The organism is Thermomonas sp., assembly GCF_019104945.1.
GTDB lineage: Bacteria > Pseudomonadota > Gammaproteobacteria > Xanthomonadales > Xanthomonadaceae > Thermomonas.
This window is the reverse complement of record NZ_JAHRWW010000019.1, coordinates 1-57,671: the sequence shown is the minus strand read 5'-3', so window position 1 is coordinate 57,671 and position 57,671 is coordinate 1. Positions and strand designations below refer to the sequence as shown.

54 protein-coding genes and 3 pseudogenes (1 of these 57 running past the window's edge) are annotated in these 57,671 nt (G+C 60.2%); 23 read left to right on the top strand and 34 right to left on the bottom strand.

Going from position 1 to position 57,671, the window contains the following annotated elements; translation table 11 throughout:
• Position 1: a 1-nt sliver of a gamma carbonic anhydrase family protein gene (locus KUL77_RS05610; protein ID WP_297144317.1), read on the bottom strand. Its footprint begins 536 nt before the window's first position; only 1 of the gene's 537 nt is visible here; the start codon is cut by the window's left edge — 1 of its three bases falls inside, at position 1; the stop codon falls past the left edge of the window.
• Positions 2–46: 45 nt separating this feature from the next.
• Here KUL77_RS05610 and KUL77_RS05605 point away from each other — a divergent pair, with 45 nt between their 5' ends.
• Entirely contained in the window at positions 47–1,453 is a 1,407-nt protein-coding gene (locus tag KUL77_RS05605; RefSeq protein ID WP_297144316.1) for a coniferyl aldehyde dehydrogenase, read from the top strand.
• Between the two features lie 32 nt (positions 1,454–1,485).
• A complete protein-coding gene (gene queG / locus KUL77_RS05600) occupies positions 1,486–2,571 on the top strand; it encodes a tRNA epoxyqueuosine(34) reductase QueG (RefSeq protein ID WP_343231536.1) in 1,086 nt (361 codons plus the stop codon).
• Between the two features lie 9 nt (positions 2,572–2,580).
• Here the strand turns inward: queG and KUL77_RS05595 are convergent, their stop codons facing one another.
• The 4 genes from KUL77_RS05595 to KUL77_RS05580 form a co-directional block, all read right to left on the bottom strand.
• On the bottom strand, positions 2,581–3,597 hold the full coding sequence (locus KUL77_RS05595) for a 3-oxoacyl-ACP synthase III (protein ID WP_297144315.1): 1,017 nt from the start codon (positions 3,595–3,597) through the stop codon (positions 2,581–2,583).
• Positions 3,598–3,731: 134 nt separating this feature from the next.
• Positions 3,732–4,046, bottom strand: a complete 315-nt coding sequence (locus KUL77_RS05590) for a DUF4156 domain-containing protein (RefSeq protein WP_297144314.1) — start codon at positions 4,044–4,046, stop codon at positions 3,732–3,734.
• 92 nt (positions 4,047–4,138) lie between these two features.
• Complete coding sequence (locus KUL77_RS05585) at positions 4,139–6,967, bottom strand: pitrilysin family protein (RefSeq protein ID WP_297144313.1); 2,829 nt, start codon at positions 6,965–6,967, stop codon at positions 4,139–4,141.
• A gap of 152 nt (positions 6,968–7,119) precedes the next feature.
• Positions 7,120–7,965, bottom strand: coding sequence for a Bro-N domain-containing protein (locus KUL77_RS05580; protein WP_297144312.1), 846 nt, complete (start codon positions 7,963–7,965; stop codon positions 7,120–7,122).
• Between the two features lie 182 nt (positions 7,966–8,147).
• Between KUL77_RS05580 and KUL77_RS05575 the strand changes: the two genes are divergently transcribed.
• Positions 8,148–8,690, top strand: a complete 543-nt coding sequence (locus tag KUL77_RS05575) for a tRNA (cytidine(34)-2'-O)-methyltransferase (RefSeq protein ID WP_297144311.1) — start codon at positions 8,148–8,150, stop codon at positions 8,688–8,690.
• Between the two features lie 19 nt (positions 8,691–8,709).
• On the opposite strand, the gene KUL77_RS05570 is transcribed toward KUL77_RS05575, so the two are convergent.
• The 11 genes and pseudogenes from KUL77_RS05570 to KUL77_RS05520 all read right to left on the bottom strand — a co-directional run bounded on the left by KUL77_RS05570 (position 8,710) and on the right by KUL77_RS05520 (position 19,753).
• Entirely contained in the window at positions 8,710–9,744 is a 1,035-nt protein-coding gene (locus KUL77_RS05570; protein ID WP_297144310.1) for a hypothetical protein, read from the bottom strand.
• Positions 9,745–9,787: 43 nt separating this feature from the next.
• Positions 9,788–10,405: a lipoyl(octanoyl) transferase LipB gene (gene lipB / locus KUL77_RS05565; protein ID WP_297144356.1), complete on the bottom strand. Its 618-nt coding sequence runs from the start codon at positions 10,403–10,405 to the stop codon at positions 9,788–9,790.
• 47 nt (positions 10,406–10,452) lie between these two features.
• Complete coding sequence (locus KUL77_RS05560) at positions 10,453–10,725, bottom strand: DUF493 family protein (RefSeq protein ID WP_297144354.1); 273 nt, start codon at positions 10,723–10,725, stop codon at positions 10,453–10,455.
• Positions 10,726–10,730: 5 nt separating this feature from the next.
• Positions 10,731–11,933, bottom strand: coding sequence for a D-alanyl-D-alanine carboxypeptidase family protein (locus KUL77_RS05555; RefSeq protein WP_297144309.1), 1,203 nt, complete (start codon positions 11,931–11,933; stop codon positions 10,731–10,733).
• 58 nt (positions 11,934–11,991) lie between these two features.
• Positions 11,992–13,104, bottom strand: coding sequence for a septal ring lytic transglycosylase RlpA family protein (locus tag KUL77_RS05550; protein WP_297144308.1), 1,113 nt, complete (start codon positions 13,102–13,104; stop codon positions 11,992–11,994).
• Entirely contained in the window at positions 13,101–14,204 is a 1,104-nt protein-coding gene (gene mltB, locus KUL77_RS05545) for a lytic murein transglycosylase B (protein ID WP_297144307.1), read from the bottom strand. Before mltB ends, KUL77_RS05550 begins: the two co-directional genes overlap by 4 nt.
• 63 nt (positions 14,205–14,267) lie before the next feature.
• Positions 14,268–15,395 (bottom strand): rod shape-determining protein RodA, encoded by a 1,128-nt coding sequence (gene rodA / locus KUL77_RS05540; protein WP_297144306.1) that lies wholly within the window; start codon positions 15,393–15,395, stop codon positions 14,268–14,270.
• A 116-nt stretch (positions 15,396–15,511) separates the two neighbouring features.
• A pseudogene (mrdA, locus tag KUL77_RS05535) lies at positions 15,512–17,350 on the bottom strand (penicillin-binding protein 2); the annotation flags it as partial.
• 3 nt (positions 17,351–17,353) lie between these two features.
• Positions 17,354–17,833 (bottom strand): rod shape-determining protein MreD, encoded by a 480-nt coding sequence (mreD, locus tag KUL77_RS05530; RefSeq protein WP_297144305.1) that lies wholly within the window; start codon positions 17,831–17,833, stop codon positions 17,354–17,356.
• Positions 17,830–18,687 (bottom strand): rod shape-determining protein MreC, encoded by an 858-nt coding sequence (gene mreC, locus KUL77_RS05525; RefSeq protein WP_297144304.1) that lies wholly within the window; start codon positions 18,685–18,687, stop codon positions 17,830–17,832. Before mreC ends, mreD begins: the two co-directional genes overlap by 4 nt.
• 22 nt (positions 18,688–18,709) lie before the next feature.
• Positions 18,710–19,753, bottom strand: a complete 1,044-nt coding sequence (locus tag KUL77_RS05520; RefSeq protein ID WP_297144303.1) for a rod shape-determining protein — start codon at positions 19,751–19,753, stop codon at positions 18,710–18,712.
• 173 nt (positions 19,754–19,926) lie between these two features.
• Between KUL77_RS05520 and KUL77_RS05515 the strand changes: the two genes are divergently transcribed.
• Positions 19,927–20,862: a carbohydrate kinase family protein gene (locus KUL77_RS05515; RefSeq protein ID WP_297144302.1), complete on the top strand. Its 936-nt coding sequence runs from the start codon at positions 19,927–19,929 to the stop codon at positions 20,860–20,862.
• Between the two features lie 174 nt (positions 20,863–21,036).
• Here KUL77_RS05515 and KUL77_RS05510 read toward each other — a convergent pair whose 3' ends face one another.
• From KUL77_RS05510 to rhlB, 6 genes are all read right to left on the bottom strand, one after another.
• A complete protein-coding gene (locus tag KUL77_RS05510) occupies positions 21,037–21,759 on the bottom strand; it encodes a hypothetical protein (RefSeq protein ID WP_297144301.1) in 723 nt (240 codons plus the stop codon).
• A gap of 9 nt (positions 21,760–21,768) precedes the next feature.
• Positions 21,769–23,727 (bottom strand): M1 family metallopeptidase, encoded by a 1,959-nt coding sequence (locus KUL77_RS05505; protein WP_297144300.1) that lies wholly within the window; start codon positions 23,725–23,727, stop codon positions 21,769–21,771.
• Between the two features lie 52 nt (positions 23,728–23,779).
• Positions 23,780–24,610: a response regulator gene (locus KUL77_RS05500; RefSeq protein WP_297144299.1), complete on the bottom strand. Its 831-nt coding sequence runs from the start codon at positions 24,608–24,610 to the stop codon at positions 23,780–23,782.
• Between the two features lie 10 nt (positions 24,611–24,620).
• A complete protein-coding gene (ftsX, locus tag KUL77_RS05495; protein ID WP_297144298.1) occupies positions 24,621–25,562 on the bottom strand; it encodes a permease-like cell division protein FtsX in 942 nt (313 codons plus the stop codon).
• Positions 25,555–26,244 (bottom strand): cell division ATP-binding protein FtsE, encoded by a 690-nt coding sequence (ftsE, locus tag KUL77_RS05490; RefSeq protein WP_297144297.1) that lies wholly within the window; start codon positions 26,242–26,244, stop codon positions 25,555–25,557. The genes ftsX and ftsE overlap by 8 nt, the downstream gene beginning before the upstream one ends.
• Before the next feature lie 77 nt (positions 26,245–26,321).
• A complete protein-coding gene (gene rhlB, locus KUL77_RS05485) occupies positions 26,322–27,968 on the bottom strand; it encodes an ATP-dependent RNA helicase RhlB (protein WP_297144296.1) in 1,647 nt (548 codons plus the stop codon).
• Between the two features lie 210 nt (positions 27,969–28,178).
• On the opposite strand from rhlB, the gene trxA reads away from it, so the two are divergent.
• A complete protein-coding gene (gene trxA / locus KUL77_RS05480) occupies positions 28,179–28,505 on the top strand; it encodes a thioredoxin (RefSeq protein ID WP_297144295.1) in 327 nt (108 codons plus the stop codon).
• A 235-nt stretch (positions 28,506–28,740) separates the two neighbouring features.
• The gene (gene rho / locus KUL77_RS05475) at positions 28,741–30,468 is read left to right on the top strand and encodes a transcription termination factor Rho (RefSeq protein WP_297144294.1); all 1,728 of its coding nucleotides are present in this window, start codon (positions 28,741–28,743) and stop codon (positions 30,466–30,468) included.
• A gap of 70 nt (positions 30,469–30,538) precedes the next feature.
• Here the strand turns inward: rho and KUL77_RS05470 are convergent, their stop codons facing one another.
• Entirely contained in the window at positions 30,539–31,372 is an 834-nt protein-coding gene (locus KUL77_RS05470; protein WP_297144293.1) for an energy transducer TonB, read from the bottom strand.
• 246 nt (positions 31,373–31,618) lie between these two features.
• Here KUL77_RS05470 and KUL77_RS05465 point away from each other — a divergent pair, with 246 nt between their 5' ends.
• Positions 31,619–31,897, top strand: a complete 279-nt coding sequence (locus KUL77_RS05465) for a YlcI/YnfO family protein (protein ID WP_297144292.1) — start codon at positions 31,619–31,621, stop codon at positions 31,895–31,897.
• Positions 31,898–32,194 carry a type II toxin-antitoxin system RelE/ParE family toxin gene (locus KUL77_RS05460; RefSeq protein ID WP_297144291.1) on the top strand — a complete coding sequence of 99 codons (297 nt, stop codon included), beginning with the start codon at positions 31,898–31,900 and terminating at the stop codon, positions 32,192–32,194.
• Here the strand turns inward: KUL77_RS05460 and KUL77_RS05455 are convergent.
• On the bottom strand, positions 32,191–33,018 hold the full coding sequence (locus tag KUL77_RS05455) for a D-hexose-6-phosphate mutarotase (protein ID WP_297144290.1): 828 nt from the start codon (positions 33,016–33,018) through the stop codon (positions 32,191–32,193). The genes KUL77_RS05460 and KUL77_RS05455 overlap by 4 nt on opposite strands.
• Positions 33,019–33,085: 67 nt before the next feature.
• Between KUL77_RS05455 and ubiE the strand changes: the two genes are divergently transcribed.
• The 5 genes from ubiE (at position 33,086) to KUL77_RS05430 (ending at position 36,623) form a co-directional block, all read left to right on the top strand.
• Entirely contained in the window at positions 33,086–33,847 is a 762-nt protein-coding gene (gene ubiE, locus KUL77_RS05450) for a bifunctional demethylmenaquinone methyltransferase/2-methoxy-6-polyprenyl-1,4-benzoquinol methylase UbiE (RefSeq protein ID WP_297144289.1), read from the top strand.
• Between the two features lie 4 nt (positions 33,848–33,851).
• On the top strand, positions 33,852–34,034 hold the full coding sequence (locus tag KUL77_RS05445; protein WP_297144288.1) for a hypothetical protein: 183 nt from the start codon (positions 33,852–33,854) through the stop codon (positions 34,032–34,034).
• Positions 34,034–34,729 carry a uracil-DNA glycosylase gene (gene ung, locus KUL77_RS05440; protein WP_297144287.1) on the top strand — a complete coding sequence of 232 codons (696 nt, stop codon included), beginning with the start codon at positions 34,034–34,036 and terminating at the stop codon, positions 34,727–34,729. Before KUL77_RS05445 ends, ung begins: the two co-directional genes overlap by 1 nt.
• 147 nt (positions 34,730–34,876) lie before the next feature.
• Complete coding sequence (gene rpoH / locus KUL77_RS05435) at positions 34,877–35,743, top strand: RNA polymerase sigma factor RpoH (RefSeq protein WP_297144286.1); 867 nt, start codon at positions 34,877–34,879, stop codon at positions 35,741–35,743.
• A 100-nt stretch (positions 35,744–35,843) separates the two neighbouring features.
• The gene (locus tag KUL77_RS05430; RefSeq protein ID WP_297144285.1) at positions 35,844–36,623 is read left to right on the top strand and encodes an NYN domain-containing protein; all 780 of its coding nucleotides are present in this window, start codon (positions 35,844–35,846) and stop codon (positions 36,621–36,623) included.
• Positions 36,624–36,661: 38 nt separating this feature from the next.
• Here the strand turns inward: KUL77_RS05430 and KUL77_RS05425 are convergent, their stop codons facing one another.
• From KUL77_RS05425 to KUL77_RS05405, 5 genes are all read right to left on the bottom strand, one after another.
• A complete protein-coding gene (locus tag KUL77_RS05425) occupies positions 36,662–36,955 on the bottom strand; it encodes a HigA family addiction module antitoxin (protein ID WP_297144284.1) in 294 nt (97 codons plus the stop codon).
• Positions 36,955–37,233 carry a type II toxin-antitoxin system RelE/ParE family toxin gene (locus tag KUL77_RS05420; protein WP_297144283.1) on the bottom strand — a complete coding sequence of 93 codons (279 nt, stop codon included), beginning with the start codon at positions 37,231–37,233 and terminating at the stop codon, positions 36,955–36,957. Before KUL77_RS05420 ends, KUL77_RS05425 begins: the two co-directional genes overlap by 1 nt.
• Positions 37,234–37,298: 65 nt before the next feature.
• Positions 37,299–37,928, bottom strand: coding sequence for a trimeric intracellular cation channel family protein (locus KUL77_RS05415; protein ID WP_297144282.1), 630 nt, complete (start codon positions 37,926–37,928; stop codon positions 37,299–37,301).
• Between the two features lie 4 nt (positions 37,929–37,932).
• Positions 37,933–38,874, bottom strand: a complete 942-nt coding sequence (gene tal / locus KUL77_RS05410; RefSeq protein WP_297144281.1) for a transaldolase — start codon at positions 38,872–38,874, stop codon at positions 37,933–37,935.
• 36 nt (positions 38,875–38,910) lie between these two features.
• Positions 38,911–41,103 (bottom strand): primosomal protein N', encoded by a 2,193-nt coding sequence (locus KUL77_RS05405; RefSeq protein ID WP_297144280.1) that lies wholly within the window; start codon positions 41,101–41,103, stop codon positions 38,911–38,913.
• 845 nt (positions 41,104–41,948) lie between these two features.
• Here KUL77_RS05405 and KUL77_RS05400 point away from each other — a divergent pair.
• From KUL77_RS05400 to KUL77_RS05355, 10 genes are all read left to right on the top strand, one after another.
• Positions 41,949–43,283, top strand: a complete 1,335-nt coding sequence (locus KUL77_RS05400) for a hypothetical protein (RefSeq protein WP_297144279.1) — start codon at positions 41,949–41,951, stop codon at positions 43,281–43,283.
• Between the two features lie 75 nt (positions 43,284–43,358).
• On the top strand, positions 43,359–44,756 hold the full coding sequence (locus KUL77_RS05395) for an MATE family efflux transporter (protein WP_297144278.1): 1,398 nt from the start codon (positions 43,359–43,361) through the stop codon (positions 44,754–44,756).
• Between the two features lie 75 nt (positions 44,757–44,831).
• Complete coding sequence (gene sppA / locus KUL77_RS05390; RefSeq protein ID WP_297144277.1) at positions 44,832–46,724, top strand: signal peptide peptidase SppA; 1,893 nt, start codon at positions 44,832–44,834, stop codon at positions 46,722–46,724.
• Positions 46,725–46,749: 25 nt separating this feature from the next.
• Positions 46,750–47,529, top strand: coding sequence for an SDR family oxidoreductase (locus KUL77_RS05385; protein WP_297144276.1), 780 nt, complete (start codon positions 46,750–46,752; stop codon positions 47,527–47,529).
• Between the two features lie 95 nt (positions 47,530–47,624).
• Complete coding sequence (locus KUL77_RS05380; protein WP_297144275.1) at positions 47,625–48,791, top strand: efflux RND transporter periplasmic adaptor subunit; 1,167 nt, start codon at positions 47,625–47,627, stop codon at positions 48,789–48,791.
• Between the two features lie 15 nt (positions 48,792–48,806).
• Complete coding sequence (locus tag KUL77_RS05375; RefSeq protein WP_297144274.1) at positions 48,807–51,974, top strand: efflux RND transporter permease subunit; 3,168 nt, start codon at positions 48,807–48,809, stop codon at positions 51,972–51,974.
• Positions 51,967–52,566: a TetR/AcrR family transcriptional regulator gene (locus tag KUL77_RS05370; RefSeq protein ID WP_297144273.1), complete on the top strand. Its 600-nt coding sequence runs from the start codon at positions 51,967–51,969 to the stop codon at positions 52,564–52,566. The genes KUL77_RS05375 and KUL77_RS05370 overlap by 8 nt, the downstream gene beginning before the upstream one ends.
• 135 nt (positions 52,567–52,701) lie before the next feature.
• Positions 52,702–53,220: a hypothetical protein gene (locus tag KUL77_RS05365; RefSeq protein WP_297144272.1), complete on the top strand. Its 519-nt coding sequence runs from the start codon at positions 52,702–52,704 to the stop codon at positions 53,218–53,220.
• 101 nt (positions 53,221–53,321) lie between these two features.
• A complete protein-coding gene (locus KUL77_RS05360) occupies positions 53,322–53,579 on the top strand; it encodes a type II toxin-antitoxin system Phd/YefM family antitoxin (RefSeq protein WP_297144271.1) in 258 nt (85 codons plus the stop codon).
• Positions 53,567–53,884 (top strand): type II toxin-antitoxin system RelE/ParE family toxin, encoded by a 318-nt coding sequence (locus KUL77_RS05355; RefSeq protein ID WP_297144270.1) that lies wholly within the window; start codon positions 53,567–53,569, stop codon positions 53,882–53,884. The genes KUL77_RS05360 and KUL77_RS05355 overlap by 13 nt, the downstream gene beginning before the upstream one ends.
• Positions 53,885–54,089: 205 nt before the next feature.
• On the opposite strand, the gene cas1 is transcribed toward KUL77_RS05355, so the two are convergent.
• From cas1 to KUL77_RS05330, 5 genes and pseudogenes are all read right to left on the bottom strand, one after another.
• Positions 54,090–55,076, bottom strand: coding sequence for a type II CRISPR-associated endonuclease Cas1 (cas1, locus tag KUL77_RS05350; protein WP_297144269.1), 987 nt, complete (start codon positions 55,074–55,076; stop codon positions 54,090–54,092).
• A 7-nt stretch (positions 55,077–55,083) separates the two neighbouring features.
• A pseudogene (locus tag KUL77_RS05345) lies at positions 55,084–55,449 on the bottom strand (DUF86 domain-containing protein).
• A complete protein-coding gene (locus KUL77_RS05340) occupies positions 55,446–55,736 on the bottom strand; it encodes a nucleotidyltransferase family protein (protein ID WP_297144268.1) in 291 nt (96 codons plus the stop codon). The pseudogene KUL77_RS05345 and the gene KUL77_RS05340 overlap by 4 nt, the downstream one beginning before the upstream one ends.
• A 44-nt stretch (positions 55,737–55,780) precedes the next feature.
• Complete coding sequence (gene cas9, locus KUL77_RS05335) at positions 55,781–57,031, bottom strand: type II CRISPR RNA-guided endonuclease Cas9 (protein WP_343231538.1); 1,251 nt, start codon at positions 57,029–57,031, stop codon at positions 55,781–55,783.
• Between the two features lie 299 nt (positions 57,032–57,330).
• A pseudogene (locus tag KUL77_RS05330) lies at positions 57,331–57,671 on the bottom strand (acetyl-coenzyme A synthetase); the annotation flags it as partial.

The window sequence follows — 57,671 nt, the reverse complement described above, 5'->3', positions numbered from 1 at the left end:
TGCACTAGATTCTACCGCCAGACGTACTACACTGCGGCGTATGGACATGACCGCCGATACCTTACCCGCCGACCTTCGTCCCACCCTCGACCGCCTGCGCAGCGCATGGCAGGCGAATAAGCCGAGTTACGCGCAGCGCCGCAGCGACTTACAACGCTTACGCGACGTGCTCAAACGGCGTTTGGACGAAATGGCGCGCACCATTGCCGCCGACTTCGACCACCGTTCGCTGGACGAAAGCCGCATCGCCGACGGCATGGCCACCCTCAACGAAATCGACCACCTCATCAAACACCTGCGGCGCTGGATGAAACCCCGCAACGTGGGCGTGGGCTGGCGCTTCATGCCCGGCCGCGCACAGATCCGCCCAGTGCCGCTGGGCGTGGTGGGGATTATTGCGCCGTGGAACTACCCGGTGAATCTCGCATTGATTCCACTCGCTACCGCCATTGCTGCGGGTAACCACGTGTATCTGAAACCATCGGAACACACCCCGCGCACCAGTGTGTTCCTGCGCGACCTACTCGCCGAAGTCTTCCCCACAAACCGTGTGGCGGTGGCTACTGGCGGCCCTGAAGTCGGCGCGGCGTTCTCCGCGCTGCCGTTCGACCATCTCATTTTTACCGGCTCCACCGCCGTAGGCCGCAAGGTCATGGCCGCCGCTGCTCCCAACCTCACCCCAGTCACGCTGGAGTTGGGCGGAAAATCGCCGGTGCTCATTTGCGACGATTACCCCGTTGAAAAAGCCGCCGCGCGTATTGCAACTGGCAAATGGTTCAACTGCGGGCAGACCTGCATCGCCCCCGATTACGTGCTGGTACCGGCGAGCAAACGCGATGCGTTTATTGAGGCACTACGCAGCGAAGTACACGCCCGTTACGGCAACGATTTCTCCAACCTTGACGATTACACCCGCGTGGTCAACCAGGGGCAATTCGATCGCCTGCAAAGTTATTTAGACGATGCCCAGCAGCGCGGCCTGCAGGTGGTCACGCTCGCGGGTAGCACCAATGCCCAGCAGCGCCTGCTACCGCCCACGGTGGTGCTTGAACCCGGCGACGATGCCAAGATCATGCAGGATGAAATTTTTGGCCCATTGCTGCCGGTGAAGTCGTATCAATCATTGGACGAAGCCATCGCCTATATCAACAGCCATGATCGACCTTTGGCGCTGTATCCGTTTAGCTATCACAGCGCGACGATTGAAAAAATTCTGCACGAGACCATCGCCGGTGGCGTGTCCGTCAACGACACACTGTTTCACAACGCAATCAACAACCTGCCATTCGGCGGCGTCGGTGCCAGCGGCATGGGCGCCTATCACAGCCAAATTGGCTTCGACACGCTCAGCAAACTGCTGCCGGTGTTCTGGCAGGCCAAGCGCACTGGCGGTGACTTTTTGAAACCGCCGTACAGCAAGGCCAAATGGTTGCTTGACATCATTATTCGCTAATAAATTCACTGCCTGCACGCGGGCCACGTAAAATGGCCCGTATGCAAGAGCAGCAGCCCCTTCTGGATTACGCGGCGCTGGCCGCAGACATCAAGCGCTGGGCCAGTGATTTTGGGTTTGAAGATCTCGGCATTACCGACCTCGATTTGAGTGAGGCCGAAGTGGGCCTGCATGAATATCTAGATGCGGGTCATCACGGCAGCATGCAGTGGCTGGAAGAGCGCGCGCATATGCGTACCCACCCAGACACCCTGCACCCTGGCGCCATTCGCGCCATTTGCGTGAGCATGAATTTCGCCCAAGCCAATATCAAACAAGCGTGGGACGTGATTCATGATGACCAGAAAGGCTATATCTCGCGCTATGCGCTGGGCCGTGATTACCACAAGGTGATGCGCAAGCGTCTGCAAAAATTTGCCGACCACATTCAATCTGTGATCGGGCCATTTGGCTATCGCGCATTTTGTGACTCCGCACCGATTATGGAAAAACCGCTGGCGCAAAAGGCCGGGCTCGGCTGGCGCGGCAAACACACGCTCACCATGTCGCGCGGCGCAGGTTCGTATTTTTTTCTCGGCGAGATTCTGACCGACCTACCACTGCCCATCGACGCGCCCGTCAGCGACCACTGCGGCACCTGCACGCGCTGCATCACCGCCTGCCCCACTGGCGCGATTGTGGCCCCGTACAAACTCGACGCACGCCGCTGTATTGCCTATCTCACTATCGAGCATAAAGGCAGCATTGATCTGGAGCTGCGCCCATTGATGGGTAACCGCATCTTCGGCTGTGACGACTGCCAGTTGGTATGCCCGTGGAATAAATACGCGCAGATCACCATGGAAGCCGACTTCGCCCCGCGCAACGGGCTAGAAGGCCCGCAACTGGCCGATCTGTTTGCTTGGGACGAAGAGACTTATCTGAGTAAAACCGAAGGCATGTCGGTGCGTCGCGCGGGCTATGAAAGCTGGCTGCGGAATATCGCCATTGCGCTGGGCAATGCCGCCTACTCCCCAGCCGTCATCGAAGCCTTAAACACCCGCATCAACGACCCATCCGCCATCGTGCGCGAACATGTGCAGTGGGCACTCGCGCAGCAGCAGGGCAAACGCCGCTAAATTAAACGGTTACCACTCTACCTCGGCCATCGAGCAGTTCAGGCCCGAGCCGATACCCAGCAGCGCCACGCGGCTGCCCTTCTTCAAGCGGCCCATTTCGCGCAATTTGGAGAGCACAATCGGCACGCTCGCAGGGCCGATATTGCCGTGCTCACCAAAGATCGTCATCACCTTGCGCGGGTCGATGCCCATGGCCTTGGTGAAAGCAGCGGTGTGCACTTTGCTGACTTGGTGGATCACGAACTCATCAAGCTCCGAGGTGACCCAACCCAGCTTCTGCTTAGCCACTTCAAAGGTCTTGCTGGCAAGTTTCACGCCCTCGATCAGCAGCATGCGGGTGTCGGTGATCATGCCGTCGAGGTTGCCACGGCAGAGCTTATTCCACTCGGTGGCCGCCCGCGTTACACCGCCCTTGTAGCGCGGTGCACCGGGGGCCAGTTCAGCGCGCGCCAACACCATCGCGGCGGCACCCGAGCCCAGAGTCAGTGTGGCCATTTCGCGGCGGAAGTCGTCTTCGGTGACGTCGTCGCGCAGCATGCGCTCCAGCGTTTTTTCATAGGCCATATTGGCGGTTTCACCGTCCACCACCAATGCGTATTCAATCTCACCACGCTCGATCATGCGGCTAGCGATGTCCATGCCGTTGATAAAGGCAAGGCAGGCATTGGCAATATCAAAATTTTGGCAGGTATCTGGCAGGCCGAGATTGCCCGACACGATCGACGCGGTGGACGGCTCTAAATAGTCGCGGCTCACCGAGGTATTTACCAGCAGGCCCACTTTGTTCGGGTCGATGCCCGCATCGGCCAGCGCCTTGACACCCGCAAGTGTTGCGGCGTCGGAGGCCTGCACGTTGTCGTCCCACAGGCGGCGCTCGTGTACACCCGCGATATCGCCAAGCACGTCCGCGCGGATGCCAAGACGCTCCAACGTGGGCCGCAGGCGCGCATTGATTTCTTCCGAAGACAGGCGACGCGGCGCATCGATATGCGCAAGACCGGCAATGGCAACTCGTTGGAACAACATGGGGGCGTACTCAGACAGGCACCAAACGGGTGCCGGAACTGCTAAGGATAGCGCGTTACGCTGTTATTCGCAGATGAATGGGCGTTTTTGCGGCAAAATCCCGGTTTTAGCCTCCTCTTTCACGCCCCAAACCACTATTGGCAACGCCACATCGCCCAACGCTGCGCGCCCTCTTTCGGCTCCCCCATTGGGCTGATGCGGTTCGCGCTCAGGCCGGGGGCTTCATTGCGTGCCAGTGTTTCCAGCTCATCGCGTACACGCGCATCGTTGCGTTCGTAAAAGCCCACTTTATGGGTAATCGACACTTCCACTTCACCGCGTTTTTCGCAGTTTGTCGGCGCGGCCGCCAGGACTTTGACTTGCTTCGCACCCGGCGCCATTTTGACGAAGGTGCAGGCCGGAAGCCCCACCACCAAGACGGCCACGCAGGACGCAATCAGTAAACGCATGCACTCTCTCCCAACAAAACGTATGTTTCTAAAAAAATTCAGGCGCGCCGGATTGTGCCCCGGCGCGCCTGAATTCACCACATCAAGACAAATTACTTCTTCTCAACCGGCTGGCCGTCGGCATTGATGATGGTGACCTCCCCAAGGTTCAACGCACGCACCGGCGCTTCGGTCTTGGACAGATCCCCCACCACCAACCAGGTGAGGTTGGAGGCATCCAGCGCCTTCGCCGCGGCATTGACTTGCGCCGGGGTCATCGCTTCGATCTCGGCCTTGCGGGCCAGCACATAGTTGTCCGGACGGCCATACAGCACGTTGCTGGCGATGGTGTTCATCACCGCCGACGCGGTTTCATAGGCTCCGGGCAGGGTCAAGGTGAGCACTTTCTTCATGCCCGCCACTTCTTCTGCGCTGGCCGGACGCTTACCGCTGGCGTAGTCGCTGATTTCGCGCTGCACTTCTGCGGCCGACTCGCCGGTTTTGTCGATCTGCACCGGCGCAAAGGCGTTCCACAGGCGCTGCCCCAGCGCACTACCGGCACCGGTACGGGCGCCATACGACCAGTGCTTGTCTTCACGCAGGTTCATATTGAGGCGTGCGGTGAAGTCACCACCGATCACCATATTGGCCATGTCGTATTCGACAGTCTTCGGGTCCTTGCTGGAGGGCAGTAGCTTGGACGCCACGATCGTGGCCTGCACGGCGCCCGGCTGATCCATCAAGAACACGCGTGCTTTTGACTGCGCCGCAACCTGCGGAATGGCCGCCGCGGTATCGGCCTTGGCGTTCACCTTCCAGCTGCCAAAGTTCTTTTCCAGCAGTGGCAGGATGTCCTTCAGTGTGGTGTCACCAACAACCACCAACGTAGCGTCCTGTGGGCGCAGGGCAGTGCCATGCCAGTTCTTGATATCGGCTTGAGTGAAGCTGGCTACCGTTGCCTCGGTGCCATTGCTGGGGTTGGCGTAGGGGTGGCTTGCGCCATACACCAGACCCGGCAAGATGCGGCCAATCGCGGCATTCGGGTTGGCCTTCTGCTGCTTAATGCCGGCGATGGTCTGGCCGCGCACGCGCTCAATATCGGCCTGCTCAAAACGCGGCTTGCGCAGCATGTCGGCATACAGCGCCACCGATGGCGCTAGGTTTTGCTTCAGTGCCGACAAATACACGCTGCTGCTGTCTTGGCTAGCCCCTGCACCCAGCTGCGCGCCCAGCGATTCGGCCTTATCAGCAAAGGCCAATGCATCAAGGTCGCCCGCACCTTCATCGAGCAGGCTCATGGCGAAATTGGCCATACCCGGCTTGCTGGCCGAGGCGCCGCCACGGAATTCATAGCTCATCTGCACCACCGGAATATCGTGACGCTCGGCCAGCACCACCTTGGTGCCATTGCTCAGCGTCGCGTGCTGTTGGTTGGGGAAGACGAGGTTCGGGAACGAGGTAGGCATCGGCACGCCGGTCTTGCGGTCCACCGTGCTGGCGGTGGTGGTGTATTTGGCGTCGGCCTTCGGCAGGGTGAACGGTGCGGGCTTCACCGACGGATCTTCCGCCAAGGCCACGCGCGCACCCGGGTTTACCACCAAGGTGTGGCTACCCTTGCCAGCGCCCAGCCAAGTATTGCCCGTGGCGCGTACAGAATCTGCCGTCGCCTCTGCCAACACCTTCAAACTGTCACGGAAGCAACCGGGGTTGCCCACGAACACCGCGCACTCAGCCAGTGCGTCGGCTTTGCCGCCGAAGCCGCCAATGCGCTCCACGCCACGCACAAACCCGGCGTTGATGCCGGTCTTCGCGCGCGCCAGTTCATCGGTACTGGGGCCGTCTTTCAGCAATTTGGCGAGTTCTTCATCAATCGCGGCTTCTACCTTAGCCACGTCCACGCCCTGCTTAATCGCAGCGGTAATGATGAAATTGCTGCTGAGCTGCGAACCACTGACGCCCACGCTGACGTTGTCCACCAGCTTGTCTTGATGCACAAGGCGCTTATCGAGGCGCGACGACTTGCCGCCACCCAGCACCTGCGCGAACAGCTGCAGGCGATCGAGATCCGGCTGGCCATATTCGGCCACGTTCCACAGGCGATAAATACGCGACTGCGGCACGGTGTCGGTCATCTCGCTGCGGGTATTGCTGGTGTGCGCGGCCACGTCCACCTTCGGCTGCGCCATGGTGGGGCTGGCCGGAATATCGCCGAAATACTTCGCCACCTTTTCTTTGGCCGTGGCCAGATCAATATCACCGGCCAGCACCAGCACCGCGTTGTTGGGGCCGTACCAGGTCTTGAACCAAGTTTTCACGTCGTCCAGCGAGGCGGCGTTGAGGTCGTTCATCGAACCGATGGTGCTGTGGTGGTACGGGTGACCGGCCGGATACATAACCTTGCCCAGCTCATCCCACACCTGGCCGTAGGGCTGGTTTTCACCTTGACGCTTCTCGTTTTGCACCACGCCGCGCTGCTCATCCAGCGTCTTTTGGTCGATCGCACCGAGCAAGTGGCCCATGCGGTCGGACTCCATCCACAGCGCGGTGTCGAGCGCGGTGGTGGGCACGTTTTCGAAATAATTGGTGCGGTCGGAATTGGTGGTGCCGTTCTGGTTGGTGGCGCCAATTTCCTTGAACGGAGCGAAGAATTCACCCGGCGCGTTTTCGCTGCCGTTGAACATCAGGTGTTCGAACAAATGCGCAAAGCCGGTACGCCCGGCCGGTTCGTCCTTGCTGCCCACGTGATACCACACGTTCACCGCCACGATGGGGGCTTTGCGGTCGGTGTGCACCACCACGCGCAGGCCATTGGGAAGGGTGAAGGTTTCATACGGGATATCCACGCTGGGCACATTTGCCGCCTGCGCCGTGGGGGCAAACGTGCCCATGGACAGTGCAGTAGCAAGCGCCAGCGCGAGCGCGGCGGGACGAGCAACGGTCATAAGAACTCCTTGTCAGTTGACACAACGAAACGTGAACTGCCAATGATAGACCCTATCAATGGGTGACGCACTAGGGCATTTGTCACCCCGTGCCGACACGCCTATTCATATTTTCCCGCGCAAGCGGAAGCCGGCTTGGCCGAAATCGCTGCTTATGACTTTTTCCTTCCCGGGAGCTGGCGCGTTCCCAGTTGTTTGGCGCTCAAGCGACTCACCACGGGCTTTCCTGTGCTTTTTTCCAACTGCTGGCGGGCGGCTTTGGCGGTTTTGGCGCCTTCCTTGGCAACTTCGGCACTGGCGTCGAAACCTTGCGGGTTGCGCACCAGTGAAATGTCGGTGGCCGCCACCTCGGCCAGCATGTTCAACACCAGCTCGGTGTTGGTCATGTTGTCGCGCAGGTTTTCCTGCTTCAGCCCTTTGTGCTGCTTGTACTGCCGGGTGGTCATGCCCGCCCAAGTCTTGCTCATCAAGTCAGTCAACGCGGCGTACTCCTGCCCCTTCTGAACGCCGGACTTGTCCCACTCGTCGGTCAGTGCCTTGCGCACTTCGATGGACTTGATGCGCTGGTTGATCCAATGTTCGCTGTAACCCAAGCGCCGGTAGTTCTGGATGGCGCGGTCGATGGACTGCTCCGGATCCACGGTTTCGTCCAGGCGCTCGCTGCCTACCTGCGCCAGCCACAACTTGAAGGGTTCGGCGCGTTTGCTGGGGATGGACTGGATCAGCCGCAGAATTTGCGCAGTGTCGGCGACATCGGTCTGCCGCAACTTGCCGTCTGCTGCGCGCAGCTTCAAACCGTGACAACTTGTCACGGTTTCATTGCCTTCCGCCTTCAGGCGTTGCTTCAGCTTGCGCCAGTAGGCGGGTGCATCCACGCTGTCCGTCAGGACAGCCACCACATCCACGATGACGAACCACCATTTTTCCTTGTCCGCATCCCATTCGGCGCGGACCTGTTGCGATTCGAAAAGCTTGATTTTGCCCTTCGTATCGGTCATGGGCTTTTCCTTTCCATCGTAGTCAGCTCGGCCACCGTCATTGGGGGAAATGTTTTGACCGGGGTGAAGATTTCCCAGTGGTCGGCGACGCGTTGTTTGGATTTTACTAGGCTCATTGTTCCGCAATTCAAAGTCCAAGTGAATCATGACACTCGCTGCAGCAAGAGTAGATGTGTTCGAATATGCCGACCGTTATTGCAACGCTAGAACACGACACACCTGTGGACACTTCCGCCCCCCTCTTCAGCATCCACGTTATCCTTTATCAGCCTGAAATCCCCCCCAACACCGGCAATGTAATCCGGTTGTGCGCCAATACCGGTGCGCAGCTGCATCTGGTGCGGCCGCTGGGTTTTGAGATTGACGATAAACACCTCCGCCGCGCTGGGCTGGATTACCACGAATACGCTGCGATGCAGGTGCACGACAGCCTCGACGCTGCGCTTGCCGCCATTACCGCCACCGAAGGCGCTGCGCCGCGTGTGTTTGCGCTCTCCACCCGCGGCCGCGTGCGCTACGACACCCCTGTCTACCGCAGTGGCGATACGTTTTTATTTGGCAGCGAAACCGCAGGCCTGCCCGCCGAGGTGTTTGCGCGCATCCCTGAAGAGCAGCGCCTGCGTCTACCGATGCGCCCAGACAATCGCAGCATCAACCTCTCCAACACCGTGGCGGTGATGGTGTTTGAGGCGTGGCGGCAGGCGGGGTTTGCGGGCGGCGCTTAGCGCACCACCTGCGTAAAGCTCACTCCACCAAATTGATATCGCGAATAATTTTCCCGTTATCCAGATTGATGTCGAGCAGCTGCGACGCATTGGCTACCTGTAGGTTTCCATCGCGCAGGGCAAACTGCTCTTCATCAAAACGCCCAGCCCAATCACCCTTCCGCTGCGGCAATGGTATTGTCCAACGGGTGCGCAGGGTTTTTATATCTACCAGCGACAACTGCTTGTACTGCCCGCTATCCTTACTTGTTTTGGCCAGCACCAAAATACCGTCTTTGATCAGTGTGGCGCTCTGAGAATCGTCTTGTTCATCCCATACCACCTTTAGAAACGCGGGGTCGAGAAAATCATCCTGCGAGCGCGGCGCTTGATCGCCATAGCCTTGGGTGATGTAACGCCGCCCATCGCCCTGCTCACTCAAGCCTTCCGGCAACCGGCCTTGTTTTTGTTGGATGGAAATTGTGCTTTTTACATCAAATTTTCCTGTAACAAACGTTGCAACGCCGGTGTTTGGGTCAAGCTGATATTTGCGCCCATCACTGCCTTCAAACACCATCGCATCGGGCTTAGCCGCATTTCTATAAAAGTTCTGAGCATTGAGCGCGCCTGCCAGCGCAGGGTTGCGCTCACTTAGCTGCTCGCTACTGAGCACCTCTGGCGTTGCACTCATCGACACCAGCATGGGAGGCGTTGATTTCCCTTTTCCGTTGCTACACAGCAGCGCCACATGCGTGTCATTCACTGCCCCGATTCTTGGGTAACGGCACCCACTGAACTTCAGTTTTATCGGCTTATCCAGCAGTTTTTGCCCTGCTTGGGTATCGATCAATTGTAAATAGTAGGTAGCAACCCCGTTGCTGACGCTTCGCCCACCCGTACGCTGGTATGAAAACACAAACACGCTCATGTAGATGTAGGCGTAGTGCTTTCCGCTAGCGCTAAACTGACCATCAAATACTTTCGGCTCTTGGCGCCCAATTGCCGAGCAGGAAGCAAGCAGCACACCGCCCAAAAGCAGCCACGCGCTACGTTGCCACTGAATCCATTTTGACATAACGCCACCCCAGCCTTGTTCTCAGCTAGGTATACGCGTAATGCTAAAAAACCCGGAAATGCTGCTGCAGCTGGCGCTCTAATTGCTCGATCAGTACAGGCTTCACCGCGTCGATGGAGGTTGGCCCACCGAGATCGGCCAGCGCCACCACCTTCAGCCCGGCATAGCCGCAGGGGTTGATCCGCGCAAACGGCGGCAAGCATTCATTGGTGATATTGAAGGCAAGGCCGTGGAAGCAGCGGCCGCGCCGCACGCGGATGCCTAGCGAGGCGATTTTCGCGCCATTGACATAAACCCCCGGCGCACCCTCTTTACGCGCCGCACCGATATTCCATTCGTCCAAAGTATCGATGACTGCCTGCTCAATTTTGCAGACGTAGTCACGCACGCCGATTTTGAGCCGCTTCAAATCCAGCAGCGGATAGGCCACCAGTTGGCCGGGGCCGTGGTAGGTCACTTGCCCGCCGCGATCAACATGGACCACCGGGATATCGCCCGGCATCAGCACGTGCTCGGGTTTGCCCGCTTGGCCCAGGGTGAACACCGGCGCGTGCTCTACCAGCCATAGCTCGTCTAGCGTGTGTTCATCGCGATCATCGGTAAACGCTTGCATGGCATGCCATACCGGCGTGTAAGGCGCATGGCCAAGATCACGCAGCACACCTTCACGGTGCTGCTGCGGTTTGTCTTCAAGGGAACACGCGGTTTTTACAGCGTCCACTTCACTTCCGGGTGGTCGCGCAGGGCTTGGTGTGCGCGGTCGTATTCTTCCCGTGATTTGGCGCGAAATTGAATCCGCACGGATACGTACTTGCCGCTGGACGAATGCCGCCACGTCACCGATTCATGCACGACGTCAATGCCCTCCGCGAGCAGGTGCTGCGGAAGGTCGGTTTCCAGATGCTGATCGGCCGATCCCATTGCCGACAGCTCGAAGGTGCCGGGAAACTGGAAACCGTGATCCGGGTTATCGGAATGGATCGTGTTCAATTGTTCCACCACATCAGCAGTTCATGCCACAGGCGCTTGAAGAAGCCGCCCTCCTCCACCGCCGTCACCGCCACCAGCGGTGCTTGCGCCACTTGCTTGCCATCGAGGGTGACTTTCACCACACCAATGCGCTGGCCCTTGGCAATCGGTGCGGTTAAGGACTTCGGCAGATCCATGGTGGCTTTGAGTTGGTCGTATTTGCCGCGCGGCAGCGACACCAGCAGCGGCTGCGCCACACCTACTTGCACGCTGTTTTCGTCACCCTTCCACACTTTGGCGGTGGCCAGCGATTTACCGGCTTCGTAGAGTCGATGCGTGTCGTAGAAACGGAACCCCCAGTTCAACAGCGCGAGAGAATCGACCGCACGCTGGTTTTCGCTGGTATCGCCCATCACCACGCTGATGAGACGCTGGTCACCACGCTTGGCCGAAGCCAGCAGGCAATACCCAGCCGCAGCGGTATGCCCCGTTTTGATGCCGTCCACCGAGGCGTCGCGCCACAGCAGCAGGTTGCGGTTGGGCTGGGTGATGGGGCCAACGGTAAATTCTTTGATTTTGTTGTAGGCGTAGGCTTCCGGGAAGTCGCGGATCATCGCTTGGCCAAGCCGCGCAAGATCGTGCGCGGTGGTCATATGGCCTTCGGCGGTCAAGCCGGTGGGGTTGGCGAAGTGGGAGTTCTTCATCCCAATTTTTTTCGCATAGGCATTCATCAGCTGAGCGAACGCCTCGCTGCTGCCTGCGACGTGCTCCGCCAGTGCAATGGCGGCGTCGTTACCCGACTGCACCACCATGCCTTTTTCCATTTGTTCTAGCGGCGCGGTCTTATTGACTTCAAACCCGCTATAGCTGCCATCGGTGCCAGCGCCGCCGGTACGCCAAGCGTTTTCGCTCATCATCACCGGGTCGGTGGCCTTCACCTTGCCCGCGGCCATTTCTGCGGCAATGACATAGCTCGTCATTACCTTGGTGATGCTGGCCGGATCCACCGGTGTATCCACGTTTTCACCCGCCAGCACTTGGCCGGTGGCGTAATCCATCACCAACCACGCTTTGCTGACCTTGGGTGCAGGTGCATCGGGGATCGGTAGGTTATCGCTAAGTGCTACTGGCTTGACCGGTGCAGGCGTCTGGGCAAATGAACCCGCGGCAGCCACCACAAGCCCAGCAGAAATAACGGCAACCCCAAGCAAAGAACGCATCAAGCAAACTCCTTATGGCGCGCGCAGGCGCGGCGCAAATTTAATGTTGTATTTTAAGTTAGTCGTGCACGCGTTGTGGCGGGCCAAAGCCAAGACCTACAACGCGCGCCGCAAGTTCCGCAGACACCGACTCATCGACGGGGCCGATACGCAGCCGCCACACTTTGCGGCCGCCTAATTCTTTGTCCTGCAACTGGGCATTGGCAATCGCAGCGCCGCGCAGCCGCGACAGTGCGTGCTCGGCATTTTCTTGATTGCTAAAACTTGCCACCTGTAGCGTGACGCGGCCTGCCGCTGGTTGCGAAGATTCCGCAACGACCGCTGGCGCTGCAACGGTTTCGTTGTTTGCAGTTTTTGGTTTACCCGTTGCAACGCGAATTTGCTGCGACTGCATCCACGCATCAAATCCATCTGCCGTGGTCACTCTAGGCGCAGCGGGAAGCTTTGCAACCAACTGATCCATGGATGTCTTGGTGGCTGCAGACTTAGCCGCAGCCACCTGTTCGCCATCCTCCGGCTGCAGGGCTTCCACCCGCACCCGTGCGCTGCCTTTTTCGCGGTAGCCCAATTTCACCGCCGCCGAGTAGCTCAGGTCGATCACACGCCCCGGATGAAACGGGCCGCGATCGTTGATTCTAACCACGATGGTCTTGCCGTTTTCTAAATTGGTGACCCGCGCAAAGCTGGGCAGCGGCAGGGTTTTGTGCGCACCGGTAAAGGCGTACATGTCGTACACCTCTTGGCTCGATGTGCGGCGGCCGTGGAATTTATTGCCGTAGTACGAGGCCATGCCTTCTTCAACATAGCCTTCGTGGTCGTCGAGCACCCTGTATTTTTTGCCCAGCACGGTGTAATCGCGGTTGCCGGTTTTAGCGCGCGGCTCATCGCGCACATCCGGCTCGGGAATGGCGTCCACATCGGGAATATCGCTTGGCACGCTGTCCGGCACGCCGGGGCGGAACAAACCACCGGCCACGTAATCACCGCGTTTGCTCAGGTCTTCTTGGGCGGGCGCGTAGGGCGATGTTTTGGGCTTGTGTGGGGCCGCCGCCGTCGTCGGTGCTGGCGCGGGGGCATGCCCCACATGCGCCGACGGAGATTTCGTTCCAGTTGTTGCACATGCGGCCAATGCTAATGGCAGTGCGGCGGGTAGCAATACGCGTAGCTTCATCCTGCCCCTCCTTCTCGCCCTGCAATGGATTCGGCCAACTGATACACAGCCGTCGCATACAGGCGCGAGATGTTATAGGTGGTGATTGCTTTGAAATTGTTATAAACGATCCAGTATTCGGGCCCGGCCGCGCCTTCCAGCGTAATCAGCGTGGTCTGTTTGGCCTTTGGATCTTGCCCCGCTTGCACAGTGCCACCGGCGCGGTAGCCAAGCTTGCTCAAGTCCAACAGGCTCTGATCGAGGGTGACGCTATTGCCGGGGTTGCTGAAGTCTGCCGCAGCGGCGTCGCGCGTGGCACGCACCATCACCGGCCCACCGCGCTGCCAACTGCCCTTCTGTGCAAAGTAGTTGGCCACAGACGGGATCACGTCGTTCAAATTATTGAAGAGATCGCGCTTGCCATCACCATCGCCGTCCACCGCATACTGGCGGTAGCTCGATGGCATGAATTGGCCCCAACCCATCGCCCCGGCATAGCTGCCTTTCAAGCTTGTAATGTCGAAGCCTTCTTCCTTGCCCAGTGCGAACAGCTGCGCCAATTCATCGCGGAAAAAGGCCTCACGTTTGTCTTCGTAAGCCACCCGCGTTGGGTCGCCGCTGCGCGGGTAGGCAAACGCCAGCGTGTACAACGCGTCGATCACCGGCCAGCTCCCTTTATTGCCGCCGTAGCTGGTTTCCACCCCCAAGATCGCTGTCACGATTTCTTTGGGAACGCCATAGCGGTCTTCCGCCTGCTGCAGCGTGGTGCGGTTTTGCTCAAGAAACGCTTGCCCACCGGAAATGCGCCCCGGCTGGATGAAGATGGGACGGTAGTCGCGCCACGGCTTGGCTTCGGCCGGCCGTGACATCGCCTTAATGATGGGTTCGCGAATCTTGGCGGTAGCGAGCGTTGCTTCAATTTGCGCGGCAGGGATGTTGAAGCGTGCCGCCGTGCTGCGCACGAACTCGGCGCGCGCGGCGCTGAAGTCACGCAGATGTAGCGAAGCCTCCTCCTCGGCTACCGGATGCGCAGGCGCAGCGATAGGCATGGATTTCGGCGGAGGCACGGCACAAGCGGCAAGCGCAAGCGCGGTGAGACAGGGCAGTGTGCGTCGAATCATCCGCAAGAGGGTAGCACGCAGTGCAAGCAACGCGACCGTTACCCATTCAGCTTTGGTATCGAATTAACGGTTTACCGGGCGGTGCGCTTTCAGCGCCATCACCACACCAAACCCCAGCAAAATGGTCACCGCCGAGGTGCCGCCGTAGCTCAGCAAGGGCATCGGCACACCCACCACTGGGAGCAGGCCAGAAATCATGCCACCGTTCACCAGCACGTACACAAATAGCGAAAGGCCAATCGCCCCCGCCAGTAAGCGCACATAACCATCGCGCGATTCTGCGGCGATCCACAGGCAGCGCCCCACGATGAATAAATACAGCGCCAGCACCAGCACCACCCCAACCCAGCCGAAGTCTTCGGCCAACACCGAGAAGGCAAAGTCGGTGGTGTGCTCGGGCAGGTAGTTCAAATGCGACTGAGTGCCTTGGCCCCAGCCTTTGCCGGTGATGCCACCGCCACCAATGGCGATTTGCGACTGCAGAATGTTCCAACCCGCACCCATCGGGTCGTTTTCAGGGTTGCGGAAGGTCAAAATGCGGTCTTGCTGGTACGGGCGCAAAAAACTGAACCATGCGATCGGCGCAAATTTCGCCAAACTAAACCCAGCCCCTGCCACCAGCGTGGCCGCGCCCCAGAGCCACCACGATGTTCCCGCAAGAAACAGCACGAACACGCCAGTGGCCAGCACCAAAATGGCCGTGCCTAAGTCGTGTTGCAGCAGGGTCAAACCCACCGGCAGCGCGATAATCGCAAGCCCTTTAACCAGCGTCATGAACTGCGGCGGCATGGGCTTTCGATCAAAATGCCATGCCAACATCATCGGCAGGCTGAGCTTGCACAGTTCGGCGGGCTGCACATTGATAAAGCCAAGTTTGATCCAGTGGTTGCCGTATTTGCCGCCGCCGATAAACAGCACCAGCACCATTGGGATGAGTGACAGCAAAAACAACGCGGGCGTTGCCTGCTTGAGTAGCTGCACCGGCACCCGCGACACCACCCACAACGCGCCGCAGCCCACGCCAAAGTAGGCGCCCTGCATCATCACGCCGCGCATGGATTCGTTGCCTGCGCTGTACTGGGTCACCAGCCCTGCAGCCATCAGCACCATCAGCGCCATCATCAACGGGGCGTCCAAGCTGCGCACGAAGCGCTGCAGCATATCCAGCAATAGGGCCAGCAGTGCTTTCATTGAACGGGCTCCTCTACCGCAACAGGCTGCGCCACAGGTGTGCCGCGCACATTTGAAAAATCGGGGGGCGCGAATAGCGGCGATGGCACGTCTTCAAGGCGCACCGGCGTCGCTTTTTTGCCAAGGAGCCACGCATCGAACACGCGGCGCACGATCGGCGCGGCGGTCGAGGCCCCGTAACCGCCACCTTCTACCGCCACCGCGATAGCAATCGTGGGCGCTTCGGCGGGGGCAAACGCGATAAACAGCGCGCGATGGCGCAGGTGCATCGGCAGGCTTTTCGGGTTCAACGCCGCCGTGCCACGACGACTCACCACCTGCGCGGTGCCGGTTTTCCCGGCGATGGTATAGGTAAGGCCCGCGCGGATATTGGTAGCCGTACCTGCACCGTGCACAGTGCCTACCATGCCTTCGCGCACCGCCTGCAAATGGGCGGGGCTAGGGCTCATCTGTACGGGTGCTTTAAGTGGCACCGCCTGCCAAGGCGCATCAAAATCGGCGCGCATATCTTTCACCAAATGCGGCGCACGCAGCCAGCCACTAGCAAGCCCACCCGTGGCCTGCGCCAGCTGCAGCGGCGTGACCTTCCAAAAGCCTTGGCCGATGCCAGTAATCACCGTATCACCGGGATACCACTTGCCCTGCTTCGGCGCGTTCTTCGCCTTCCACGCGGGCGACGGCAAGATGCCGCTGATTTCGCCCGCCAGATCCACGCCGGTAACCTTACCGAAGCCGTAGTGATCCATGTACTCATCGATACGAGCGATGCCCATATCCAGCGCGAGCTTGTAGTAGTAGGTATTCACCGAGGCGTAGATCGATTTACGCAGGTCGGTCCAGCCGTGGCCACCACGGTGCGAATCGCCATAGCCCCGGCGCTGCCCCGGTAGGTAGAACATGCCGGTGGACAGAATTTTATCTTCCGGGCGCCGCAAGCCACTGTCTAACCCCGCCAGCCCCAGCAGCGGTTTCACCGTTGAACCCGGCGCCACACCGCCAAGCACCACGCGGTTGAATTGGGGCCGTGATGGGTTGTCGTTAAGTGCTTTGAAATCGGCGTGGCTGATGCCATTCACAAAAAGATTGGCGTCAAAGCTGGGCAGGCTGACCATGGCCAATATCTCACCCGTGCGCGGATCTACCGCCACAGCGGAGCCTTCGAGTTCGCCGAAGGCGTCGGTCATGGCCTGCTGCAGATCGGCGTCGATCGACAGGCGTAAATCTTGCCCGGGCGTGGCAGGCACCGTGCCCAGCGTGCGCACGGTGCGTCCGGCGACGTTCGTTTCCAAACGCCGGTAACCGGGGCGTCCGCGCAGCTGTTCGTCGTAATAACGCTCTAGCCCGGTTTTGCCGATATGGGTGTAAGCGCCGCCAGTGTCGCCGAGTAGGGCGAGGTCTTTTTGATCAACACGCCCCACATAGCCGATGACGTGCGCAAACAGCGCGCCATAGGGGTACACGCGCCCCAGATAAGGCACCAGTTCAACGCCCGGAAACTGCCAGCGGTTCACCGCGAATTTCGCCGCTTCATCATCACTGATGCGCAGGCGCACGGTGACCGGTTTGAACGGGCGGCTGGCTTTGTATTCCCGCAGAAAGCGCTCCTGCTGTTCGGCATCCATCGCGATGATGCTCTGCAATTTTGCCAACAGAGCCACGCCATCACCTGCGCGCTCTGGAACCGCATCGAGCCGCCACGCGGCGACGTTATCCGCCAAGATTCTGCCTTTGCGGTCATAAATCAGGCCGCGTGCCGGGGCCACGGGCACCAGCCGCAGACGGTTGCTTTCTGAGCGCGCCGCATACAGATCGTGCTGGGCCACCTGCAGCCAAAAATACCAGCCTGCCAGAATGCCAATCCCCACAAACGCGGCCAAAAACCCTACCAACGCGCGCATACGAAACAGCGACACTTCCGCGCCGTGGTTACGAATGACGCGATTGCGCCGAGCCATCGCCTAACCCTTACGCCGCAGCCGCAGCGTGTCGAGCAACAGGTGCAGCGGCGGCCACAGCAGCAGCCCAAGTAGCGGCGCTAACCATGCCAGCGGTGGCAGTGGCGGCGCGCCCGAGATCAGCCGCAACGCGGCGCTGATCACGCGGTCATTGAGCAAGAGCACGCCAATGGTCAGCGCCTGTTGAGACACCGGGAAAAACCGTAGCCGCGCGCGGAAGCGATCAAGAATAAAAGCCAAGACCACCAGCCGCAGCGCTTGCTCACCAAGCAGGGTGCCAAATACGAGGTCGGCCAACAGCCCCAGCCCGAACGCCACACCCAGCCCCACTTGCTCTGGTGTTTCCAGCAGCCAATACGCCAGCACCAGCCCCAGCCAGTAAGGCCGCAGCGCCTGCAACGGGCCGGGCAGCGACACAAGCCCCAGCAGCAGCGCAATCAGCAGGGTAATGGGCAGTGCCCATGCATTGCGCTGCCGACTCATGGCGTCACCTTGGCGGGCGCGTAGCCGCGCAGCAGCAACACGTCGCGCCCACGATCGAGCTGCGCTGCGGGCTTGACGTCGGCTTCAAGAAAAGCCCGGCTATCATCGGCGCGCAACGCGCCCACGCGCCCCACCGCAAAGCCTGGCGGGAAACGCCCGCCCAGCCCTGAAGTCAACAATTCATCCCCTTCGCGCACATCCGCCGAAAGTGGAATATCGGTAAGCAGTAAGGCATCTGTGCGCCCGGTGCCATACACCATCAGCCGCACGCCGCTGCGCGCCACCATCACCGGCACAGCGTGGTCGGGGTCGGTAAGCAGCAGTACCGTGGCCGTGTTCGGGGTGATGGAAATCACCTGCCCCATCAGCCCACCGGCATCGATCACCGGCTGGCCCACACGCACGCCGCTGCTGCGGCCCGCATCAAGCACGAGACGCTGCCGATTAGAGGCCAGATCAATATCAATCACCCCCGCCAACTGCACGTCTAAGCGGCCGCGCTCGGCGCTGTCGAGCAGCCCGCGCAAGCGCGTGTTTTCAGCCGCCACGGTGCGCAACCGGGCGTTGCGCGCTTCGGTCAGCAGCAATGTTTGCCGTAGCTTGGCGTTATCGTCGATCAGCTGGCCACGGCTCACCGCGCTTTCACGCAGCGTTACGCCCACCCGTGCAGGAAGCCCTGCCACGTGCCACAGCGGTTGCACCAGCATTTCTGTTTGCATGCGAATGGCGCGCAGCCAGCCACCGCGATAGTCCAAGACCATCAGCGCGGCGGCGGCCAGCAAAAATGCCAACAGCCGCAGCACCCCGGCAATTTCACCGGGCCGGGGGGCGGAAGGTCCTGCTAAAGAAGACACGGGGCAAGGTCAGTGCAGCAGCTCAGTCCGGCGCGAAAAATTCGTTGCCGTGCATGTCCACCAACTCCAGCGCGCGCCCACCGCCACGCGCCACGCAAGTGAGTGGATCGTCGGCCACCTGCACGTGCAGGCCAGTTTCTTCGCTGATGAGCTTATCCAGATCACGCAGCATCGCGCCGCCGCCGGTCAGCACGATGCCGCGCTCGGCCACGTCGGAACACAGTTCCGGCGGGGTTTGTTCCAGCGCGAGGCGAATCCCCGACACGATCCCCGCCAGCGGCTCGCGCAACGATTCCAGCACTTCATTGGAATTGATGCTGATGATCTTCGGCACACCTTCGGCTAAGTGGCGGCCCGAAATTTCAATCGTGCGCACTTCCTGCTGCTGATAGGCGTTGCCCAGTTCCATCTTGATGCGTTCGGCGGTGGCATCACCAATCAACATGCCGTGGTGACGACGCACGTAGGCAATGATCGACTCATCGAAACGGTCGCCGCCGATACGCACCGACTGCGAATAGACGATGCCGTTCAGCGCGATCACCGCCACTTCGGTGGTGCCGCCGCCGATGTCCACCACCATCGAGCCGCGCGCCTCGGTCACCGGCATACCGGCACCGATCGCGGCTGCCATAGGCTCTTCGATCAAATACACTTCGCGCGCACCCGCCTCTTCCGCCGATTCTTTAATCGCGCGGCGCTCCACTTGGGTGCTGCCCGCCGGGACGCACACCAGCACGCGTGGGCTGGGGCGCAAGAAACGGCTCTTATGTACTTTGCGGATGAAGTACTTGAGCATTTCTTCGGTATAGGTGAAATCGGCGATCACGCCGTCTTTCATCGGCCGCACCGTGGTCATGTGGCCGGGCGTGCGGCCCAGCATTTGCTTGGCTTCGCTGCCCACCGCGGCCACCGCTTTGGCGCCACCGCCACGGTCTTGGCGCACCGCCACCACCGAGGGTTCATTCAGAACAATGCCCTGCCCACGCACATAAATCAGTGTGTTGGCGGTGCCAAGGTCAATGGAAAGATCGCTGGAGAAATAGCCCCGGAGGAACTTGAACATGCGTGGATATGCCGGAATATAGAGGGGCCGCACGGTGCGCGGCACAGGGATTGACAAGCCTAGCAACGCGTACTGCTGGCGGCAAGAAAGCGGCCTATTATCGTTCATTCCGGGTGCGTTTTGCTGACTGCGGTATCATTAGCAGTCTTATTGTTTGCTCAGTTGAGACTTCGATGGCTGCCCTAATCTGCGGTTCTTTGGCCTATGACACCATCATGGTGTTCCCCGACCAGTTCAAGAACCACATCCTGCCGGACAAGGTGCATATTCTGAATGTGTCCTTCTTGGTGCCGCGGATGCGTCGCGAATTCGGTGGCTGCGCTGGAAACATCGCCTATAACCTCAAGTTGCTGGGCGGCGATCCGATCCCGATGGCCACCGTCGGCGCCGATTTTGGCCCGTACCGGGAGTGGTTTGAGGAGCAGGGGATCACGCTGAATCACGTCAAAGCCATCGACGAGCTGTTCACCCCGCAGGCGTTTATCACCACCGATCACGACAATAACCAGATCACCGCCTTCCATCCGGGCGCGATGATGCGTTCGTATGAAAACCACGTTAAAGACGTGCCGGGCGTGACCATCGGCATCGTCAGCCCAGACGGCTACGAGGGCATGATCCAGAACGCGAAAGAGTTTTCGGAAGCGGGTATTCCCTTCATCTTCGATCCCGGCCAAGCCATGCCGCTGTTCAATGGCGAGGAATTGCGCGCTTTTATCGAACAGGCCAACTATGTGTGCGTCAACGATTACGAATCCAACCTGCTGCAAGAACGCACCGGCTGGAGTGCCGAAGACATTGCCAGTAAGGTCAAGGCCTACATCGTGACACGCGGCCCGAAGGGTGCGGAAATTCACGCCGACGGCCAGCTACACAAAGTGCCACCGGCGCACGAGCGCCGCATCACCGACCCCACCGGCTGCGGCGATGCCTTCCGCGCCGGGCTGATTTTCGGTATCGAAAAGGGCTACGACTGGATGACCATCGGCCGCATGGGTAACTTGATGGGCGCGCTCAAAGTGGAACACCCCGGCACCCAGAACCAGCGTTTCGATTACGAAGAGTTCTCCGAACAGTTCCGCCAGCAGTTTGGTTACGCGCTGGCATAGCTCGATATCACGCACCTGAAATTTGGGTTTGGCGTTCACGCTGCCAAGGGTAGCGAGCGCGCCATGGATGGCGCGCGGCCGCGATTCGTAGCCGGAAGCGAAGCCCGAGCGGCGCTACCCTTGGCAGCGGGAGCGCCAAACATCGCCGGGCAGCTACGCCTTATGTCACAACGATCAATTCCACTTTGGCAAATGCGCAGGCTTTAGCCCACCCACTTCAAACGTAGCACTGCGCTTGCCCACTTGTTTGGTGGGGAATTCAATAGTGAGCTGCTTGCCGGTTTTGGCCAATTTCCATAACTGCTTATGGTCATCGATAAACATGGCAATGGCCTCATCGGTCTTGGGCCGTGTTCCGGGCAGCGTATAGGTTTTACCATCCAGCGTGACCTTCAGCTTGCAGCCTTTATAGCAATCGAAATCCCCAGCCTTGAGCACCAGGTAGCTACTGCGCCCCCATTCGGGATGATCGCGAAAAATCAGCTGCACCGGCTTTTCACCACTGCCATCCACAGCCACTTCTTTTTCTGCATAGATCGACGCCGATAACTGACGCCCACCCGGCGCAGGTACGTCGCCATACGACCATAGCGCCTCTAACCGCTGCTGCTCGCCTTCGGCGGCGGCCTTGGCCTGCACGTCGGCGAGCTTACCTTTCACCCGGTCGGCGGCGGTCGTACCGGGGTGATCCATTTGCAGCACATCGCCATAGCCCTTGGCCAGACGCCAGTTGCTCGCCGCTACCGCTGCATCGAACTGCTTTTCCATCGCCTCCGCCGCCTGCTCTTGCGCCGCCACCGGCGCCGCTGCCGCGCGCGCGGCAGCTTCGGGGTCTTCGCCTTTGCAGGCTACGAGCGTGAGACCAATGGCGACAGCGAAGGCGATGTGTTTGTGCATAACCGCCTCTTAGTTCGCCGCCGGCGCTGGGGCTGCGGCAGGTGCTTTCGCCTTGGCTTCCGCCAAGATGCCCTCAACCGAACCTGCGGTAATCGGGTGACTGCCCGGTTTAGCCTTGGCAAACACGGCTTCCGCAAACGCCAAGCCGTCCGGTGTTGCGACCAATGCTTTGTAGATCGGCAGGATCAACTTGCGTCGGCCCACTCGCTCCAAGAACTTACCCATATCCTCACGCGCCGCGGCATAGCCACTGCGTTCGGCCAAGGGATACCAGCGCATCGCGATCTCGCCATTGGGCGTGCCAGTGAAGTGATAAGCGGCATCCAACTGCGCCAGTTGTTCGGGCTTGAGTGTTTCCGGCATGCCTTCGATGAAGTGCACCCATTCCTGCGTGCTCCACACATCGGTAATGCTCTTATCCGGCAGTTTGGCGCTGCCCTGCCAAGCGATACGCGCCGCATTCACCGTGCTGAACTTACCCGACAATACCTGCGGCGCACCGGCCGGAATCCCAGGTTCATACAACCACTGATCGACCTCCTTCATCGACACCACGCCCGGATGTTTGTCGATCAAATTCGCTTTTAGATAGTCGCGAAACTGGTTCGTGGTGATGCTTTGGAAGGCGAAGTGATCGAAATAGCTCTTCAGCCACGGATCGAACACATCACGGCCAAATTTTTTCTCCAAAAACTGCAGGAACCACGCCCCTTTCACATACACCGTCGCGCTCGACTGGTCGTCGGGGTTGGCTAGCGTGCCGGGCTTGAGCGATAGGCGCTGCAATGCAGGGTCGATCTGCTTGAACTCAGATTTAAGCTCATCACGGTCGATCACCTCTTCCATATCGGCCATATCGCGGCCGTACAGGGCTTCGGTGATGCGGCTTTGCACGTAGGTGGTGGTGCCTTCGTTGAGCCAGCTGTCTTTGTCGGTGGCGAACGTCACCAAGTTGCCCGACCAGCTATGCGCCAGCTCGTGCGCCACCAGCGAGACCAGCGATTTGTCGCCCACGATCACGGTGGGGGTGGCGAAGGTGAGGCGTGGGTTTTCCATACCGCCATAAGGGAAGGACGGCGGCAGCACCAAGAGGTCATAGCGACCCCAGCGGTACGGGCCGTACAGCTTTTCTGCGGTGTCGATCATTTTTTCGGTGTCATCGAATTCGGCTTCGGCCTTATCCACCATCGCCGGTTCAGCCCACACGCCGCTGCGTTCGGAAATGGGTTTGAACACCAAATCGCCGGCCGCAATCGCCATCAAATACGAAGGGATTTTTTGCGGCATCTTGAAGCTGTAGTCACCATCGCGCGCCGCCTTTGGATCGTTATCGGCGCTCATCAGCACCATGGCGTCTTTCGGCGCGGTGACGTGCGCGCTATAGGTGAAACGCACCTGCGGCGTGTCTTGCAGCGGCACCCACGAACGCGCATGGATCTGCTGCGACTGGCTGAACATAAACGGCTGTTTGCCGCCTTCGGTCATCGCCGGGGCGAGCCACTGCAGGCCTGAAGCCTCCGGCGAGGTGACATAGGTCACCCGCACTTTGGCTGGGCGATTGGGTGTTTCGATGGTCAGCGCGCTGCCCAGCACCTTGTCTTTATCCGACAGGGCGAACTTTAAGGGCTCCCACTTGCCATCGGCGGTTTCGCCTTCGGCCTTATTGATGGTGAGATCGCGGGTATCCAATACCAGTTGGGTCGCTTTTTGATCAACCCAATCCAAGCTGTAGGTCGCGGTGCCGCTAATGGTTTTTTGATCGAAATTGACCGCCAGATCCAGCGCGATATCGGTAGTGCGCACCTTTTCGGGCTGTGCATAGGAATGTTCATCCACGATCTTCTCCGCGCTGGCCGCAGGCGCAGCGGCGGCCGACTGAGCGGCTTCTGGAGCTTGGCTACCCTGGCAGCCGACAAGGCCCACGCCAAGCGCGGCGGCAATGGAAACAGACAAAAGCAGGTGGCGCATGAGACATCAACCTAACGACGGAAAGTGTCGAGTTTAACGCCCAGCGCCCCATTCAGCCCATTTTTGAAAGGCGTAACTGAAACAAAATCTTGGTGACCAGTAAACGCTCTTCAATGGGCTTGAGTACCAGATCATTCGCCCCTTCACGCAGCAGGCGCGCTTGGTTGTCGCGATTATCGTCACCAGTCATCATCACCATCGGCAAACGGCGCTTGCCGTAACCAAACACTCCGCGCAACTGGTTGAGCAGGTCTTGTCCGCTGAGCGCACCTTTCAGATACACGTCACTGAGCACCAAATCTGCGCCCACGTCGCCATCGTCGCGGCCAAAGAATTTGTGCAGATGCTCCAGCCCATCTTCGGCGGTCAAGAAGTGTTGCACCTGCATGCCGTGGCGTTCCAGCATGCGCTTGGTGGCCACTGCCACCACTTTACTGTCTTCCACATACAGCACGCGCGCGCCCTCGATCGGCGCGGGATGCACATAGCCACGAATGAACGCCGCGAGCGCCGCCTGCCCTAATGACTTATCGAAGTAATCGGTGATGTCTTCACTGAAGGCGCGCGCCTCAAGTGCTTCTTGCGCACTGCCAGAAATTACAATCACCGGCACGTAGCTTTGCCCAGCCGCCTCGCGCACGCTGCGCGCAAGGGTGAGGCCGTCGCCATCGGGCAGCACCAGCGCCGTGGTGACCAAATCCACCGCACCTTCTGCCAAGGCTAAGCGCGCTTCGGCAATATCACCACAGCCAATGATTTCCGCATCGGGCAGCTCTTTTTTCAAGGTGTCGCCAATGAGTTTGCGCACCAGTTTGCTGCCATCGGCCACCATCACCCGCGGGGCGTCGCTGACCACATGGCGAAGATCGTGTTTATCGGCCATCTCACCCCTCCTATGGGCGCAGCTTGCGCAGATGATGCCCGGTTACCAAGCTTGCGCCTAGCCATCCCAGCAGCCCCGCACCTACTACAACGGCAAAGGCCTGCGCAGGCGGCAGGCCGTGTAGCGCAAAGGTGCTTCCATAGCGCTCAGCGAGGGTGGCCAGCGGCGCTTGTAGCGCCAGCCGTACCAGCGCCAAGACGCCCAACGCAATGCCGCCTGCCAGCACGCCGTACCACGCACCAAGATACAGAAAGGGGCGACGCACGAAGCCGTCGCTGGCGCCCAGCAATTGCAACACGTCGATTTCTTCGCGCCGCGACAGCACGTCCAGCCGCACGGTATTGCCCACCACCAAAAGCGCGCCCAGCCCAAGTGTGAGCATCAACACTTGCGCCAGACGTTGCCCCAATTGCAGCCATGCGTGCAGGCGCTGCCGCCAACGCGCGTCGTACTGCACCTGCGCCACTTCCGGCAGAGCTTGCACTGCAGTCACCAGCGCTTGTTCATCGCCTTTGGGCACCAAACGCAGCACATTCGGCAACGCGGCCTGCGCGGTGTCAGCGCCCAATGCGTCGATCGCAGCGGCGAGGTCATCGCGCTGCCGCATCTGGGTCAATGCCTGTTCGGGCGTCACCAGTTCGACGCTTTGCACGTCCTCACGTGCACTCAGCGTTTTTTCTATCGCCTGCGCACGTGCGCTGTCCACATCGGGATTCAAAAACAGCGCAACCTCACGCGAGCTTTGCACCTGTCCTGCGAGTGGCTGCAGGTTTTGCAGCAGCACCCACAACCCCAGTGGCAATGCCAAGGCTAGCGCCATGACACCGACGGTCAGCAAGGTAGCACCGGGGCGACGCAGCAGGCGGCCCAAGCTCGCAACAACGCTGTAGCCGTGGTGCGCTACCCAAGCGCCGACAGGGCCAGCATGAGCTGTGTCCTTGCGCTCATTCATCGGCCAAATCCTCCGGTGAAATATCGTCGAGCAACTGCCCGTGGTCGAGCACCAATACGCGCTTGCGCATGCGCTTCACCAAGCCAAGGTCGTGGCTAGCAATCAACACGCTGGTGCCGCGTTCCGGCAACGAAGCGAACAGTGCCATGATCTCTGCCGATAGCGTGGGGTCCAAGTTTCCGGTGGGCTCATCGGCAATCAGCAGCTTCGGCTCGGCCACCACCGCGCGCGCGATTCCCACGCGCTGCTGCTCGCCTGCCGAAAGCTGCGTTGGCAGCGCATTTGCCCGCGCTTCAAGCCCTAACTTCGACAATACCGAACGCACCCGCTTACCTATTTCTGCGCGCTTCATTCCGCGCAGCAGCAGCGGCAGGCCCACGTTGTCGGCCACACTGCGGTCGGTAAGTAGCTGGTGATTTTGATACACCACACCCACGTCGCGGCGATGCCCGGCGATGCGTCCACCGCGCACCGTCGCCAAATTACGGTCGGCAAACAGCACCGCGCCACGGCTGGGGCGCTCGGCGAGCTGAATCAACTTCAGTATGGTGCTTTTCCCCGCACCCGAATGGCCGGTGACAAACAGCATTTCGCCCGCATCGATAGCAAAGCTCACGCCATCGAGCGCGACCCGCCCTCCAGGGTATTGCTTACTGACGTTATCGAAGCGAAGAGTCGGCATGCGCATGCTTGGCGGGGGAACGAAGCATCAGTATCCCCCGTGGCCACTCATAGAGCCAGCAGAATTCAGCGTGAAACTCAGTGCGGCCCGGTGCGGCCGCGCCACACCAGTGCGCGCAGGCCACGGCCGATGCGCTGCAGCAGCGATGGCGATTCGCCCTTGCCCACCGCCTTGGCAGGCACGAACTGCGGTGTTGTTGGTGCCGTTTGCTGCGTCTCACCGCCCTCTACCGGGCGACCGCGGCGACGGCGCTTGCGCTCGGGGCGCTCGCCTTCAGCCGATGCGGTTTGTGTGTGCGCCGATTTTGTATCGGCATGGGCGCTGGCATCGGCCCCCTCTGGGCGCGGCTTGCGCGGCGGACGCGGGCCACGGCGCTCACCGCTGCGTCCTTCGCCACGCGGGCCAGCTTGCCGCCCACCGCTGCGACTGCGTCCACCGCCACGTTTTTCATCCTCCGCAGCGCGTGCTTCGCGCACTTCCTTGTAGATCTCGCCAATGCTGTCGTCATCGCCAGTGTCCACCGGCTTCGGCCGTTCGGGGCGCGGCAGTGCAGTGAGAAGCTCCTGCGTCACCGGCTCAGACGGGATCTTTTGCTCGATATAAGCCTCGATGTCGGGCAGGCTCATCGCATAGCGCTCGCAGGCGAAGCTGATCGCATCACCCTCTTCACCTAGCCGCGCGGTGCGGCCGATGCGGTGCACATAGTCCTCGGCATCAAACGGCAGGTCGTAGTTGTAAACGTACTTGATGCCATCGATATGCAGGCCGCGCGCGGCCACGTCGGTGGCCACCAGAATTTCTAATTGCCCAGCCTGAAACTTCTTCAACAGCGACTCACGCTTTTTCTGCGGCACGTCGCCCGATAGCACGCCAACGCGATAGCCCGCTTTCTCCAGCGCCCGTGCCACTCGCTCCACAAACGCCTTGGTATTGACGAAGACCATGGTGCGCGCGCCTTCGCTACGCGACAGCAGACCCAGCAGCAGGGGCAGTTTTTCTTCGTCGGCGGGGTAATACAGCTTCTGCCGCACGCGGTCGGCCGTAACGTGTTCGGTTTCCACCACGAGCTTTTGCGGCTCGTTCATGTGCTCGTAGGCCAGCTCCAGCACGCGATGGCTGAGCGTGGCCGAGAACAGCAGGGTCTGACGGGTGCCGCGCTCGGGCATGCGCCGCAGCAGGAAGCGGATGTCTTTGATGAAGCCGAGGTCGAACATGCGGTCGGCCTCGTCCAGCACGCACATTTCGCAGGCGTGCAGGCTCACCACTTTGTGCTGCTTGACGTAGTCGATCAGGCGGCCGGGGGTAGCGATGATGACGTCGGCGCCTTTTTGCAACAGCTCGCGCTGCTTGTCGTAGTCCACGCCGCCATACACCAGCGCAAACTTCAGGCCTAGGTCGGAGGCGAACTTCATCGCGTCCTTGTGGATCTGGATCGCCAGCTCGCGGGTGGGGGCCAGGATCAGCGCGCGCGGGTCCTCGGGCTTACGTTCGGCCAGCGCCGGACGGGTGAGCAGGCGATTGATAACCGCCACCAAGAACGCCAGCGTTTTGCCGGTACCGGTCTGTGCCTGGCCTGCGACATCGCCGCCGGGCAAGGCCACCGGCAAGGTCATGGCCTGAATGGGGGTACAGCGGGTGAAGCCCGCACCTTCTAACCCGGCAACGAGCTCAGGAGCGAGTGCAAACGAAGAAAAAGTAAGATCTGTCAACGGCTTATCTGACATTTTGGCTGCCTTCGGCGCGACCGTCAGCGCGAATGAAACATCGCGTTGCACTGCGCCTCTTGTCTGAATGGGGGGCAGCCGCGCAGACTGCCGGGAGGGTTCCGGGGCTGGTCGTTCCCGGCACATTGCCTTGAAATACAGGGCAGATCCCCCCAGTTTACCATTCATGCGCGGCTTTCCGCGCCTTTGCAGCTTTTGGAGACTTTTAAGATGAGCGAATCTGTCATTCACGCCACCGACGCTGATTTCGACCAGCACGTTCTGCAGTCCAACCAGCCGGTGCTGGTAGATTTCTGGGCCCCATGGTGCGGGCCGTGCAAGATGATCGCCCCGGCGCTAGATCAGCTCGCCACCGAATATGCCGGCAAAGCCAAGGTGGTGAAGGTGGACGTGGATCAAAACCAGCAGACCGCGCTGAAGTACCACGTGCGCAGCATCCCCATGCTGCTGGTATTCAAGAACGGCCAAGTGCAGGGCACCCAGATCGGTGCAGTGGGCAAGTCCCAGCTGGCGCAGATGCTGGATAAAGCTCTCTAAAATTCCGGTTTTTCTGTCACCCCGGCGCAAGGCCGGGGAGGCTTGGCGCGGGCTTCACCGCCCCGCCACTTGCGCAGCCTGCCGCGCTAATGCTAGCGTTGGCATTGTTCGGCGCTGATTTGCCGCTCTATCGGGCGTGCCACGGCTCGAACCCCCTCTTCTCATTACGAAGATTTCCCAATTCCCTACCCGCCTGCAGCTGCAGGCGCTTGCAACGCAAGCGAGGATTTTTCTCTTGTCCGATACCACCATCGACGCCACCGGCGAAGTCGCCGAGAAGCGCGTGCGCAAACCCCGCGTGGCCAAGCCGCGTAAGCCCGAACAAACCGAAATCGCCCTGCCGGAAGCCGCTGCACCCGCTCCTGCTGCAGCGCCCGTTGCCGTCTCTGCACCAGCCGCGCCTGCGCCTAGTGCAGCGCCGCCAGTGGTGGAAGCGCCAGCCGCCGTGTCTGTGCAACCCACTTCATCGGAAGCTTCTGCAAGCGCCAGCGATGCTGCGCAAGAAGGCAATAACGGCAGCGACAACGCCAACGGCGAGCCTTATAACCGCGACAACAACCACCGCCAAAGCCGCCGCGAGCGCTTCAAAAACCGTCGCGACCGCCAACGTGAGCGCTATCGCGACGGCGGCATGTCCGACGAAGGCGGCAACGAACCTTTCGTACCGCGCCCGCACCCGCAGGTGCCGGAAGGTTTCCCGGTGTACACCCTGTCGGACTTGAAAAAAATGCCGGCCCCGCGCCTGCTCGACATCGCCGAGCAGCTGCAGATCACCGAAGGCGTGGCGCGCGCGCGCAAGCAGGACATCATCTTCGCCATCTTGAAGATTTTGGCCCGCCACGGCGAAGGCGTGCAGGCCGACGGCGTGCTGGAAATCCTGCCCGACGGCTTCGGCTTCCTGCGCGCGGCCGAGGCCAGCTACCTGGCCGGCCCGGATGACACTTATATCTCGCCTTCGCAGATCCGCCGCTTCAACCTGCGCACCGGCGACCACGTCTCCGGCCGCATCCGCTGGCCCAAGGATGGCGAGCGCTACTTTGCACTGAACATCGTTGACACCATCAACGGTGAGCCGATCGAAGCGTCGAAGAACAAGACCCTGTTCGAGAACCTCACCCCGCTGTTCCCGCGCAAGCGCTTCAAGCTGGAGCGTGGCGATGGTTCGTCGGAAGACATCACCGGCCGCATCCTCGACCTGATGGCTCCGCAGGGCAAGGGCCAGCGCGCCCTGATCGTCAGCCCGCCGAAGGCCGGCAAGACCATGATGATGCAGCAGATCGCCAGCGCCATCACCTACAACCACCCCGACGTGCACCTGATCGTGCTGCTGATCGACGAGCGTCCGGAGGAAGTGACCGAAATGCAGCGCACCGTGCGCGGCGAGGTCATCTCCTCCACCTTCGACGAACCGGCCGCGCGCCACGTGCAGGTCGCGGAAATGGTGATCGAGCGCGCCAAGCGCCTGGTCGAGCACAAGAAGGACGTGGTGATCCTGCTCGACTCGATCACCCGCCTCGCCCGCGCCTACAACAACGTCCTGCCCAGCTCCGGCAAGGTGCTGACCGGCGGCGTGGACAGCAATGCCATGCACCGGCCGAAGCGCTTCTTCGGTGCGGCGCGCAACGTGGAAGAAGGCGGTAGCCTCACCATTATTGCGACGGCGCTGGTGGATACCGGCAGCGCGATGGACAAGGTGATCTACGAAGAGTTCAAGGGCACCGGCAACTCGGAAGTGCACCTGGACCGCCGCATCACCGAGAAGCGCGTCTACCCGGCGATCGGCGTGAACCTGTCCGGCACCCGCCGCGAAGACCTGCTGATCGAGCCCGACCTGCTGCAGAAGATCTGGATCCTGCGCAAGCTGCTGCACCCGATGGACGAAATCGCGGCGATGGAGTTCCTGCTCGACAAGATGAAGAACACCAAGTCCAACGACGAGTTCTTCAGTTCGATGCGGAAGTAAGCGCGCATCACTCCGCTGCACACAAAACGCCCCGCATCACTGTGGGGCGTTTTGTATCTCAATGAACCAATTACGCCGTTGGCGGCGTCAGCAATTTGACATCCTGCTCCAGCGAGAACACTCCGCTATTCGGCAACGCATCCGGGCTTCCGGCGGTCTTTAATTTTTCTTGTGCCCAAGGGATATTCACATTTCTAGGGCCGGGGATATAGGTTTCCCATTGCCCCGCTTTCAAACGACCATTGCCCATTGTGAATGACACCGGCACGCGCGCCAGCCAACTCTCTTTGCCCACATCCGGCCCCTCCGTTGGTGGCGTGAACTTCCATTTCCGCGCTGCGCTAATTGACGCATCGGCCAACTGCTTGCGCACGATCTGCATCTGCTGCTCCGTGCCCGCCACGTACAAATTGACCTGCTCGGCATCCACATTTCGCACATTGCCATCTGCACCAACCTGCACCACCAAAAACACCTTCCCACCAATGCCTGCACGCATCAGGTTGACCGGAAACTTGGGCGGGTTTTTTGGAATCAGTTTCGGGCGGCCTTCTGGCGAGTCGGCACCAAAGTGCGTGCCGACGATGCGCACACTGAAACTTCCATCCTCTGCTTGATGCGCAACCAACCGCAACGACATAGGCACCTTCGCCCGCACCACTGCACCTTCGACCTTCACCGGCTCAAAGCGCCATTGCTGAATCGCCTGCGTAACAAACTCCTGCAGCTTGGGCGATAGCGGCGTCTCTAGCGCTTGCTCTTGCACCGTACCGTCTGTGCCAATCACCACATTTCCGGTGACGCGCACACTTGATTCCGCCTGTTTTCGTGCGGCCCGCGCGGTTTGCGCAGACGTCGGCAGGGCTAACAACAGCGCGAGTAGTGGCACGAAAATCTTGAGCATTCCCTTCTCCCCATAATCCATTGATAAGACCTATAGCCTAGCGTAATTTTTGACTAGCCCAAACGCTGGCTCCCCTGCCAGCATTTGAACGTGATCGCGTCGATGGAGTTCCTGCTCGACAAGATGAAGAACACCAAGTCCAACGACGAGTTCTTCAGTTCGATGCGGAAGTAAGCGCTGCACTTGCAGCTTTTGCGGCAAGCGCTCAAGATGCATTGCAGTTGCAATGCATCTTGAGGCGTCATCATGAAAACCGCCACCCTTCCCTCGTTGCGCGTTGAGCCAGCCCTGCGTGAAGCGGCCGAGGATTTGCTGCAAAACGGCGAAACACTTTCCGGATTTATTGAGGCTGCGGTTCGCCAGCAGGTGCGCAGCCGCCAGCTGCGCGATGAGTTCATCAAACGCGGACTTGCCTCACTTGAAGATACGAAGCGAACGGGAATGTATTACACGGCAGAAGAATCACTTGGCCGTTTGGATGCCATTCTTGCATCGCATCAGACTCGCACGAAGCATCGCACCTAAATGTATCGCGTCCAAATTTCTGGGAACGCACAAGATGATCTCGAGCGCTTAGTTGTATTTCTTGCCGAGCATGACTTTTCTGCGGCGCTTCGTGCGCGTGAATCTATTGAAAAGGCTTACACCTTGCTCGCCGACTTCCCAATGAGCTGCCGTCGAGCGGATAGCGATCACCCATTACTGCGCGAGCTCTTAGTGCCATTTGGTCACGCAGGCTATGTCTTGCTCTTTGAAATTACATCTAAAGACACCGTCACCATCCTCGCTGTGCGCCACCAGAGCGAAGAGGACTACTACTAAACCCCGCTGTTTAGCCACTGCACACCGCACCAAGTTTCACCCAGAGTAAGCACCACCGGCTGCAACACCTGCCCTGCTTCAACGCAAATAAAGCGTTGCCAGTCGCCGGGGGCCAAATCACCGATACCTGCGGCCAAACGCTCACCGGGGTTCCAGACCACGGCATCACCGAACCCTTCTTGGCTTATCTCAAGTGTGTGTGCACCGTCGGTGAGCACGAGGGGTGCCACCACATCGCTGTAGATGCGATCGGTCTCACCTTCAAACATCACCGTGTAATCACTCTGCCGGTGCAAGGTGCCGCCATTGGCGCTGTCTTCGTAATCGCATCCTTGCAGGCCCTCTAGCTGCGCATTGCGGCTATCGGAGACGGCCAGATAGGTATGCAATGCGGCAGTAAAGTGAAACGGCACCGTGCCGCTGTTTTTAACCACAAGCGTCACCGCGAGCTGGGTCGCCGTAAGCGCAATGCGTAATTGGATCAGGCTGGCAAACGGCCAATCGCGATCTTCTGACGTCGTGCTGATCTCGAACACCGCCTGCGTCGCTTCCACACCCACGAAGCGCCACGGCCGCAGCCGTGCAAACCCATGACGCCGAAACGCCCCGCGCTCGGAAAACTGCGGAAAGATCACCGGAATGCCGCCACGAATGGAAGCGCCTTCGGTAAAACGACTGCGCTCGCTAAGAAACAAACGCTCACGGCCGTCCACGGGTACCCACGATAAAACGTGCGCACCGTGCAGCGCCACCAACGCGCTGGCACCTTCTGCTTCAAGGCGGATACAAGGGGTGTCGAATACGGTGATGGTGGTTGCGTGCATGCCTACAGTGTCGCATGCGTCTTCTGCATTTTGATCGCCATGCGCCGTTGAATGCGATAATCCCCGCATGACAACCGCACATGACGACTCTGGCACCACCCACTTCGGCTACCGTGACGTTCCCACCGCTGAAAAACAAAAGCTGGTGGCGGAGGTCTTTTCTTCGGTGGCGGGCAAGTACGACTTGATGAACGACGCCATGTCGCTGGGCGTCCACCGGCTGTGGAAGCGCTTCTTCGTGGCCACCTGTCAAGTGCGCAAGGGCGACCGCGTGCTGGATCTGGCCGGCGGCACTGGCGATATCGCCGCGCTACTCAAAGACCGCGTGGGCGACGCAGGCACATTGGTATTAGGTGACATCAATGGCGACATGCTGCGCGTGGGCCGCGACCGTATGACCAACCGCGGCAACGTCCGCGGCTTCGACTACGTGCAGTGCAATGCGCAGTCGCTGCCGTTCCCGGATGCCAGCTTCGATCTGGTGACCATGGCCTTCGGCCTGCGCAACGTCACCGACAAAGACGCCGCGCTGCGCGAGATCGCGCGCGTACTGCGCCCCGGTGGGCAGGTGCGGGTGCTGGAGTTCTCGGAAGTGCAGCCCGACTGGTTCAAGCCGATCTACGACTTCCATTCGTTCAAAGTGCTGCCTAAGTTAGGCAAGTTGTTTGCAGGCGATGCCGAAAGCTACCAGTACCTTGCCGAATCCATTCGCAAGCATCCACCGCAGCGCGAACTGCAGGCGATGATGGAAGCCGCCGGCCTTGCGCGCTGCAGCTTCCGCAATATGAGCGCAGGCATCGTCGCCATCCACACCGGCTACAAGGTCTAAAGCCATGACCGAGATGAAGAGCTTTCGTGAAAGCCGCTGGCGTTATTCGCAGTTCGTCATCCTTGGCTTGATCTTGGCTGGCCTTGTGAAATGGCTCAGCCCGCTGGGCTGGCCGCTCTCGCTGGGCATCGGCGCGGCACTGGGCGTGGCGTATTTCCTGTTCGAGAAAAAACGCGGCGTGATCTGATGGCAGCGCTGCAATTGGAGCCCAGCTGGAAAGCGCGCATTGGCGATTGGTTTGAACGCGAGGACATGCAGCATCTGTCTGCATTTTTGCGCCAACGCAAAGCGGCTGGCGCGGCGATCTACCCACCGGGCAAAGATATCTTCGCCGCATTCAATGCCACGCCGTTCAACGCGGTGAAGCTGGTGATCCTCGGCCAAGACCCCTACCACGGCCCCGGTCAAGCACACGGGCTGTGCTTCTCGGTGCGGCCCGGCGTGGCGGTGCCGCCTTCGCTGCTCAATATCTACAAAGAATTGGAAGCCGATACGGGGTTTATTCGCCCCACCCATGGCTATCTCATGCCCTGGGCGCAGCAGGGCGTACTGCTGCTCAACAGCGTTTTGACGGTGGAAGACGGTAAGCCCGGCAGCCATCAAGGCAAGGGTTGGGAAGGCTTTACCGACCACGTCGTGGATGTGCTCAACCGCGAACGCGAAGGCTTGGTGTTTTTGCTGTGGGGCAGCTACGCGCAGAAAAAGGGTGCGGTGATCGACACCTCGCGCCATCGCGTACTGAAAGCCCCGCACCCCTCGCCGCTGTCGGCGCACCGTGGTTTTTTAGGCTGCAAGCATTTTTCTGCGGCCAACCAGTATCTCGTTCGCACGGGGCAACGCCCCATTGATTGGTCGTTGCCGCAGCACTTGGATTCGCCCTAAATCGCCCTCACAGTCTATTGACGGGGATGCGCGCTTACTTAGCTAGGCGGAGGGGATTGTTCCATGAATGGAACAAAAAGGAACTCTTTCCATCGTTAGCAGTCAAACCTTGCAACTGCTAGAATCACGCGTATGAGGGAAATTACAATGACGTCAACCGCGCTTGTTGCCAATAATCTACCGATCCCCAGCGCGCTGGGTTCGCTGGAGGCGTACATCAGCGGCGTGCACCAGATCCCCGTGCTTACGGCGGAAGAAGAGCACGCGCTCGCCGTGCGTCTGCACGAAGAAAACGACATCGCCGCCGCGCAAGAGCTGATCATTTCGCACCTGCGCTTTGTGGTGCATGTGGCACGCGGCTATAGCGGCTACGGCCTGCAATTGGGTGATTTGATCCAAGAAGGCAATATCGGCCTGATGAAAGCGGTCAAGCGTTTTGACCCCAGCGTCGGTGTGCGTTTGGTGAGCTTTGCGGTGCACTGGATTCGTGCCGAAATGCACGACTTCATCATCAAGAACTGGCGCATCGTCAAGGTCGCCACCACCAAGGCGCAGCGCAAGCTGTTCTTCAACCTACGTAAAAGCAAAACCCGCCTAGGTTGGATGAATGCCGCTGAAGTGAGTGCCGTGGCAAAAGACCTCAACGTCTCCGAGCGCGAAGTGCTGGAGATGGAAGCGCGTCTATCCGGCCGCGATATCGGCTTCGACGCGCCGGATGATGGCGACGACGACCACGCCCCCCCTGCCCCGGTCAGCTACCTCGTCGCCCACGATGCCGACCCCGCTGCCAACTACGAATCTGCCGATAGCGAAGCAGACCAACTGGACGTATTACGCGAAGGCCTAGCCAAGCTGGACGCCCGCTCGCGCGACATCATCCGCCGCCGCTGGCTGGATGAAGACAGCAAAGTCACCTTGCAAGAATTGGCCGACGAATACGGCGTTTCCGCCGAACGCATCCGCCAAATCGAAGCGGGCGCACTGAAGAAAATGAAGGCGCTGTTTGCGGCGTAAGCCACGAGCGCAACGATGCGACCCTACACAGCCCGGAGCGATCCGGGCTGTTTTTGTTTTAGTCTGCTAGGCTGCTCTCAAAACTGCTCGGAAATTACAAATGGATTCTGTAATGCGCATAGCGTTGCTCATTGATGCCGATAATGCCCCAGCAACAAAAATCGAAGTTGTGTTAAGCGAACTTTCGCGGCATGGCATTGCCAACGTTCGACGAGCTTACGGTAATTGGAAAAGCAGCAATCTTCAGAAGTGGGAGGAAGCCCTTCACCCAAACGCTATTCAGCCCATTCAACAATTTGCATACAGCAAAGGAAAAAATGCATCGGATATGGCAATCGTGGTCGATGCTATGGATTTACTGCATAGCGGGCAGTTCGACGCATTCGCCATTGTATCTAGCGACGCTGACTTTACACCGCTCGTGATGCGCTTGCGTGCGCAGAATATGCGCGTTTTTGGTTTCGGAGCCCACCAAGCTCCTAAACCATTCACAAACGCGTGCTCAACTTTTCTGTACTTAGATGAGCCAATGCTTTCTGAAAACGGTAAGCCTGACGAGGCCGCGGTTGTACTGCTCCCAAAGACTTCCATCCAACTACGACAAGACACTGCACTTCTCAACCTTTTGCGCAGCGTCGTTGAAACAGCAAAAGCAGATGACGGATGGTCGCCCCTTGGCATGGTCGGCAGCTACATCGCTAATCGCGGATCCTTCGATGCCCGGAATTACGGCTACCCCAATCTGAGCAGTTTGGTTGAAGCCACTGAAGCATTCGAAATAAAGAAATTGGGCAAGATTGTTTATGTTAAAGCCAAGCCAACTAAAGCGGCTGCCAAAAAAGTGAACCACCCCATCCAGACATCTACACATCAAAAATAACGCTACCTGACGCCGCGAGGCGGCGCCAACCTAAGCTATCAGGCCACTGCTAACCTGAGTTTGCTCACTCCTTGCAAGTCAACGTGCTGGCGTGCAACCCACAAGTCGTGAGCGTCCTGCATGGCGAGCCAACTCTCTGGGCTGCGTCCGATTGCCTTGGAAAGACGCAAGGCCATCTCAGGAGTGACGCGACTGGATCCATTAAGAACACGGCTTAGCGTGGAAGCGGCAACGCCAAGCTTGTCCGCGAGCTCACGCCCGCTGATGTTGTTGGGTTCAAGGTAGATGCCGGAGATGAACTCACCGGGGTGCGGCGGATTGTGCATGCTCATTAGTGGTAGTCCTCATAGTCCAGCACGTATGCGTTTCCATCCTTGAACTCGAATGTGACGCGCCAATTCCCGTTCACGGTGATTGACCAGCGTCCCTTCATTGCTCCTTTGAGCGGATGAAGCCTGAATCCTGGGATGTCCAAGTCTTCAACGACGTGAGCCGTGTCGAGTGCAGAGAGTTGAAGGCGAAGGCGCTTGGCGTGATTTGCTTGAACGCCGGATGCGCTTCCTGTCTCAAACAAACGGCGAAGGCCCTTATGCCGGAAGGACTTGATCATGGTGTGACTGTATCATGTTGCGCACTACGCAACAACAACCTTAGTAAATTAAGCCCCCTGATGACTCATCCCCCTGCCACCGGCAGTCTCCAGCCGCGGCGCAGGGCGAAGTAACGCAGGCCAAAACAGGCCAGTGCGCCCAGCACCATGGCCGGGTGTTGCGGCAGGTTGAATATGGCCGCCAGCGCTACGATAGCGCCGCCCACGAGCGCGGCCACGGCATAGAGTTCGGCCTGCAGCACCACCGGGATGCGCGCCACCAGTACGTCGCGGGCGATACCGCCGCCGATGCCTGTCACCATGCCCAACAGCATCGCGGCGAAGGGGGAAAGACCAAATGCCAATGCCTTGCCGGTGCCCAGTACGGCGAACAGGGCCAGCCCGGCGGCGTCGAATAATTGCACTGGGTTGCGCAGGCGCTCGATGTGCGCGTGCCAGCGGAAGGTGGCGAGCCCCGCCAGCATCGCTGTGACCAGATAGCGCCAGTCGGCCAACGAAGCGGGTGGATGCGCGCCAATCAAAACGTCGCGCACAATACCGCCAGACACCGCGGCCGCACAGGACAGCACCAGTACACCGAACAGATCCAGCCGTTTGCGCACCGCCAACAGGCCACCGCTGAGTGCGAACACGAAGGTGCCCAGCAAGTCGAAAGCGAGCAACAAGGCTTGCACCCACTCGCTTCCGATACTCATTGCATCAACCCAACTTCGCCGCCAACAAGGCTTCCAGCTTGCCTTGGTCCACTGCAAATTTGCGAATGCCGTCGGCGAGTTTTTCTGTCGCCATCGCGTCTTCGTTGTGCTGCCAGCGGAACGCGGCTTCACTGAGTGCGGTCGGGCGCTCGCTGCGCGCCCCATCATCATTCAGCGCACGCACCAACGGTGCTTCGGTTTGCGCCAATTCGCCCAGTAACTCGGGCGAGATGGTCAGGCGGTCGCAGCCAGCCAGCGCCAGCACTTCACCGGTATTGCGGAAGCTCGCGCCCATCACCACGGTTTGGTAGCCGTGCTGCTTGTAGTAATTCCAAATGCGGCTCACCGACTGCACGCCGGGGTCGTCCTGCGCGCTAGCGGGCTTGGCCATGCCATTGGCCAGATGCCAGTCGAGGATGCGGCCGACGAAGGGCGAGATCAGGTACACGCCGACCTCGGCGCAGGCCACAGCCTGGGCGAACGAGAACAGCAGGGTCAGGTTGCAGTGAATGCCCTCGCGTTCCAGCACTTCGGCGGCGCGGATGCCTTCCCAGGTGGAGGCAATTTTGATCAACAGCCGGTCGGTACCGATTCCGGCCTCGGCATACAGGCCCACCAGCTTGCGCGCTTTTGCAATCGTGGCTTCGGTATCGAAGCTCAGCCGCGCATCCACTTCGGTGGAGATGCGGCCCGGAATCAGCTTCAAAATTTCGCCACCGATAGCCACCGCGAGACGGTCACCGGCATCGCTCACCTTGTCATTGCCACTGGCTGCAGCCACTGCGGCCTCGATATGCTCGGCATAGGCTGGGAGTGCAGCGGCCTTCAGTAGCAGCGACGGGTTGGTGGTGGCGTCTTGCGGCTGGAAGCGGGCAATGGCCTCGATATCGCCGGTATCGGCGACCACGACGGAGTGCTGGCGGAGCTGTTCGAGTTGGTTGGTCACGAGGCTTGAAAATAAATTTGGGGGGCTTATTGTCGCTCAATACAGATCCTGCGGGTCCACATCCAGCGACCAGCGCAGCTTGCGCGATTCAGGTGCAGCATACAAAACAGGCAGAACTACATTGAGCGCGGCATGCAATGCGCGCCGCTGCGGCGAGGATACGATCAGCTGCGCCCGCACATAACCTGCGCGACGCGGCATCGGTGCGGGCAGCGGGCCCAGCGCCTCCATGTGGCGTTCATCCAACATGGTTTTGGCGATCTGCAAAAACTGCTGCGGTGGTTCGGTGTGTTGGGCCTCGGCGCGTAGCAGGGCCAGATGCGCAAACGGCGGAAACCCGGCCATTTCGCGCTGGCTCAGTTCTGCACGGGCAAAGGCGTGGTAGCCGCCCTGCACAAGCGTTTGCAGCAGGGGGTGGTCGGGATGATGGGTCTGCAGCAGCACCGTGCCGGGCTTTTCCGCGCGCCCGGCACGGCCGGCCACTTGAATGAGCAATTGCGCCAGTTTTTCACCGCTGCGAAAGTCGGCCGAGAACAGCCCTTCATCGATGCCGACCACCACCACTAGGGTGAGGTTGGGCAGGTCGTGGCCCTTAGCCAGCATCTGGGTGCCGATCAAAATGCCAGGCTGGTTGCCCAGCCGTTCAAAGTGTTTCTGCAAGGCATCGCGGTGGCCGCTACTGGCGCGGTCGATGCGGATCACCGGAACACCAGAAAACCGCTCACAGAGCGCCTCTTCGATACGTTCTGTGCCATTGCCTTGAGGCTGCAAGGCGAGGCTGCCGCAATCGGGACAGGCCAGCGGCGCGGGGCGACGCGTCCCGCAGTGGTGGCACTGCAGGCGCTTGCCGTGGGCGTGTACGGTCATCGCGGTGGGGCGTTCTGGCGTGCTGCAGCGCGGGCAGTGCGCGCTCCAACCGCAGTCGTGACAGAGCAGTACCGGCGCATAGCCGCGCCGATTTTTGAATACCAGCACCTGCCCGCCCGCCGCCAGCGCGGCCGTGATCGCGCCTAATGCATCATCCGATAACCCCGCCTGCAGCGGCCGTTTGCGCACGTCCAACACCCGCACCAGTGGCGGCAACGCCTGCCCGGCACGCTGGCGCAGACGTAGATGGGTATAGCGGCCAATTTGCGCTTGATGCAGGGTTTCCAGTGCGGGGGTGGCGCTGCCCAGCACAATCGGCACGCCCAGCGCCTTGGCCCGCACCAGCGCGAAATCGCGGGCGTGATAGCGGATGCCATCGAACTGTTTGTAACTGCCGTCGTGTTCTTCATCCACTACGACTAGGCCCGCCTCCGGCAGCGGCACGAATACGGCCGAACGCGTGCCCACAATCACCCGCGCCTGCCCGTTGGCGGCCTGCAGCCAGACCGCGGCGCGCTCGCCATCGTTCAGACCCGAATGCAGGGCATGTATCGGCACGCCAAGGCGGGCGCGGAACCGCGCCAGCGCCTGCGGAGTCAGCCCAATTTCCGGCACCAGCACCAAGGCCTGCTTGCCGCGCGCCAGACAATCGGCGATCGCCTGCAGATAGACCTCGGTCTTGCCGCTGCCGGTGACGCCATCAAGCAGGAACGGGGCAAAACCATCGGTCGCGCAGATCGCATCGATAGCCGCTTGCTGTTCGGTATTCGGGGCGAAAGCCGCATTTGGCAGAAAGGGCGGCCGCACCGCCGATGTGGGCAAGGCGCAGCGCTCCACTAGAGCGCGTTCGCGCAGCGTGCGCAGCGGCGTGCGCCAGCCGGGGCTTACGGCGTCCAGCTCGTCTTCCGCCACCAGCGCGTCCAGCTGCAGGGCCAGCGTCTTGGGCTTGCCCGCGCGCATAGACGGCAGCGCGGTGCGGCCAGCCTCATTGAGCTGCCAGCCATAGCGGGCGACTTCCGGTAGCGGTTCGCCGCGCCGCAGTAGCGCGGGGAGCGCCGCCGCCAGCACTTCGCCCAGCGGTGCATGCAGATAGCCCGCCAACCAGCGCAAGGAAGCCAGCAGCTCGCCTTGCAGCAGCGGCTCAGGGTCGAGCACCGCCAGCGCCTCCTTCAGCGCCAGCTCGGGCGCGGCTTGCGCATGCCCCACCATCAGCCCGCACAGCGTGCGGTTGCCAAACGGCACCTGCACGCGCTGCCCCACGGCTACCGCATCGGCGTTAAGCCCCTGCGGGGGCAGGTAATCGAACAGGCGCGGCAGCGGCAGCGGCAAGGCAACGCGCAGGCAGGAGAGTGCAGACATCATGGATGCAGTCTAACGGTGCCACCCAAACTTCTTGCGGATCTTGCGCGCACACATTGAGCGATTTTCACTAAAAATCCGGCAAGTAGTTGTTATTGCAACAGTTCAAGGCTTATCCACACAACCTGTGCATAACTCTGTGCATCAGTGGAAGATGAACAGAATAAAACAGCGTACTAGCACACACTTCGACACTTTGGCGAAAAAATGGCCATCGTTGTCATGGTTAATAAATTCAATCACTTACATTTTGAGCAGCCGAATTATCCACGCTCTAAAAGACCACACCCGAGCTTGACAGACGCTCAGATGCCGCTGTGCACAACTAAACCACGCCGCTCGCCTGTGTTTCCATACGGGAGCGGCAAAAGCGGGGTTCGTCAAGCGCGATTATGAAGCCGACCTACCTCGCTTACCCAACACTTTTGCAAAGATATTCACGAAATGCCGCTAAGTTACGGGGCAGAAAGGAAAAATAACTTATTCACACGCCCTGTGGATAAGTCTGTGTATGAGCCGCGAACAGCCCATGCAAACGGGCGAAATCTCTCACTCCAGCAATGCTGGTGATTTTTTCGCCATATGTATTTTATCCTTTTTAATCAAATACATATCTGTGGAACAAAGATTCACAGACGGGGTTTTTTATGCGGCGCAGCATCCACCAGCCGTTTTATGCAGGCTGTGAACAACCGAAATTACCCACAACCCGCGTCACAGTTTGCGGAGCCGAAGTTGCCCGCGCCGTCAAGCCATTTTTCACAATTTTTTTCCGACCTCCCCACCCGTTTTTGCAAAGGCCAATCGCCGCATCACGCGTTAAGATGACGCGTGATCAAGCGCCTGCCATGACTCAAACCGCCTCTCCGCCTCCCCAGTCGGCAGCGATTTCCGCCTTCTTACGCGGAGTGGAGCGCCGCGCCCAACTGCTCGCCAGCATCCAAACCGGCGACATGGAATCGGCCCATAAGGCCGTCGTAGTAGCCGTGCGGGTGTTTACGCAAGATGCCGACAAATGGCCGATCCCGCAGTGGCCACTGCAGTTTTGGCGGCTGCTCCTCTCTACCCCAGCGATGGGGCGGCAGGAAGCCGGTTCACACAGCCCCCTGCCGGGGGTTACGCGCCTACCTCCCACGCAGCGCGCCGCCGTGCTGCTGCATCTTGTGGCGGCGCTGCAGGAAGCCGACGCGGCCGGTGCGCTAGGGATTGATGTTGCCCACTACCAGCAGCGTATCCGCGAGGCGCTGCCAAAAAGTGCATTGGGCCAACCCGATTTAGACGTTTGGCGCGCATGGAGCGCCGCCGCGCAGCGCGCGCTCGACAAGCTGCCAGACGCCCCCACGACAGCGCCCGCCGTAAGTGCCAATACCGCCGAACCGCCGCGCCGAACCGCGCCGCCCCACCCGCAAGCGCGTTCACTGCGCTGGCTTTGGCTGGCGCTGGGGCTCTTGGCCGCCGCATTTTTGGCGACATTTTTCATTAATACCCAGCGCCAGCATCGGCTGCAGGACAGCTGGTTTCCTAATTTCGAACAACAGCCGCTCCCTGAGACGAACCCGAAGGCGCGGTTTGATCCGAATGACGCGACACTTGATCCAGACCGCGCCATGCTCGTTGCGCCGCAGGAATTGCGTCTTGCGCTGCAACTACCGCTACTGGCGTGGCTCAGCGTTGAGGCAGGTGACCCCGCGCAGCCCGCTGCTGGCGTAGAGGCTGCCGCCAGAACTACGCCATGGCCCCCCGCCCTGCCCGCTTGGCCTGCACCGCCAGTGCAGCGCATCCAGCTACGCGACGCATGGGCGCAGTGGCAGCAGCTCAGTGATTCCGAACGCCAGCAGCTGTGCGACGAGGCCACCCGTTTTGCTGCGCTCACTGATGCTCAGCGACAGGCGCTGCTGCAGCGCTACGCGCAGCTCCCGTTTGACGCGCATCGCGGCTGGCATCTTGGCCCGCAACTGGGGCGTGCATGGCCGCGCATCGCTGCACTATTCACTTATATTGCGCCAGCAGAACGCAACGCCTTGCTACAGCTTTTGCGTAGTCTCTCGCCAGACGAGCTGGAAACGCTTGCGCGGTTAGCACAAACGACCCCCCCGGAAGCGCGCGCTCAGTTCCGTACCCGCCTATTGGCGCAGCACCCCGCGCAGCGCGCCGCATGGTTGCAGGCACGGCTACAGCGCTGAACGCGTCTTACTATGTTCATTTAGCGCCCGCTAAGATGGCCTGCTTCGCGCTGATTTGTTCGCGCCTCTTCTGCCATGAATAGCCCATCTCGCCATCCCTTCCTCCACGAGGCTGGACGCACCCTGCGTCTGGCGGCGCCGCTTGCGGCCGGCCATTTGTCACACGGCTTAGTGGGGCTGGTAGATGCGATGGTGGCCGGTCACCACGGCACGGCCACGCTTGCCGCTGTGTCGGTGGGCGCGGCGCTGTTTTGGCTGCCGATGCTGGCCCCGATGGGCACGCTGATGGCGCTGCCACCGGCGGTATCGCAGCTTGATGGCGCGGGTAAGCGCCACGAAATCGGCCCACTGTTCCGGCAATCACTGTGGTTGGCGCTGGCGCTTGGGTTGGTCTTGCTGGGCCTACTTTCGCTAGTACCTAGCCTACTTGTCCCGATGGGCATCGCCCCCGATATCGTGCCTGGCGTAGTCGGCTTCTTGCACGGCGTGCGCTGGGGCGTACCGGCGTTCGCGCTGTACCTGTGCATGCGCTATCTCAGCGACGGTCTGCACTGGTCGCTGCCGACCATGCTGCTGGGTTTCGGCGGGCTGTGCGTGCTGGCGCCGCTGGCCTATATCTTCACCAATGGGCTCTTGGGCCTGCCAGAAATGGGCGCAGCCGGCATTGGCCTTGCCACCAGCCTGATGTTCTGGTTGCAGGCGCTGGGGTTTGCGCTGTATCTGGCGAAAAGCCGCCGCTTTGCCGATCTCGAACTCTTTTCTCACTGGCAGTGGCCGCAATGGCCCACGCAGCGCCAACTGCTTTCCACCGGCCTGCCGATTGGCGTCATGGTGACGATGGAAGGCGGCCTGTTTGCTGCGACCGCACTGCTGATCGGCCGCCTAGGTGAAGTGCAAGTGGCCGCGCACCAAGTGGCCCTGAACGTGGCCACGATGTGCTTCATGCTGCCATTTGGCATTGCCGAAGCCACCACCGTGCGCGTGGGGCATGCGCTGGGGCGGCACGATTACAGCGCCGTGCGCAGCGCCGCGTTTGCGGGCCTTGCCCTTGCGATGGCCACCCAAGCGTTCTCTGCACTGCTGATGCTGCTGGGCCACAACGCGATTGCTGCGCTCTACAGCGCTGACCCAGCAGTAATCGCGCTGGGCGGCAGTTTGTTGTTATACGCCGCGCTGTTCCAGTTCCCCGATGGCGTGCAGGTTATTTCGGCGGGCGCGTTGCGCGGTCTGCAAGACACCCGCGTCCCCATGGTCATTGCGGCCTTCTCGTATTGGGGCATCGGCATGCCGGTAGGCGCTGGCCTTGGCCTGTGGCTGGGCTGGGGGCCACGCGGTATGTGGCTGGGGCTCACCGCTGGGTTGTTTGTGGCGGCGATTTTGCTGGGCCGGCGCTTTCTGCGCAGCAGCGCGCGATTGTGCGCGAACACGCCGTCATTGCAAAATCGCACTATCGCCATGACCGATACCGCATGAATCCGGCCTAAGACTCAGCTAGCATGGGCAGGCTAGCCGCGCAGACCGCGGCCTCTTTTCTCGGAGCTGTTTCTCATGAATGAACCGCGTCGCCGCGGCCCTATTGCCCGTTTGATCGTTGGCACTTGGGGCGCGCTCAATTTCACCCGCAGGCTGGTGTTCAACCTGCTGTTCTTGTTTGTGTTGGTCATTCTCTTGGTGGGCCTGTTTGGTAGCGGCAAACTGGCCCCGCTGAGTAGCCGCACCACGCTGGTGTTTGCGCCGGAAGGGCAGTTGGTGGATCAGTACAGCTGCGACGCGTTTAGCCGCAGCGTGGCCCGCGCCACCCACAGCAGCGACTGCCGCGAAGTGCGCCTGCGCGATGCTCTGCGCGCCCTCGATGCCGCGCGCACTGATAAGCGCATCGAACGCGTTGCGGTGTATCTCGACGAACTTCAGCCCTCTGGCTTTGCTTCGCTGCGCGATGTAGCCGCTGCACTGGCCAGTGTTCGCGCCGCAGGCAAAGAGATCGTGGCCTACGGCGACGGCTTCAGCCAAGGGCAATACTTGCTGGCCGCACAGGCCAACGACATTTTTATTGATCCGATGTCGCAAGGCGGCGTGATGATCGACGGCCTTGCCTCGTACCGCCAGTACTACCGCGAGGCGTTGCAAGACAAGCTCGGCGTGGACATGCATCTGTTCAAAGTGGGCCAGTACAAATCGGCCGCCGAACCGTATCTTCTCGATGCCGCGTCTCCCGCGTCCAAAGAAGCCGATCTATTTTGGATGGGCGATATTTGGCAGCGCCTGCTTGCCGATATTGGCAAGGCGCGCGGTATTGCACCGGCCACACTTGAAACCTACGCCAACAATCTTCCTGAAGAAGTCGCGGCGGCCAAGGGCGATCTTGCCCAACTGGCGCTGGATCAAAAATTGGTCACAGGCCTGAAGACTAGCGATGAAGTGGACGCGCTGCTCACCAAGCGTGGTGTGGCCGACGAAGACGCCGAAGGCGGTTACCGCCAAGTATCTCTGGACACGTACCTGCAGCACATCGACGGCGCCCTACCGAAGGCCGATACGCGCCCGCAGGTGGCCGTTGTCGTGGCGCAAGGCGAAATCGCCGGTGGTAAGCAGCCCGCAGGCAAAGTAGGCGGCGACTCTACCTCGGCACTGCTGCGGCAGACCCGCGACGACGACAACGTCAAAGCCGTGGTGCTACGGGTGAACTCACCGGGTGGCGAAGTATTTGCTTCAGAACTCATCCGCCGCGAAGTGGACGCTCTGAAGAAAGCCGGTAAGCCGGTGGTGGTGTCGATGGGCGATGTCGCCGCGTCCGGCGGCTACTGGATCAGCATGAACGCCGACCGCATCTATGCCGACCCGTCCACGATTACCGGCTCGATTGGCATCTTCGGCCTGTTCCCCACCATCGACCGCACCCTCAACAAACTTGGCGTCAAAACCGACGGTGTGGCCACCGCGAAGTATGCGGGCGCATTCGACATCACCCGGCCGCTGGACCCGGGCGTGGCCACCACGGTGCAATCGGTCATCGACAAGGGCTACCGCGACTTCACCGGCAAGGTGGCCAAAGCGCGCGGTAAAACCATCGACCAAATTGACAGCGTGGCGCAGGGCCGCGTATGGAGCGGTGCACAGGCGCAAGAACGCGGCTTGGTAGATGCCTTCGGCGGTTTAAGTGATGCCGTGGCCGATGCCGCCGCACGCGCCAAACTAGGCAAGCCGGACAGCTGGCAAACCACTTATGTGGAAGACTCCGTGGTGCCGCTCTCGCAAATGTTCATGGACATGATGCAAAGCAACGCAGGCGCGAAGCTGCTCAACGCCAGCGGCATGGGCGAGCTGCTGCTTGCACGCCGCATCCACGACAGCGCGCCACTGCGCTTTGCGCAAGACGCGTTGGAGCAGCGCGGCAAAGCCCGCGTCAAGGCTTTGGCCTATTGCTTCTGCGAACCAATGTAAGCGTTACTGGCTTTTGGAGTTGCCTATGCATTCCCCCCGCTGGAGCCTTGCCGGACAGCGCGCGCTGGTCACTGGCGCAAGCGCTGGCATTGGCTTTGCCATCTGCCGTGAACTTTTAGGCCTCGGCGCGCAGGTGCTGATGGTGGCACGCGATCCGGAAGCGCTGGAAGCCGCGCGGGCCGAGCTTGAAGACAGCTTCCCCGGCCCGGAAGATGCTGTACTGGCGCTGGCTGCCGATGTCAGCGACGAAGAACAGCGCGCGGAAATCATCGACTGGGCCACCGACCTTGGCGGGCTGCATATTCTCGTCAATAACGCCGGTGGCAACCTCACCCGCCCCGCCGTGGACTACGGCGAAGACCAGTGGCGGGAGATTTTTGAGACCAATGTGTTTTCCGCGTTTGAGCTCTGCCGCCTCGCCTACCCCCTGCTGGCCAAGCACGCCGCCTCCAGTATTGTGAACGTGGGCAGCGTGTCGGGCCTGACCCATGTGCGTACCGGCGCGCCCTACGGCATGAGCAAGGCGGCGCTGCACCAGATGACCACCAATTTAGCGGTGGAATGGGCCGAAGACGGCATCCGCGTGAACGCGGTGGCCCCTTGGTATATCCGCACCCGCCGCACCAGTGCCAAGCTCGCCAACCCTGACTATTTAGACGAAGTGCTGCTACGCACCCCGCTGGGGCGCGTGGGCGAGCCCGAAGAAGTGGCCGCCGCCGTGGCTTTCCTCTGCCTGCCCGCAGCCAGCTATATCACCGGGCAGTGCCTCGCGGTGGACGGAGGATTTACCCGCTACGGGTTTTAGCCTCACAAAAAGAGAATGACCATTCACTCTCTATTACAGAGGGTGCGTGGATCATAGGCGGCCTTAGACTCCATACTTGTCGATGTCGAGGCCCCATGTCCCGCCCTTTCCTGCGCGCTGCGCTGCCGCTTGCCCTTAGTGCTTCCCTGCTTGCTTTAACCGCCTGTGGCAACAAGCCCGCCGCGCAGGGCGCGCCGCCCATGGCGGAGGTGTCGGTGGTGACGCTGAAACCCGAATCGGTGACGTTGACCCGTGAGCTCACCGGCCGCGCCGAAGCCTCACAAGTGGCCGAGGTACGGCCGCAGGCGGGCGGAATCGTGGAGCGCCTGCTGTTCACCGAAGGCGGCAGCGTCAAGGCCGGGCAGCCGCTGTACCAGCTCGACCAAACCGCTTACCGCGCCGATGCCAACAGCGCCAGCGCTTCGGTGGCACGCGCTCAGGCGGAGCTGGTCAACGCGCAGAAGAGCGCCAAACGCGCCGCCGAACTCGCCAAAACGCAGATGATTAGCGGGCAAGACAACGACAACGCACAGGCCGCGCTGCGCCAGGCCGAGGCGGGGTTGCGTGCCGCCCAAGCCGGGCTGCAAAGCGCCAACGTGCCGCTGGGCTTCACCCGCGTCACCGCACCGATTTCCGGCCGCATCGGCCGCTCCAGCGTCACCCGGGGCGCACTGGTCACCGCCAGCCAGGCCGCGCCGCTGGCGGTCATTCAAAATCTCGACCCGATGTATGTGGCCATCAGTCAGTCCAGCACCGAGCTGCTGCAGCTGCGTCGCGAGATCGCTGCGGGTAACCTGCAAGGCAGCGACGCGGTGCCGGTGGATCTGCTATTAGAAGACGGTAGCCGTTACCCGCAGCAAGGCAAGCTCAGCTTTGCCGAAGCCACGGTGGACCCGGCCACGGGCGCAGTCGCGCTACGGGTGATCGTGCCGAACCCCGACCAGCTGCTGCTGCCGGGCATGTTCGTGCGCGCCACCCTCGCCAACGCCCAGCGCAAAGACGCCATTCTCGCTCCGCAGCAGGGCATCACCCGCGACCCCAAGGGCAATGCCACCGCGATGGTTGTGGGCAGCGACGGCAAAGTGGAGCAGCGGCAGGTGGTGGTGAATCGCGCCATTGGCAATAAATGGCTGGTGGACTCTGGCCTTGCAGCGGGCGACAAACTCATCGTGGAAGGCCTGCAGAAGATCGCCCCCGGTGCGCCGGTGAAGGTGACTGAAGCCAGTGCGCCCACGGCCTCTAAATCCGTGGCGGCACGCTAAGCAGGAGCACAAGCGATGGCACGTTTCTTTATCGACCGCCCCATTTTTGCGTGGGTGATTGCAATCATCTTGATGCTCGCGGGCATCCTCTCCATTCGCAACTTACCGGTGGAACGCTACCCCGACATCGCGCCGCCACAGGTCAGCATCAACGCTAGTTATCCGGGCGCATCGGCGCAGGTGGTGGAAAACTCGGTGACCCAGATCATCGAACAGGCGATGCAAGGGCTAGACGGCCTGCAGTACATGTCGGCCAGCAGCCAGTCCGACGGCCAAGCCAGCGTCAGCCTCAGTTTCAAAAGTGGCACTGACCCAGACACCGCGCAGGTGCAGGTGCAAAACAAGCTGCAGACCGCAATGGCGCTGCTGCCGCAATCGGTGCAGCAGCAGGGTGTGCGGGTCAACAAAGCACGCAGCGGCTTCTTGATGGTGACGGCGTTCATTTCCAGCGACGGCCGCATGAACGAGCAAGACATTGGTGATTACATCGCCAGCTCGATCAGCGACCGCATCGCGCGCGTGCCCGGCGTGGGCAGCACCCAGCTGTTTGGCACCAAGTACGCCATGCGGATCTGGCTGGACCCGGACAAGCTCAAGACCTACGACCTGTCGATCGCCGATATCACCGCCGCACTGAAAGCGCAGAACGCGCAGGTGGCGGTGGGTCAGCTCGGTGGCGCGCCGGCGGTCAAAGGCCAGCAGCTCAACGCCACCATCAACGCGCAGGACCGGCTGCAGACGCCAGAGCAGTTCCGCAACATCCTGCTGCGCACCCAAGCCGATGGCGCGTCACTGCGCCTTGGCGACGTGGCCCGGGTTGAGCTGGGCGCCGACAGCTACGGCACCACTTCGCGTTACAACGGCAAGCCCGCCAGCGGCATGGCAGTGATGCTGGCCACTGGCGCCAACGCGCTGGACACCGCCGCCGCTGTGCGCGCGGAGATGGACAAGATCAAACCGTATTTTCCGGCCGGGCTGGAGGTGGTGTATCCGTTTGATACCACCCCGTTCGTGGAAGTATCGATCAAGGGCGTGATCCAGACCTTGATCGAAGCCGTGGTGCTGGTGTTCTTGGTGATGTTCCTATTCTTGGGAAATTTCCGCGCCACACTTATTCCCACCATTGCAGTGCCAGTAGTGCTACTGGGCACCTTCGCGGTGCTGTACGCGCTGGGTTTTTCCATCAATATGCTGACCATGTTCGCCAGCGTCTTGGCCATTGGCCTGCTGGTGGATGACGCCATCGTGGTGGTGGAAAACGTCGAACGCCTGATGAGCGAGGAAGGGCTTTCACCGAAGGAAGCGGCGAAGAAGTCGATGGATCAAATCACCGGCGCGCTGATCGGTATTGGTGTGGTGCTGGCCGCAGTGTTCGTGCCGATGGGCATGATGGGAGGCTCCACCGGCGTGATCTACCGCCAGTTCACCGCCACCATTGTCACGGCAATGGCGCTGTCGGTGCTGGTGGCTATTGTGCTGACCCCGGCGCTGTGCGCGACCATGCTCAAGCCGGTGGCCAAGGGCGGCCATCTCGAACATGGTCACGGCCCCATCGGGCGCTTCCTCGACTGGTTCAATGCCAAGTTTGATGCCGGAAGCCTGCGCTACCAGCGCGGTGTGCGCGGCATGCTCGGCCGCCCCAAGCGCTTCATATTGATCTATCTCGCGCTTGGAGTGGTGACTGCATTGATGTTCCTGCGCACCCCCACCGGCTTCCTTCCGGAAGAAGATCAGGGCGTGTTGATGAATATCGTGCAGGCACCGGTGGGCGCCACTTCGGAACGTACTCAGGCGTCGATCGAGAAGCTCGGTAAGTACTTCATCGACAACGAAGCGGGCAATATCGAATCGGTGTTCACCGTGCAGGGCTTCAGCTTCGGCGGCAGCGGCCAAAACACCGGCATGGGCTTCGTCAAGCTGAAGGACTGGGAAGAGCGCCCGGCGCAAGACCAGTCCGCCTCGGCAATTGCCGGGCGCGCGATGGGCGCGCTCTCGAAGATCAAGGACGCGATGGCCTTCACCATGTCGCCACCGGCCATTCAAGGTCTAGGTTCCACCGCTGGGTTCTCCTTCAACCTGATGGACAACGGCGGGCTGGGCCACGAAGCGATGATGGCCGCGCGTAACCAGTTCCTTGGCCTTGCCAAGCAAAGCAAATTGATCACCGGCGTGCGCCCGAACGGGCAGGAAGACCAGCCACAGCTGCGGCTTACCATCGACCATGCCAAAGCGCAGGCGTTGGGGCTGTCGATTGCCGATATCAATAGCAGCCTGAGTACCGCTTGGGGCGGCAGCTATGTGGATGATTTCATCGACCGCGGCCGGGTCAAGCGCGTCTATCTGCAGGCCGACGCGCCGTTCCGCATGCTGCCCGGCGATATGAACCGCTGGTCGGTGCGTAACGCCAGTGGCCAGATGGTGCCGTTCTCGTCCTTCGGCAGTGCGCATTGGGAATACGGTTCGCCGCGTCTGGAGCGCTACAACGGCAGCGGCTCGCTGGAAATTCAGGGCCAAGCCGTCCCCGGCGTAAGCTCCGGCGATGCCATGAACGAAGTCGAACGACTGGTGGCCCAACTGCCAAAGGGAATTGGTCTGGAATGGACTGGGCAATCGTTCGAAGAGCGCGCGGCTGGCAACCAGTTGGTGCTGCTGTATGGGTTATCGCTGCTGATCGTGTTCCTCGCGCTGGCTGCGCTGTATGAAAGCTGGAACGTGCCAACCGCGGTATTGATGGTGGCCCCCTTGGGCATCCTCGGCGCGGTGCTGTTCACCCTGCTGCGCGGGTTGGAGCGCGACGTGTACTTCCAAGTGGCGATGTTGACCACGGTGGGTCTGACCAGCAAAAACGCGGTGCTGATCATCGAGTTTGCCAAGCAGTATTACGATCAAGGCACGCATCTGATCGAGGCGATCATGCACGCAGTACGCGATCGCTTGCGCCCGATCGTAATGACCTCGCTGGCGTTTGGCCTTGGCGTGTTGCCGATGGCCAAGGCGGTTGGTGCTGGCTCCGGCGCGCAGATCGCGATCGGTACCGGCGTGCTGGGCGGGATGATCGTCGGCACTACGCTCGGCATTTTCTTCATTCCGCTGTTCTATCTGGTGGTGGTGCGCTTGTTTGACCGCAAGCGCGCCCATCAGCATGGAGCTGCACCGATGACGCAAGAGAGCGATCATGGCTGATCCGTCGCGCGCGCAGGCCCAGCGCAAGCGTATTTTGGATGCCGCGCAGACGTGCTTTGCCGAGCGCGGCTTCCACGGTGCGTCGATGGCGAAAATTGCCGAGACCGCGCAGATGAGCCCGGGGCTGATCTACCGATATTTCGAAAGTAAAAGCCAAATCATCCGCAGCATTGTGGAACTGCAGCTGGAGCAGATCGCCGACGAGATCAACCATCCCAAACATAGCCACCAATCGCTGGCCGAGCACATGTTTGACGATTTCTACACGCGCCGCCGCCGTCACGAAGATGACCGGCTCTGGATGGACCCAGGGCTGATTATGGAAATCTCCGCCGAGGCCGCGCGTGATCCAGTGATCGGCGTGGCGCTGCGGCGCTTTGATGAAACCGTACAAGCACGCATCGAAGACTGGTTGCGCAAACCTCAAACGCAGGGCGGCCTTGGCATTGCCGAGGCCGACGTACCAGCCAAGGCGCTCATGCTGCGCCTTGTTATTGAAGGGCTAAAAGTGCGCCAAACACGCCAACCCGACCTCGACCCGGCGCTACTGCGTCGGTGTTTGGATCAACTCGTGCAGCCGCTACTGGGTTAGTTCAAAGCCACGCTAGCTCTCGGCTGGTGACTTCCCTGCCTTCAACACTAATGCTCCGGCCTGAGTGCAATTCCTGATCTGCTAATCTCTCAATTCGTTCAAGCCAACTCAGCGTTATTTTGCAATGAGGGTCTCGTGGCATCACTAAAACTCACTCGTGCAGTTGCTACACGTTCCAAGCTGAAACGTGAAAGCCTCATGCCAGCCGAATCGACTGGCGCAATTCTTGGCAATTGGTATGTCACGCTCACCAAAGTCGATGACGTGAACGTATTCGTCTACATGAGTGAGCGCACACTTATTAGCTTTGTCATGACGGAAGGCGAACGAATCACCCCCGGGAAATTGTTCACTTCATTCATCCGCGGCCTGTTGCTCGTCCTAGAAATGGCAGGCTATTCGGGCGCAGTCTTAGATCGCATTCTTCATGACTATTCCACTGGCACCGTATCGCCTGCAAATGACCCCTCTTTGCTCGGATCATTGACTAACATCGCTTTGGACTACGCGGCCTTCATTGAGCATGATGGAGGCCTATCTCGTTGCAGCATCAGCGAGATCGTCATGCACATCAATTCGCTCCCGTCCAAGCGCCTTGGCTTCAAAAGCCCTCTGGAAGTGACCGCAGCACTGCTACAAAGCGTTGCGACATAACCATTCGTATTCAAGCCGAACGCGCGTCAGCTTAACCCAGTATTAGATTGCGCACGGAGCAGGGTGTTGTCTCTTCGCAAGTGATACTGTAGTGTCACTTCATGCGCACTGAACTCGTCACCACCCTCAAGCGCCAAGCCACTGACTTGCTGGCGGATATTGAGCGCAACAAGAAGCCGATCCTGATCACTCAGCACGGCCTCCCAAGCGCCTACCTTGTTGACGTTGAGACCTATCAACTGCAGCAAGAGCGCATGTCCATCCTGGAAGGCATTGCCCGTGGGGAGATGGCCGTGTCAGAAGGTCGCACTCTCACTCAGACGCAAGCCGAGAAACGCCTATCCAAATGGCTCAAGTAATCTGGACCGAGCCAGCCATCGCAGATCTTGAAGCTATCGCAGACTACATCGCGCTGGAGAACATCGCTGCCGCTGGCGCGTTGGTACAACGTATTATGCTGCGCGTTCGCCAATTAGCAGACCATCCAGAGAGTGGCAGCCGCCCCAAAGAACTCGGCAGTCGTACACGCTATCGGCAACTCGTCGAACCGCCCTGCCGAATTTTTTACAGATTTGATGGTCAACATGTTTTTATCCTGCACGTCATGCGGACAGAGCGTTTACTAAGGCGTAGCGCACTCAGACGACAAGAGCCACACACCTAACAATTCCATAAGGAGCTTCCCGTCAACTCCGAGTGCATGAGTTTCTTGCCTGAGCTTTGAGGCATTTGCTTTCGTCCTGTTTTGTTGTTCGTTATTTCGGGATCACTCGCCAGAGTGATTGGGTGATCAAAGCGTTGCCAGAGTGCAATTCCTGATCTGCTAATCTCGATACCCACTTAGAGGCTGGCTGGGTGACTTTGGGCCGTCACTCTTCTTCGGTAATGGGCGGTAGCGTTTCGTCCGCGCCATTGTCACTCCAACTATTACCGAATGAAGCCCGATTTCCCAACCATGCAGAAACACTTTCTGCCCGATCATACGGCAACGCTAAATGCTTGCGCTGCTTTTCGAACACTTGTGCCAGCGAGACGCACAGACGCTCGATTGCCACCGACACAGGGCTCAGCCCTTCCTCCGTTTGAATGCCCCGTGCCATCATCAAGGACAACTCCCGCTTGTTGGGTGTATCCACATCATAGCGCCCTAGATCGGCCAACTGCCTGACTTGCGCATCCACCAATGGTCGGAACGGCTCCATCACGTCATCCACTAGACGCAGCGCATTGGCATCATTGGCATGATGCAGCGGCATGCCGGGATGAAGCCCTGTAGCAAGAAGATGCCGCGCCACAGTAGCACGCAGCACGGTATAGCCGTAGTTGAGCATGGCATTGATGCCTTCGCCATCTTGTTCCCGGCGAAAATGATGGCCGAACAGCAACCGCCAATAGCGTCGCGCACCAACGCCTTCCATATTGCGCGCATCTCCTGACGTCACTTTTGGGATCAATGCGCGCAATGGTGGCTCCGGTAGCCCATACGCACCCAGCGTTGCCGCTTGCATTCCGAGCTTCTTGCGAATTAACTCCTGCCATAGCCGCTTCTTGGTTGGAAGCGATGCCGCTGCTTGCGCATCCAGCCGCGCTCCTTGGCGATGATGGCTGTCCACTGCGCAGATGATGCCTGCGGGCATGTGGTTCTTGCCGCACAGTACGATGGGACAACCGCGTTCAACTAGCGCGACCAGTAAATTGTTGCTGTACACCAAGCCGTGCGCGTTGCAGATCAGTGCCGCAATGTCATCCAGTGGGACACGGCCTTGCTCGGCCCCCCGATGCGACACCACAAGAAACCCGCGCTCTTTATGCAGATAGCGCGAATCCCCTGCAATTTCGACAACGCGCCCGATCATGCCAAAACTACCCCTCCGACAGCCTCTCCAAGCAAGTGCGAACCAAGCGGGCCAGTTCAGGAAGGTCCTGCTGGATCGTGTTCCACACGATCTCATAATCGACTTCGTGATAGCCATGCGCCACCACGTTGCGCAATTTGTACGCGCTGGTGAGTGGTAACTCCGGATGGTTGGCCGCGAAGTCCGGGAAACGCTGCAACAAGTGCTAACTGGCCTCACCAATAACTTCGAAGTTACGTGCAACCGCATCCCGCACGATATGGCTCATCAGGAACTGCGCCTTGTCCACCGTCCGTACGTACTCGGAAATACGCGCCTGCGCCTCCACAATATCGGCAAGGTAATCACGCAACCGTCGTTCGGCATGCTTCATACCGGCACGGCCTCGGCGAGCACCTCATCACGGAACCGCATCGGCAATGCCTTTGGCGTCAATACGTCAACAGAGACGCCAAGCAACTGCTCGAGCTCATGGATGATGCTACCAATATCGAACAGAGTGATCCCCGGCGTGGGGTCGATCAACAGATCCAGATCACTAGCCTCGGTGTCCTCGCCATGCAGCACCGATCCAAACACACGCGGACTGGTTGCGCGATGCGCTGCCACGACCCGGCGGATCGCGGCACGGTGCTGCTGCAGGGCTTGAGAAGGCTTCATAGCCTAAAGATTACCGCATTAGCCAAAAGGATGTTATCGCATGGTCACGCCTTGAAGCCTGTGTCGTTAACGTAACCAAGGACGTCAACTCCGACCAACCGCGCGGCGAGTTGTCTCAGGCCATCCGGCGATTTTTGTAAATACTGGAAGCTTTCATCGACTCGCACATCATCTCCATCCTGTACCTTCCTGGCCTGTTCCTTCCGAAGTCTGTTGCGAGCATCTGCATTGGCCTCGTTATGTTCAGACATGATGATCTTCCCATCGGAGAATTGTGCAACGCACATCAACTTGTATCGCCCATCGTGCTCCAATTTCAGAATATCCCCTTGACGCAAACGCATCACCAGCGGCTTGCCGGATTTGTATGCCTCTTTGGAACGAAGACCGAAGCCGGGGCGGTTAGCGGTATAGATGTCCACGACATCACCACCCCACTTGCCGTTATCCAAGCGGTAGATGTCATAGCAGTAATTCCCATCGCCTTTCACGTAGCGATACAGGGCGTCGCGCAAGGTATTGCGTTCCTCCAGCGTCAATGCCCGCTCTTCCAAGCCATCGATGACGCGCAGGTTGTTCAGTTCCTGCAAGACACGGAACTGCTGCTGCAAGGGCGACCATAGCGGCTCGCGAAACTCCTCGACCTCGAAAATGCAGCGGCCGGGCTGGACAGGTAGCAAGGGCCGCTGGAACAGCAGCGTGTCACGCAAAAAGGCGCGTGCTTCTTCCGTGCAGATATTCGGATGATGTGCCGACTGTGCGGCCCACAGCGCGTCGAATTCCTCGGCAACCATCGCGCGCTGCGTGTAGAGCAGGTACTCCTTGCCGTCTGCCGTGGTGCGCGCACGCACGGTTTCGCGCTGAGCATGACGCTTGGCTAGGTACTCGCCCATCGTCCGGCAACCTTCGGTCTTGATCTGCTCGCGCGTCTTGATAATGGCTGTCGCAATTTTACCAGCCTCATTTTCATCTTCACCCTTCGACTTCCGACTGCTCTTGAAGCCGCGCCGCTTGGCGAGGTGGTACAGTGCGCGCCCTAACTCGGAGGCGATCAGCGGCTCATCCAAGCCTTTGCGGCGTAGCTCGTACGGGTCGAGCGCTGACAGTGCGAGCCGTTCGCCATCGTCATTAGGCAGCAGACCAAAACGAACCAGTCCATCCATGAAACGCGCCATGCGCTTGAGCACGCGATCATGCCGACGGCGCATCTGCCGTGCGGCGCGGCGATCCGCTGCCAGTGATGCCAACGTCTTGGGGCTGCGGCCATCGGAAAAAATCCGCGCCCCCGCGCGAATAATGCCGACGGGCTAATCATCGTCATTCAACTGCAGCACGCACCAGCCGATCGAATTGGTGCCAATATCCAAACCCAAGCGATAGCGTTTCTTGAACTTCATTCGCCTCTCCCTGTTGACGCAACACTTCCCCGCTGCTAGCTTTGATTCTAGAAGTAGATCAGGAATTGCGCTCTTTCCGGCAACAAGCTGAAAGATGCACCAAATCTGAGGGCCGGCCTAGTCGGCCCTTGTCTTTTCTACTCGCTTCCAGTCTCAGCGATTGAGACTCCCTTAGCTGCAGTCACGGGCGAGTGCGGTCAGGCCTGACGGCGGTTATTCACCAACGATTCCACCACCGACGGATCGGCCAGTGTGGTGGTATCGCCGAGCTGGTCCGGCGCGTTCTCGGCGATCTTGCGCAGGATGCGGCGCATGATTTTACCGCTGCGGGTTTTTGGTAGGCCGGGTGCCCACTGTAAAAAGTCCGGTGTAGCGATCGGGCCAATTTCCTTACGCACCCACGTGATTAGCTCTTTGCGCAGCTCTTCGCTTTCCTGCTCACCCGCCACGAGGGTGACGTAGGCGTAGATGCCTTGGCCTTTAAGATCGTGCGGGAAACCCACCACGGCGGCCTCGGCCACCTTCGGGTGCAGCACCA

Coding starts and splice junctions, on each gene's coding strand:
- KUL77_RS05605 (WP_297144316.1), top strand. CDS start 47: ATGACCGCCGATACCTTACCCGCCGACCTTCGTCCCACCCTCGACCGC.
- queG (WP_343231536.1), top strand. CDS start 1,486: ATGGCCCGTATGCAAGAGCAGCAGCCCCTTCTGGATTACGCGGCGCTG.
- KUL77_RS05595 (WP_297144315.1), bottom strand. CDS start 3,597: ATGTTGTTCCAACGAGTTGCCATTGCCGGTCTTGCGCATATCGATGCG.
- KUL77_RS05590 (WP_297144314.1), bottom strand. CDS start 4,046: ATGCGTTTACTGATTGCGTCCTGCGTGGCCGTCTTGGTGGTGGGGCTT.
- KUL77_RS05585 (WP_297144313.1), bottom strand. CDS start 6,967: ATGACCGTTGCTCGTCCCGCCGCGCTCGCGCTGGCGCTTGCTACTGCA.
- KUL77_RS05580 (WP_297144312.1), bottom strand. CDS start 7,965: ATGACCGATACGAAGGGCAAAATCAAGCTTTTCGAATCGCAACAGGTC.
- KUL77_RS05575 (WP_297144311.1), top strand. CDS start 8,148: ATGCCGACCGTTATTGCAACGCTAGAACACGACACACCTGTGGACACT.
- KUL77_RS05570 (WP_297144310.1), bottom strand. CDS start 9,744: ATGTCAAAATGGATTCAGTGGCAACGTAGCGCGTGGCTGCTTTTGGGC.
- KUL77_RS05555 (WP_297144309.1), bottom strand. CDS start 11,933: ATGCGTTCTTTGCTTGGGGTTGCCGTTATTTCTGCTGGGCTTGTGGTG.
- KUL77_RS05550 (WP_297144308.1), bottom strand. CDS start 13,104: ATGAAGCTACGCGTATTGCTACCCGCCGCACTGCCATTAGCATTGGCC.
- mltB (WP_297144307.1), bottom strand. CDS start 14,204: ATGATTCGACGCACACTGCCCTGTCTCACCGCGCTTGCGCTTGCCGCT.
- rodA (WP_297144306.1), bottom strand. CDS start 15,395: ATGAAAGCACTGCTGGCCCTATTGCTGGATATGCTGCAGCGCTTCGTG.
- mreD (WP_297144305.1), bottom strand. CDS start 17,833: ATGAGTCGGCAGCGCAATGCATGGGCACTGCCCATTACCCTGCTGATT.
- KUL77_RS05520 (WP_297144303.1), bottom strand. CDS start 19,753: ATGTTCAAGTTCCTCCGGGGCTATTTCTCCAGCGATCTTTCCATTGAC.
- KUL77_RS05515 (WP_297144302.1), top strand. CDS start 19,927: ATGGCTGCCCTAATCTGCGGTTCTTTGGCCTATGACACCATCATGGTG.
- KUL77_RS05510 (WP_297144301.1), bottom strand. CDS start 21,759: ATGCACAAACACATCGCCTTCGCTGTCGCCATTGGTCTCACGCTCGTA.
- KUL77_RS05505 (WP_297144300.1), bottom strand. CDS start 23,727: ATGCGCCACCTGCTTTTGTCTGTTTCCATTGCCGCCGCGCTTGGCGTG.
- KUL77_RS05500 (WP_297144299.1), bottom strand. CDS start 24,610: ATGGCCGATAAACACGATCTTCGCCATGTGGTCAGCGACGCCCCGCGG.
- ftsX (WP_297144298.1), bottom strand. CDS start 25,562: ATGAATGAGCGCAAGGACACAGCTCATGCTGGCCCTGTCGGCGCTTGG.
- ftsE (WP_297144297.1), bottom strand. CDS start 26,244: ATGCCGACTCTTCGCTTCGATAACGTCAGTAAGCAATACCCTGGAGGG.
- rhlB (WP_297144296.1), bottom strand. CDS start 27,968: ATGTCAGATAAGCCGTTGACAGATCTTACTTTTTCTTCGTTTGCACTC.
- trxA (WP_297144295.1), top strand. CDS start 28,179: ATGAGCGAATCTGTCATTCACGCCACCGACGCTGATTTCGACCAGCAC.
- KUL77_RS05470 (WP_297144293.1), bottom strand. CDS start 31,372: ATGCTCAAGATTTTCGTGCCACTACTCGCGCTGTTGTTAGCCCTGCCG.
- KUL77_RS05465 (WP_297144292.1), top strand. CDS start 31,619: ATGAAAACCGCCACCCTTCCCTCGTTGCGCGTTGAGCCAGCCCTGCGT.
- KUL77_RS05460 (WP_297144291.1), top strand. CDS start 31,898: ATGTATCGCGTCCAAATTTCTGGGAACGCACAAGATGATCTCGAGCGC.
- KUL77_RS05455 (WP_297144290.1), bottom strand. CDS start 33,018: ATGCACGCAACCACCATCACCGTATTCGACACCCCTTGTATCCGCCTT.
- ubiE (WP_297144289.1), top strand. CDS start 33,086: ATGACAACCGCACATGACGACTCTGGCACCACCCACTTCGGCTACCGT.
- KUL77_RS05445 (WP_297144288.1), top strand. CDS start 33,852: ATGACCGAGATGAAGAGCTTTCGTGAAAGCCGCTGGCGTTATTCGCAG.
- ung (WP_297144287.1), top strand. CDS start 34,034: ATGGCAGCGCTGCAATTGGAGCCCAGCTGGAAAGCGCGCATTGGCGAT.
- rpoH (WP_297144286.1), top strand. CDS start 34,877: ATGACGTCAACCGCGCTTGTTGCCAATAATCTACCGATCCCCAGCGCG.
- KUL77_RS05430 (WP_297144285.1), top strand. CDS start 35,844: ATGGATTCTGTAATGCGCATAGCGTTGCTCATTGATGCCGATAATGCC.
- KUL77_RS05425 (WP_297144284.1), bottom strand. CDS start 36,955: ATGAGCATGCACAATCCGCCGCACCCCGGTGAGTTCATCTCCGGCATC.
- KUL77_RS05420 (WP_297144283.1), bottom strand. CDS start 37,233: ATGATCAAGTCCTTCCGGCATAAGGGCCTTCGCCGTTTGTTTGAGACA.
- KUL77_RS05415 (WP_297144282.1), bottom strand. CDS start 37,928: ATGAGTATCGGAAGCGAGTGGGTGCAAGCCTTGTTGCTCGCTTTCGAC.
- KUL77_RS05405 (WP_297144280.1), bottom strand. CDS start 41,103: ATGATGTCTGCACTCTCCTGCCTGCGCGTTGCCTTGCCGCTGCCGCTG.
- KUL77_RS05400 (WP_297144279.1), top strand. CDS start 41,949: ATGACTCAAACCGCCTCTCCGCCTCCCCAGTCGGCAGCGATTTCCGCC.
- KUL77_RS05395 (WP_297144278.1), top strand. CDS start 43,359: ATGAATAGCCCATCTCGCCATCCCTTCCTCCACGAGGCTGGACGCACC.
- sppA (WP_297144277.1), top strand. CDS start 44,832: ATGAATGAACCGCGTCGCCGCGGCCCTATTGCCCGTTTGATCGTTGGC.
- KUL77_RS05385 (WP_297144276.1), top strand. CDS start 46,750: ATGCATTCCCCCCGCTGGAGCCTTGCCGGACAGCGCGCGCTGGTCACT.
- KUL77_RS05380 (WP_297144275.1), top strand. CDS start 47,625: ATGTCCCGCCCTTTCCTGCGCGCTGCGCTGCCGCTTGCCCTTAGTGCT.
- KUL77_RS05375 (WP_297144274.1), top strand. CDS start 48,807: ATGGCACGTTTCTTTATCGACCGCCCCATTTTTGCGTGGGTGATTGCA.
- KUL77_RS05370 (WP_297144273.1), top strand. CDS start 51,967: ATGGCTGATCCGTCGCGCGCGCAGGCCCAGCGCAAGCGTATTTTGGAT.
- KUL77_RS05360 (WP_297144271.1), top strand. CDS start 53,322: ATGCGCACTGAACTCGTCACCACCCTCAAGCGCCAAGCCACTGACTTG.
- KUL77_RS05355 (WP_297144270.1), top strand. CDS start 53,567: ATGGCTCAAGTAATCTGGACCGAGCCAGCCATCGCAGATCTTGAAGCT.
- cas1 (WP_297144269.1), bottom strand. CDS start 55,076: ATGATCGGGCGCGTTGTCGAAATTGCAGGGGATTCGCGCTATCTGCAT.
- KUL77_RS05340 (WP_297144268.1), bottom strand. CDS start 55,736: ATGAAGCCTTCTCAAGCCCTGCAGCAGCACCGTGCCGCGATCCGCCGG.